The sequence below is a fragment of the Sphingomonas sp. IBVSS2 genome, assembly GCF_002127225.1.
Classification (GTDB): domain Bacteria; phylum Pseudomonadota; class Alphaproteobacteria; order Sphingomonadales; family Sphingomonadaceae; genus Sphingomonas.
Genome location: NZ_NFUR01000004.1, coordinates 53765 through 109520 on the forward strand (window position 1 = coordinate 53765; position 55756 = coordinate 109520).

At 68.3% G+C, this 55756-nt stretch carries 54 protein-coding genes and 1 tRNA gene (2 of these 55 cut by a window edge); 30 read left to right on the forward strand and 25 right to left on the reverse strand.

Going from position 1 to position 55756, the window contains the following annotated elements:
* A protein-coding gene (locus tag CAP40_RS14015; RefSeq protein WP_086130169.1) for an HAD family hydrolase crosses the window boundary here: on the reverse strand, positions 1-1320 show its 5' portion. It extends 1080 nt beyond the left edge of the window; the window shows 1320 of its 2400 coding nt (coding positions 1-1320); it begins with the start codon at positions 1318-1320; the stop codon falls past the left edge of the window.
* A gap of 116 nt (positions 1321-1436) precedes the next feature.
* On the opposite strand from CAP40_RS14015, the gene flaF reads away from it, so the two are divergent.
* Entirely contained in the window at positions 1437-1799 is a 363-nt protein-coding gene (gene flaF / locus CAP40_RS14020) for a flagellar biosynthesis regulator FlaF (RefSeq protein WP_086130170.1), read from the forward strand.
* 97 nt (positions 1800-1896) lie between these two features.
* On the opposite strand, the gene CAP40_RS14025 is transcribed toward flaF, so the two are convergent.
* Entirely contained in the window at positions 1897-2364 is a 468-nt protein-coding gene (locus CAP40_RS14025; protein ID WP_086130171.1) for an Lrp/AsnC family transcriptional regulator, read from the reverse strand.
* A 235-nt stretch (positions 2365-2599) separates the two neighbouring features.
* On the opposite strand from CAP40_RS14025, the gene CAP40_RS14030 reads away from it, so the two are divergent.
* From CAP40_RS14030 to CAP40_RS14040, 3 genes are all read left to right on the forward strand, one after another.
* Positions 2600-3247 carry an AzlC family ABC transporter permease gene (locus CAP40_RS14030; protein ID WP_218822153.1) on the forward strand — a complete coding sequence of 216 codons (648 nt, stop codon included), beginning with the start codon at positions 2600-2602 and terminating at the stop codon, positions 3245-3247.
* The gene (locus tag CAP40_RS14035) at positions 3244-3549 is read left to right on the forward strand and encodes an AzlD family protein (protein ID WP_218822154.1); all 306 of its coding nucleotides are present in this window, start codon (positions 3244-3246) and stop codon (positions 3547-3549) included. The genes CAP40_RS14030 and CAP40_RS14035 overlap by 4 nt, the downstream gene beginning before the upstream one ends.
* A 129-nt stretch (positions 3550-3678) precedes the next feature.
* Complete coding sequence (locus CAP40_RS14040) at positions 3679-4824, forward strand: serine hydrolase (RefSeq protein WP_086130173.1); 1146 nt, start codon at positions 3679-3681, stop codon at positions 4822-4824.
* A gap of 92 nt (positions 4825-4916) precedes the next feature.
* On the opposite strand, the gene CAP40_RS14045 is transcribed toward CAP40_RS14040, so the two are convergent.
* Together CAP40_RS14045 and CAP40_RS14050 are read right to left on the reverse strand one after the other, a co-directional pair.
* Entirely contained in the window at positions 4917-6782 is a 1866-nt protein-coding gene (locus CAP40_RS14045) for a methyl-accepting chemotaxis protein (protein ID WP_256924219.1), read from the reverse strand.
* Between the two features lie 88 nt (positions 6783-6870).
* The gene (locus tag CAP40_RS14050) at positions 6871-8754 is read right to left on the reverse strand and encodes a methyl-accepting chemotaxis protein (protein ID WP_256924220.1); all 1884 of its coding nucleotides are present in this window, start codon (positions 8752-8754) and stop codon (positions 6871-6873) included.
* Between the two features lie 395 nt (positions 8755-9149).
* Between CAP40_RS14050 and CAP40_RS14055 the strand changes: the two genes are divergently transcribed.
* A complete protein-coding gene (locus tag CAP40_RS14055; protein ID WP_086130176.1) occupies positions 9150-10487 on the forward strand; it encodes an alginate export family protein in 1338 nt (445 codons plus the stop codon).
* 160 nt (positions 10488-10647) lie between these two features.
* Positions 10648-10956 carry a hypothetical protein gene (locus CAP40_RS14060; protein WP_086130177.1) on the forward strand — a complete coding sequence of 103 codons (309 nt, stop codon included), beginning with the start codon at positions 10648-10650 and terminating at the stop codon, positions 10954-10956.
* A 9-nt stretch (positions 10957-10965) separates the two neighbouring features.
* Here the strand turns inward: CAP40_RS14060 and CAP40_RS14065 are convergent, their stop codons facing one another.
* Together CAP40_RS14065 and CAP40_RS14070 are read right to left on the reverse strand one after the other, a co-directional pair.
* Positions 10966-11580, reverse strand: a complete 615-nt coding sequence (locus CAP40_RS14065; protein ID WP_086130178.1) for a response regulator transcription factor — start codon at positions 11578-11580, stop codon at positions 10966-10968.
* Entirely contained in the window at positions 11581-14259 is a 2679-nt protein-coding gene (locus CAP40_RS14070; RefSeq protein ID WP_086130179.1) for a PAS domain S-box protein, read from the reverse strand.
* A 210-nt stretch (positions 14260-14469) separates the two neighbouring features.
* Here CAP40_RS14070 and CAP40_RS14075 point away from each other — a divergent pair, with 210 nt between their 5' ends.
* The 3 genes from CAP40_RS14075 to CAP40_RS14085 are packed head-to-tail and all read left to right on the forward strand — an operon-like array spanning position 14470 to position 17646.
* Complete coding sequence (locus tag CAP40_RS14075) at positions 14470-15891, forward strand: amidohydrolase (protein WP_256924221.1); 1422 nt, start codon at positions 14470-14472, stop codon at positions 15889-15891.
* The gene (locus CAP40_RS14080) at positions 15891-17210 is read left to right on the forward strand and encodes an amidohydrolase family protein (protein ID WP_086130180.1); all 1320 of its coding nucleotides are present in this window, start codon (positions 15891-15893) and stop codon (positions 17208-17210) included. The genes CAP40_RS14075 and CAP40_RS14080 overlap by 1 nt, the downstream gene beginning before the upstream one ends.
* A 58-nt stretch (positions 17211-17268) precedes the next feature.
* Positions 17269-17646, forward strand: a complete 378-nt coding sequence (locus tag CAP40_RS14085; protein WP_086130181.1) for a hypothetical protein — start codon at positions 17269-17271, stop codon at positions 17644-17646.
* A 45-nt stretch (positions 17647-17691) separates the two neighbouring features.
* Here CAP40_RS14085 and CAP40_RS14090 read toward each other — a convergent pair whose 3' ends face one another.
* The 4 genes from CAP40_RS14090 to CAP40_RS14105 form a co-directional block, all read right to left on the reverse strand.
* Positions 17692-18270, reverse strand: a complete 579-nt coding sequence (locus tag CAP40_RS14090; RefSeq protein WP_086130182.1) for a hypothetical protein — start codon at positions 18268-18270, stop codon at positions 17692-17694.
* A gap of 91 nt (positions 18271-18361) precedes the next feature.
* Positions 18362-18733: a hypothetical protein gene (locus CAP40_RS14095; RefSeq protein ID WP_086130183.1), complete on the reverse strand. Its 372-nt coding sequence runs from the start codon at positions 18731-18733 to the stop codon at positions 18362-18364.
* Between the two features lie 34 nt (positions 18734-18767).
* The gene (locus CAP40_RS14100; protein WP_086130184.1) at positions 18768-19541 is read right to left on the reverse strand and encodes an SDR family NAD(P)-dependent oxidoreductase; all 774 of its coding nucleotides are present in this window, start codon (positions 19539-19541) and stop codon (positions 18768-18770) included.
* An 11-nt stretch (positions 19542-19552) separates the two neighbouring features.
* Positions 19553-19933 carry a hypothetical protein gene (locus CAP40_RS14105; protein ID WP_086130185.1) on the reverse strand — a complete coding sequence of 127 codons (381 nt, stop codon included), beginning with the start codon at positions 19931-19933 and terminating at the stop codon, positions 19553-19555.
* A gap of 53 nt (positions 19934-19986) precedes the next feature.
* On the opposite strand from CAP40_RS14105, the gene CAP40_RS14110 reads away from it, so the two are divergent.
* Complete coding sequence (locus tag CAP40_RS14110; protein ID WP_179188183.1) at positions 19987-20619, forward strand: TetR/AcrR family transcriptional regulator; 633 nt, start codon at positions 19987-19989, stop codon at positions 20617-20619.
* A gap of 74 nt (positions 20620-20693) precedes the next feature.
* On the opposite strand, the gene CAP40_RS14115 is transcribed toward CAP40_RS14110, so the two are convergent.
* On the reverse strand, positions 20694-23165 hold the full coding sequence (locus CAP40_RS14115; protein WP_086130186.1) for a PhoX family phosphatase: 2472 nt from the start codon (positions 23163-23165) through the stop codon (positions 20694-20696).
* A gap of 186 nt (positions 23166-23351) precedes the next feature.
* Here CAP40_RS14115 and CAP40_RS14120 point away from each other — a divergent pair, with 186 nt between their 5' ends.
* From CAP40_RS14120 to CAP40_RS14140, 5 genes are all read left to right on the forward strand, one after another.
* Complete coding sequence (locus tag CAP40_RS14120; RefSeq protein ID WP_086130187.1) at positions 23352-23876, forward strand: hypothetical protein; 525 nt, start codon at positions 23352-23354, stop codon at positions 23874-23876.
* Positions 23873-24346 carry a hypothetical protein gene (locus CAP40_RS14125; protein WP_086130188.1) on the forward strand — a complete coding sequence of 158 codons (474 nt, stop codon included), beginning with the start codon at positions 23873-23875 and terminating at the stop codon, positions 24344-24346. The genes CAP40_RS14120 and CAP40_RS14125 overlap by 4 nt, the downstream gene beginning before the upstream one ends.
* Positions 24337-24789 (forward strand): hypothetical protein, encoded by a 453-nt coding sequence (locus CAP40_RS14130; protein WP_256924222.1) that lies wholly within the window; start codon positions 24337-24339, stop codon positions 24787-24789. The genes CAP40_RS14125 and CAP40_RS14130 overlap by 10 nt, the downstream gene beginning before the upstream one ends.
* Positions 24790-25236: 447 nt before the next feature.
* Entirely contained in the window at positions 25237-25689 is a 453-nt protein-coding gene (locus tag CAP40_RS14135; protein WP_144034365.1) for a DUF2147 domain-containing protein, read from the forward strand.
* A 327-nt stretch (positions 25690-26016) separates the two neighbouring features.
* A complete protein-coding gene (locus CAP40_RS14140; RefSeq protein ID WP_086130191.1) occupies positions 26017-26379 on the forward strand; it encodes a hypothetical protein in 363 nt (120 codons plus the stop codon).
* A gap of 51 nt (positions 26380-26430) precedes the next feature.
* Here the strand turns inward: CAP40_RS14140 and CAP40_RS14145 are convergent, their stop codons facing one another.
* The 6 genes from CAP40_RS14145 to gspG all read right to left on the reverse strand — a co-directional run bounded on the left by CAP40_RS14145 (position 26431) and on the right by gspG (position 31872).
* A complete protein-coding gene (locus CAP40_RS14145; protein ID WP_256924223.1) occupies positions 26431-27507 on the reverse strand; it encodes an exo-alpha-sialidase in 1077 nt (358 codons plus the stop codon).
* A gap of 79 nt (positions 27508-27586) precedes the next feature.
* Positions 27587-29656, reverse strand: a complete 2070-nt coding sequence (gspD, locus tag CAP40_RS14150) for a type II secretion system secretin GspD (protein ID WP_256924224.1) — start codon at positions 29654-29656, stop codon at positions 27587-27589.
* A gap of 11 nt (positions 29657-29667) precedes the next feature.
* Positions 29668-30498, reverse strand: a complete 831-nt coding sequence (locus CAP40_RS14155) for a type II secretion system protein N (protein ID WP_086130192.1) — start codon at positions 30496-30498, stop codon at positions 29668-29670.
* Positions 30498-30863 carry a type II secretion system minor pseudopilin GspI gene (gene gspI / locus CAP40_RS14160; protein WP_256924225.1) on the reverse strand — a complete coding sequence of 122 codons (366 nt, stop codon included), beginning with the start codon at positions 30861-30863 and terminating at the stop codon, positions 30498-30500. Before gspI ends, CAP40_RS14155 begins: the two co-directional genes overlap by 1 nt.
* 83 nt (positions 30864-30946) lie before the next feature.
* Positions 30947-31408 carry a prepilin-type N-terminal cleavage/methylation domain-containing protein gene (locus CAP40_RS14165; protein WP_086130435.1) on the reverse strand — a complete coding sequence of 154 codons (462 nt, stop codon included), beginning with the start codon at positions 31406-31408 and terminating at the stop codon, positions 30947-30949.
* A gap of 26 nt (positions 31409-31434) precedes the next feature.
* The gene (gene gspG / locus CAP40_RS14170) at positions 31435-31872 is read right to left on the reverse strand and encodes a type II secretion system major pseudopilin GspG (RefSeq protein ID WP_306298580.1); all 438 of its coding nucleotides are present in this window, start codon (positions 31870-31872) and stop codon (positions 31435-31437) included.
* An 81-nt stretch (positions 31873-31953) separates the two neighbouring features.
* Here gspG and gspL point away from each other — a divergent pair, with 81 nt between their 5' ends.
* The 4 genes from gspL to CAP40_RS14190 all read left to right on the forward strand — a co-directional run bounded on the left by gspL (position 31954) and on the right by CAP40_RS14190 (position 36426).
* Complete coding sequence (gene gspL / locus CAP40_RS14175) at positions 31954-33066, forward strand: type II secretion system protein GspL (RefSeq protein WP_086130195.1); 1113 nt, start codon at positions 31954-31956, stop codon at positions 33064-33066.
* A complete protein-coding gene (gene gspM, locus CAP40_RS14180; RefSeq protein WP_086130196.1) occupies positions 33063-33560 on the forward strand; it encodes a type II secretion system protein GspM in 498 nt (165 codons plus the stop codon). The genes gspL and gspM overlap by 4 nt, the downstream gene beginning before the upstream one ends.
* Entirely contained in the window at positions 33557-35041 is a 1485-nt protein-coding gene (gspE, locus tag CAP40_RS14185; protein WP_256924226.1) for a type II secretion system ATPase GspE, read from the forward strand. The genes gspM and gspE overlap by 4 nt, the downstream gene beginning before the upstream one ends.
* A 158-nt stretch (positions 35042-35199) precedes the next feature.
* On the forward strand, positions 35200-36426 hold the full coding sequence (locus CAP40_RS14190; protein ID WP_086130197.1) for a type II secretion system F family protein: 1227 nt from the start codon (positions 35200-35202) through the stop codon (positions 36424-36426).
* A 91-nt stretch (positions 36427-36517) separates the two neighbouring features.
* Here the strand turns inward: CAP40_RS14190 and gspN are convergent, their stop codons facing one another.
* Complete coding sequence (gspN, locus tag CAP40_RS14195; protein ID WP_256924255.1) at positions 36518-37138, reverse strand: type II secretion system protein N; 621 nt, start codon at positions 37136-37138, stop codon at positions 36518-36520.
* Between the two features lie 95 nt (positions 37139-37233).
* Between gspN and CAP40_RS14200 the strand changes: the two genes are divergently transcribed.
* Genes CAP40_RS14200 through CAP40_RS14210 form a run of 3 tightly spaced genes read left to right on the forward strand, consistent with a single transcriptional unit; the run spans position 37234 to position 39726 of the window.
* Positions 37234-38274, forward strand: coding sequence for a penicillin-binding protein activator (locus CAP40_RS14200; protein ID WP_086130198.1), 1041 nt, complete (start codon positions 37234-37236; stop codon positions 38272-38274).
* A gap of 7 nt (positions 38275-38281) precedes the next feature.
* Positions 38282-38851 carry a type II secretion system protein J gene (locus tag CAP40_RS14205; protein WP_256924227.1) on the forward strand — a complete coding sequence of 190 codons (570 nt, stop codon included), beginning with the start codon at positions 38282-38284 and terminating at the stop codon, positions 38849-38851.
* A complete protein-coding gene (locus CAP40_RS14210; protein ID WP_086130200.1) occupies positions 38848-39726 on the forward strand; it encodes a general secretion pathway protein GspK in 879 nt (292 codons plus the stop codon). The genes CAP40_RS14205 and CAP40_RS14210 overlap by 4 nt, the downstream gene beginning before the upstream one ends.
* Before the next feature lie 54 nt (positions 39727-39780).
* Here the strand turns inward: CAP40_RS14210 and CAP40_RS14215 are convergent, their stop codons facing one another.
* A complete protein-coding gene (locus tag CAP40_RS14215) occupies positions 39781-40221 on the reverse strand; it encodes a hypothetical protein (protein WP_086130201.1) in 441 nt (146 codons plus the stop codon).
* Between the two features lie 272 nt (positions 40222-40493).
* Here CAP40_RS14215 and CAP40_RS14220 point away from each other — a divergent pair, with 272 nt between their 5' ends.
* Entirely contained in the window at positions 40494-40943 is a 450-nt protein-coding gene (locus tag CAP40_RS14220) for a GNAT family N-acetyltransferase (protein WP_086130202.1), read from the forward strand.
* 99 nt (positions 40944-41042) lie between these two features.
* Here CAP40_RS14220 and CAP40_RS14225 read toward each other — a convergent pair whose 3' ends face one another.
* The gene (locus CAP40_RS14225) at positions 41043-42368 is read right to left on the reverse strand and encodes a PAS domain-containing sensor histidine kinase (RefSeq protein WP_086130203.1); all 1326 of its coding nucleotides are present in this window, start codon (positions 42366-42368) and stop codon (positions 41043-41045) included.
* A complete protein-coding gene (locus tag CAP40_RS14230; RefSeq protein WP_086130204.1) occupies positions 42358-43752 on the reverse strand; it encodes a sigma-54 dependent transcriptional regulator in 1395 nt (464 codons plus the stop codon). Before CAP40_RS14230 ends, CAP40_RS14225 begins: the two co-directional genes overlap by 11 nt.
* Before the next feature lie 138 nt (positions 43753-43890).
* Between CAP40_RS14230 and CAP40_RS14235 the strand changes: the two genes are divergently transcribed.
* From CAP40_RS14235 to pelA, 6 genes are all read left to right on the forward strand, one after another.
* On the forward strand, positions 43891-44115 hold the full coding sequence (locus CAP40_RS14235) for a hypothetical protein (protein ID WP_144034366.1): 225 nt from the start codon (positions 43891-43893) through the stop codon (positions 44113-44115).
* A gap of 64 nt (positions 44116-44179) precedes the next feature.
* Positions 44180-45481, forward strand: coding sequence for an efflux RND transporter periplasmic adaptor subunit (locus tag CAP40_RS14240; RefSeq protein ID WP_256924228.1), 1302 nt, complete (start codon positions 44180-44182; stop codon positions 45479-45481).
* A gap of 20 nt (positions 45482-45501) precedes the next feature.
* Positions 45502-46182 carry an ABC transporter ATP-binding protein gene (locus CAP40_RS14245; RefSeq protein WP_179188250.1) on the forward strand — a complete coding sequence of 227 codons (681 nt, stop codon included), beginning with the start codon at positions 45502-45504 and terminating at the stop codon, positions 46180-46182.
* A gap of 52 nt (positions 46183-46234) precedes the next feature.
* Positions 46235-48733: an ABC transporter permease gene (locus tag CAP40_RS14250; RefSeq protein WP_086130208.1), complete on the forward strand. Its 2499-nt coding sequence runs from the start codon at positions 46235-46237 to the stop codon at positions 48731-48733.
* 304 nt (positions 48734-49037) lie between these two features.
* Positions 49038-49469, forward strand: coding sequence for a DUF1772 domain-containing protein (locus CAP40_RS14255; protein ID WP_086130209.1), 432 nt, complete (start codon positions 49038-49040; stop codon positions 49467-49469).
* A gap of 217 nt (positions 49470-49686) precedes the next feature.
* Positions 49687-50970 (forward strand): pectate lyase, encoded by a 1284-nt coding sequence (gene pelA / locus CAP40_RS14260; RefSeq protein ID WP_179188185.1) that lies wholly within the window; start codon positions 49687-49689, stop codon positions 50968-50970.
* A 114-nt stretch (positions 50971-51084) separates the two neighbouring features.
* On the opposite strand, the gene CAP40_RS14265 is transcribed toward pelA, so the two are convergent.
* Positions 51085-52956: an ABC-F family ATP-binding cassette domain-containing protein gene (locus CAP40_RS14265; RefSeq protein ID WP_086130210.1), complete on the reverse strand. Its 1872-nt coding sequence runs from the start codon at positions 52954-52956 to the stop codon at positions 51085-51087.
* Between the two features lie 43 nt (positions 52957-52999).
* Complete coding sequence (locus CAP40_RS14270; RefSeq protein WP_179188187.1) at positions 53000-53824, reverse strand: PhnD/SsuA/transferrin family substrate-binding protein; 825 nt, start codon at positions 53822-53824, stop codon at positions 53000-53002.
* 155 nt (positions 53825-53979) lie between these two features.
* On the opposite strand from CAP40_RS14270, the gene CAP40_RS14275 reads away from it, so the two are divergent.
* Positions 53980-54456, forward strand: coding sequence for an RcnB family protein (locus tag CAP40_RS14275; protein ID WP_086130212.1), 477 nt, complete (start codon positions 53980-53982; stop codon positions 54454-54456).
* A 105-nt stretch (positions 54457-54561) separates the two neighbouring features.
* Here the strand turns inward: CAP40_RS14275 and CAP40_RS14280 are convergent.
* Both CAP40_RS14280 and CAP40_RS14285 read right to left on the reverse strand, forming a co-directional pair.
* Positions 54562-54638: transfer RNA gene (locus tag CAP40_RS14280), tRNA-Pro, on the reverse strand.
* A 77-nt stretch (positions 54639-54715) separates the two neighbouring features.
* Positions 54716-55756 carry the 3' portion of an FAD-dependent oxidoreductase gene (locus CAP40_RS14285; protein ID WP_086130213.1) on the reverse strand. The gene runs 255 nt beyond the window's last position, so 1041 of the gene's 1296 nt are visible here — the last part of the coding sequence; its start codon lies beyond the right edge, outside the window; its stop codon occupies positions 54716-54718.

Consider the following 55756-nt stretch of genomic DNA (forward strand, 5'->3'; position numbering starts at 1 on the left):
GCGGACGAGCAGCGGCTCGACATCGTTCTGGACCGAGCCGTTATAGCCGAGGTCGACCAGCATCAGCGTGTCGCCCTTGGCCGGGTTCACGGCCTTGCGGACATGCGCGATCAGCCGGTCGGCAAAGGCGCGCGACGCCTTGGTGATGCGGCGCATGCGCTGCGGCTCCTGGATCGCCTTCAGAAAGGCAGCGGGACGGCCATGGTCCTTGACCAGCTTGGCCGCTTCGGGCGCGGGCAGCAGCAGCTGCCTGGCCACCGGGTTCAGGTCGCGGAAGATCTCGCGTTCGAGATAGCGCTCGACTGCTTTGGCGGTGGCCAGCGAGGCGGCGGTTGCGGTGAAGCGGCTGATCTCCACCGCATGGCCGTTGCCGCCACGCGCCTGGTGGACGCGCTGGGGCAGATAGCCGTCGCGCATCAGGAACACGGCATGCACGGTGCCGCCATGTTTCGCCCGCAGCGCGGCAGCCTCGTCGTCCAGCCAGCGGTCGAACCCGTTCAGCACGGGCCCCAGCGTAGTGAAGCCGAGCACTTCGGCGGCGTCGCCCAGCTGCGGTTCGATCGCGGCGATCGTCGCGCGGTGCGGCTGGTGGGTGATCGCCACGCCGGTCTCGGTCGCGTGGAAGAGGTTGCTGATCGCGCTCTCCAGGCGGATGCGCTGCTCGCTGCCGTCGGTGAACTGCTTCAGGTGCAGCGTGTTCACGCCGAACGGCGCGACGCCGTCGACATCGGCTTTCCTGTTGTCGCCGATGTGCAGGATCCTGTCGGGCGCGATCCCGAGTGCCTTGAGCACCGGCTCGTACAGGCCTTCGCTCTTGGCCTTGCCGTAGTGCGACGAGCAGAAGATGCGGCCGATCAGTCCGGCGACTTCCGCGCCCGCCGCGGCGGCGATCAGGCCGCGCAACTGCTGCTCGTCGAGATAGGTGTCGGATACGATGATCGTCTCGATGCCTTTGGCCCTGGCTGCGCGCATCAGCTCCACCGTGGGCCGGAAGGCGAAACAGTGGCGCGCCTCGGCCTCGAGCTCGTCCTGCACCGCGGCGGCGCGCTCGGCGGCGCTCGCATTGGGCATCAGCTCGGCATAGATTTCGTCGATATGGACTTCGTTGCGACGGTGGCGGACCGCGGCGGTCTCCCGCGCGGTCTGCTCGGCCCAGCCGCGCTGGAGGAGGTTGGCTTCGCCGAGCGCGCCGAACAGGTCGCGCGGGGCGTGCACGTCGCGCCACAACAGCGTGTCGAAACAGTCCAGCGAGAGCAGGGTCACCCCCGGATATGCGTCCAGTGCCGACGGCAGCGCGTGCGGAAGGATTGCGTTGGCCAATGATTTTCCCCGGATGCGCGCCCGCAATTCGACAGGGCGCACTAATCTTATAGGATGTCCGCACCCGGAACGGTCGCGATCGTCCTAGAATGAAGGGTCAAGCAAATGGAGCGAGCATGACCCTTAGTGCCTATCAGGCTGCCCGTACCCGGGCTGAAACGCCGCGCTCGGCAGAGCTCAGGCTGTTGGGCGAGATCACCGGCGAGATGATGGATGCGGAAGAGCGCGGGCTGAAGGGCGCGCTGCTGATGCCGCCGCTGCATCGCAACCGCCAGATGTGGGATGCCTTTTCCACCGATTGCGGTATCGCGGGCAATGGCCTGCCGCATGAGCTGCGGGCGCAGATCATCTCCCTGGCCCTGTGGGTGGACCGTTTCACCAGCGACGTGGTCGCCGGCCGCGAGCGGATCCGCGAATTGATCGAAGTGAACCGCATGATCATGGACGGGCTGCGCGGCCCGCAACGCGCCGCCGCCTGATCCTTCCCCGGCATCGACGGAAAAGGGCGTCCGGCGAGAGCCGCGGCGCCCCTTTCCGTCGCGCGCGACATGGCTGGGCCTGCTCCGATCCGCGAGGCTAGTCCATCGACAGCGGCAGTTCGGAAGTCAGCTTCACCTTCTGCATCGGAATGTCGGTCTTCAGGCTTAGCACGCAGGGGATGCGCGCCAGCTTTTCGGCCTGAAATCGCCGAAAGGCCGTCAGGTCCGCGGCGACCACGCGGAGCAGAAAATCGCAGTCGCCGGCCATCAGGTGGCATTCGACGACTTCGCCGAGCGGCCGGATGCCGGCGATGAAGTGCTGGACCGTATCCTCGTCCTGGCTCTTGAGCCAGACCCGGACGAACAGGGACATGCCAAAGCCGATCCGCTCCGCGTCGAGCAACGCGACATAGCGTTCGATGATGCCGGATTCCTCCAGCAGCCGTACCCGCCGCAGACAGGGCGATGGCGACAGCCCGACTTCCTGCGCCAGCTCCACGTTCGTCAGGCGCCCGTTACGTTGCAAGGCCATCAGGATGCGGCGGTCGATACGATCGAGCTTCATTGGCGGAATATGCCATATATGCGGGGATATGTAATCATATATGCTGATATATGGCCGAGCACTGCGAAAGTTCGCAACCTAATGCGCTTCGATGCGGCATATAGAACTGCCTGCAAACAGTTCCGCAATCCGAAGAGGGACCATGACGGGAATGACGCAGGGCAGGTCAGTGCCGGCACCAGTACCAGGAAGCCGCGCCGAACTGGCGCGGGGCTTGCGGGCATCGTTGCCCGTGATGATCGGATTCGTGCCGTTCGCGCTCGTGCTGGGCGCGCAGGCATCGGCGAAGGGCCTCAGCGCCCTCGAGGTGCCGATCCTCACGGGATTGAACTTCGGCGGCGGATCCGAGTTCGCCGCGATCGGGCTATGGACTTCGCCGCCGCACCTCCTCCTGATCGGCGGCGTGACGATGCTGGTCAATTGCCGTCACCTGCTGATGGGGGCGGCGTTCGCGCCCTATCTGCGCCACCTGTCCCGCCGGCAGGCGCTGCCCGCGCTGTTCTTCATGTGCGATGAAAGCTGGGCGATGGGGCTCGCGGATGCCAGGCTGGGGGCAGAGGCGGGCCGGTCGCAACCGTTCAGCCTTGCCTATTATTTCGGCGTCTCGATCGGGCTTTACGCCACCTGGGTGGTCTTTACCGCGTTGGGCGCGCTGCTCGGTCCGGTGCTGGGCGACATCACCCGCTATGGCTTCGACATGGCATTCCCGGCCGTGTTCCTCGTCCTGCTGCGGGGAATGTGGAAGGGCGCGCGCGCCGCGATGCCCTGGGCGGCGAGCCTTGCCGTCGCCGTTGCCGTTCACCTGCTCGTGCCCGGTGCCTGGTATGTGCCGGCGGGTGCGGTTGCGGGCGTCCTGGCCGCTTGCGCATGGGCACGGCCATGATGCCCGATCCCGCCACCCTGGGAGCCATCCTGCTGATGGCAATCGTGACCTATGCTACCCGGATCGGCGGCTATCTGCTGCTCGGCGACCGCATATTGTCGCCGCGCATGACGGCGGTGATGGATGCCGCACCCGGTTGCGTCCTCATATCGGTGATCGCGCCGGCCTTCGCCGCCGGGCGGGCCGCGGACCTGATCGCGCTCGTCGTGACGCTGTGCGCCGCCACCAGGCTGCCGCTCCTGCCCACTGTCCTGATCGGCGTGGCGAGCGCCGCGATGCTGCGTTTCATGCTGCCGGCATAGGCGGGGGAAGGGACCTGGGCGCAATGTTCGCGCAATGTCGTGGCGCAAGTGCCGAACCATGCGCTTGGTGGCGACGAAAGATATTGCCATGATCGCGCAGGGGCCGCCGGAAACATTGCAGGAGGTCGTGTGCGCCTGTTCCTTCCCTCGCTGGTGATGGCGATCGGCCTGGCCGCTGCACTCGTTCCGTCCGCCACCGCGCAACGGGCTTCGTCGATTCCGGCCGGGCAATCGCCTGGGGATTTCATTGCCGGCTATGCCGTGGAACACGGCTTCAGCGGCACGATCCTGGTGCAGAAGGGTGGCCGGGTGATCTTCGAGCGCAGCTTCGGCCTGGCCGACCGCGAGCATAATGTCCCGAACGCGAGCCACACGGTCTATTGGGTCGCCTCGATCACCAAGCTCTTCACTTCGACGCTCATTCTCCAGCTCGCGGAGCAGCGGCGGCTGGACCTCGACCGGACGGTCGGCACCTATCTTCCCGATTATCGTGGCGAAGCGGCAACCAGGGTGACGGTTCGCCAGCTTCTCAACCACACATCCGGGCTGCGGAACATCGACGCCATCCCCAATATCGAGGACGAACGGCAGGCCATCCGGGCCCAGATCGAAGACGCCGTCCGGCACGACCGGCTGCCACTCTATCAGACGCCCTACAGCAGCGACGATCTGCTCCGGCTGTTCTGCAGCGATCCGCTCGTCAACGCGCCGGGCAAGGTCTTCGACTATAACAACGCCGACTACATCATCCTCGGGAAGATCATCGAGCAGGCCTATGGGAAGCCGTTCGATGCCGTGCTGCGCGAGCGCATCCTGCTTCCGCTGCAGATGCGCCACAGCGGCATGATGCGACACCAGGACGTCGTTCCCAATCTGGCCAATGCCTATTCGCTCGGCGCCGATCGCCGGACGCTGCAGCATGACATGCCGGTCTATCCCGAGAACTGGTACGCCGCCGGGGCGCTCTATTCGAGCGTGGGTGACCTGCTGCGCTTTTCCAATGCGCTGTTCGACGGCCGGCTGATCGGCCGGCCGATGCTCGACCAGATGACTGCACCCGGGCTCGACCGCTACGGCCTCGGCCTCTGGGTGTACGACACCAGGGCCGGCGGGACGACGCATCGCGTCGCGAAGCGCCCGGGCCATATCATGGGTACGCAGAGCCAGCTCTACCGGTTCCTGGACAGCGATCTGACGGTCATCCTGCTGAGCAATGCCGGAACTACCGATCTCGATGCCTTTGTAGCGGCGATCGGGAAGCGCATGCTCGAATGAGCGGCGCCGGCGCCCTCGGGATGCGGGCGCCGTAAGGAAAGGGCGCCCCGGCCGAAGCCGGGGCGCCCCCTTCGCGCATCCGGAGCCGGGCCTCAGAACGAAGCCCAGTCCCCATTGGCTTCGATCGCGCCGGCGGTGGCCAGGGCCTTTACCGGCGAGACATAGGCCTTCTTCGAGGCCGGTTTCGGCGCGCGGGTGGCGGGCGTCGGGGCCGGGCGCATGGCCGGGCGCACGACGGCGGCGTTGCCCACGGTGAAGCGGCCGGCCTGCTCCGAAAGCGAGCCGACTTCGATATTCAGGTTGCGCGCGGCGGCGGAGGTTTCCTCGACCATCGCGGCATTCTGCTGGGTCGCCTGGTCCATTGATCCGATGGCCGTGCTGATCTGGGTGATGGCGGTCGACTGGGCGGCATTGTCCGTCGCCATCTCGGCGAGCAGCGTGTGGACCTCGCCGACATCGCTGGAGATATCGGCCAGCGCGCCGTCGACCTTCTCGACCATCTCCACCGCGGCGACGATGTCGGTCTGGGTAGCGGTCAGCTGGTCGCGGGCACGGCCGGCTTCCTCTTCCGCCCGCATCGCCAGCGCCGAGACGAGATCGGCGACGACCGCGAAGCCGCGCCCCGCCTCGCCGGCACGCCCGGCCTCCACGGCAGCGTTCATCGCCAGCACGCGCGTCTGGAAGGCGATCTTGTCGAGCCCCTCGATCACGCTGTCGATGCCCTTGGCGCTCTCGCTAACCCGCGTCATCGCCTGCACCGCCTCGTCGGCGATCGCGCGGCCGCCCGATACCGTCGAGATCGCACCATCGGCGCGTTCCACCGTGCGGCCGGCGGAAGTGGCCATGGTCTTCAGCCGCTCGTCCATCTGCGCGACTGCGGCGGAGGTCTCCTCCAGACTGGCGGCATTGGCTTCGGTGCGGCGGGCCAGGTCTTCCGAGGCCTGGGCGATCTCGCTCGAACCGGTATGGATCGTCGACGTCGATTCCATCACCGAGCCGATCAGCGTCCGCAGGCTCGTCAGCGCCGCGTTGAAATTGGTCTTCAGTTCGGAATAGTCGGCCGGGAACTCGCGGGCGATCTCCGCGGTCAGGTCGCCCCTGGCGACTTCGCCGAGATTCGCGCCGAGCGTGTCGACCACCATCTTCTGCTCGGCATCCGCGACGGCCTTGGCGGCAGCAGCGGTTTCCTGGGCCTGGGCGGCGTCGCGGAATACCAGCACGGTCTTTGCCATCGCGCCCAGCTCGTCGCCGCGCTCGGTACCTGGCACGTCGACGCGGTTGTTGCCGCCGGCCAGCGCGCGCATCGTGTCCTGCAGGCGGGCGAGCGGCTGGGTGATCCCCGCGCGCGAGACGAAGAAGCTGAAGCCCATCGCGATCAGGATCGAGACCAGGCTGACGATCAGCATCGTGTAGATAGTGTGGTCGCTGCTCGTGCCGAGCTCGCTCGATCGCGCCTTGCCGCTGGCGACCAGATCGTCGTTGAACTTCGCCATCTGGGCCGACAGGTCGATGATCAGCGGATCCATCTCGGCGAGCTTCGCCTTGGCGCTCTCATTGTCGTTGCGCTGGCCGAGCACGATCGCCTGCGACGCGAGCGCGTGCACCCTGGCGATCTGGCCGCGGAACCGGTCGAGCTGCGGCTTCAGCGAGGGCTGGAGCGCCTCGGCATTGTCCAGCAGCTTGTTGGCCGTGAGGAAATTATTCTCTTCCACCTTGCCGGCTTCCTGCGCGATCTTCGAGGAACCGTCATAGGAAAGCGCACGATATCCGGCATAGGCGATGTCCGATGCGCGGCGATTGGCGCGTGCCAGCTCGGTCGCCACGGGCATGTGGTTCACGACCAGGTCCGAATAATTCCGGTCGATGCGCTTGAGCGCGTTCGATCCGAACAGGGCGACGCCCATCCCCACGATGGCGACGAGGGCGACGAGCGCCAGAATCTTGGTTGGAATCTTCAACTTTGCGAGCATTTGGTGCTTCTCCTGAAAAGAAACGGGCTCTCGACGAGAGCCCGTCTCGACTAAAATTCGATGGGGAGCAGCGGCATCAGAACGACGTCCAGTCGTGGTTCCCGCCGCTGTTCGGCGTGGGTTCGGTGAGCGACAGCGCCTTCACCGGGGAAACATAGGTCGCGGCCCTTTTCGCGGCGGGCTTGGCCGGGCGGGCAGGCATCGGGGTCGAAGCGGAGCGCATGGCCGGGCGCACGGCGGCGGCGTTGCCCACGGTGAAGCGGCCGGCCTGCTCCGAGAGTGCGCTCACCTCGATATTCAGGTTGCGTGCGGCGGCGGAGGTTTCCTCGACCATCGCGGCATTCTGCTGGGTGGCCTGGTCCATCGATCCGATGGCCGTGCTGATCTGGGTGATCGCCGTCGACTGGGCGGCATTGTCCGTTGCCATCTCGGCGAGCAGCGTGTGGACCTCGCCGACATCGCTGGAGATATCGGCCAGCGCGCCGTCGACCTTCTCGACCATCTCCACCGCGGCGACGATGTCGGTCTGGGTAGCGGTCAGCTGGTCGCGGGCACGGCCAGCCTCTTCCTCCGCCCGCATCGCCAGCGCCGAGACGAGATCGGCGACGACCGCGAAGCCGCGCCCCGCCTCGCCGGCACGCCCGGCCTCCACGGCAGCGTTCATCGCCAGCACGCGCGTCTGGAAGGCGATCTTGTCGAGCCCTTCGATCACGCTGTCGATGCCCTTGGCGCTCTCGCTCACCCGCGTCATCGCCTGCACCGCCTCGTCGGCGATCGCGCGGCCGCCCGACACGGTCGAGATCGCGCCGTCGGCGCGTTCCACCGTGCGGCCGGCCGAGGCGGCCATGATCTTCAGCCGCTCGTCCATCTGCGTGACCGCGGCAGTGGTCTCTTCCAGACTGGCGGCATTGGCTTCGGTGCGGCGGGCCAGGTCTTCCGAGGCCTGGGCGATCTCGCTCGAACCGGTATGGATCGTCGTGGCCGATTCCATCACCGAACCGATCAAGGTGCGCAGGCTGGTTACGGCTTCGTTGAAATTGATCTTCAGCTCGGCATAGTCGGCCGGGAACTCGCGGGCGATCTCCGCGGTCAGGTCGCCCTTGGCGACTTCGCCGAGATTCGCGCCGAGCGTGTCGACCACCATCTTCTGCTCGGCATCCGCGACGGCCTTGGCGGCAGCAGCGGTTTCCTGGGCCTGGGCGGCGTCGCGGAAGACCAGTACGGTCTTCGCCATCGCGCCCAGCTCGTCGCCGCGCTCGGTACCCGGCACGTCGACGCGGTTGTTGCCGCCGGCCAGCGCGCGCATCGTGTCCTGCAGGCGCGCGAGCGGCTGGGTGATCCCCGCGCGCGAGACGAAGAAGCTGAAGCCCATCGCGATCAGGATCGAGACCAGGCTGACGATCAGCATCGTGTAGACGGTGGAATAGCTGTTCTCGGTAAGTTCGGTCGAGCGGTTCTTGCCGCTGGCGAGCTGGTCGTCGTTGAACTTCGCCATCTGGGCCGACAGGTCGATGATCAGCGGATCCATCTCGGCGAGCTTCGCCTTGGCGCCGGCATCGTCGTCGCGCTGGCCGAGTGCGATTGCCTGCGACGCGAGCGCATGCACCCTGGCGATCTGGCCGCGGAACTGGTCGAGCTGCGGCTTCAGCGAGGGCTGGAGCGCCTCGGCATTGTCCAGCAGCTTGTTGGCCTCCTGGAAATTGTCCTGCTCCGCCTTGCCGGCTTCCTGTGCGGCCCTGGAGGAACCGTCATAGGCAAATGCGCGATAGCCGGCATAGGCGATGTCCGATGTGCGGCGATTGGCGCGTGCCAGCTCGGTCGCCGCGGGCATTTGCTTCTCGATCACTTCCGAATAGCTCGTGTCGATGCGCAGGAGCGCGTTCGATCCGAACAGGGCGACGCCCATCCCCACAGTGGCGATGAGGGCAACGAGCGCCAGAATCTTCGTAGGAATCTTCAACTTCGTAAGCATCTCATGCTTCTCCTGCGAGGAAACAGGCTCCCGGCGAGAGCCCGTCTCGACTGAAATTCGATGGGGAGCGGGAGCGTCAGGACGACACGTGGCCGCCGAAGCCCGGGCCGAGGACCGGGGGGCCGGGCAAGGCAAACGCCACCGGCATCTTCTTCGCGAGGGGCCAGCTGTTGATTGTGCCGAACATTCCCGATCCTCCATTGCCTACCGGCGTTTCCATTGTAGGCGCCGCGGCTGAGGGGATGTTCCGACACGCAGGAAACTAGGATCATTATAGGGCTATCCCTGGGCTCGCCCGGCGGGGGCCCAGTTTCCAGGGAGGCTCAGCCCAGGCCCGCAAATCATCCTATAATTGACCGGGTAGCCATCTCCGGAGTGCCCCATTGACCCGTTCCGTTCGCATCCCCGTCGCCTGTGCGGCGATCCTGCCGCTCGCCGTCGCGCCGGCATTCGCGCAGGACAGGGTGAAGCTGAGCGTGAACGGCAGCCTGCGCGCCCGCGCCGAGACGATCGCCGGGCAGTTCCGGCCGAACACGCCGGAACATGACAGCTTCCTCTCGTTCCGGTCCGTGCTGGCGGCGAAGGCCGAGATCGGCGGCTTCACGCTGGGCGGCGAACTGGTCGACGCGCGTGGATATGGCGAGAGCGACCGGAGCTCGGTGCGCACCAACGAAATCAACGACCTCGAGCCGGTCCAGGCCTATCTCGCCTGGCGGCCCGCCAAGGGCATGCAGCTCACCGCGGGCAAGTTCGCGATGGACATCGGTGCGAGCCGCCTGGTGGGGCGCACCGATTTCCCCAACGGCGTGCCCACCTATCTCGGTGCGAAGCTCGAGATGCAGGACGCAAGGCGCAACCAGCTCTTCCTGTTCTGGACGCGTCCGTTCACTGCGCTGCCCGACACGCCGGAGGACATTTACGACAACAAGGTCCAGCTCGACCGGGCGACCGAGAATATCGAGTTCTTCGGCGGCAACGCCGCGATCGCCAGGTTGTTCGGCAAGACCGGCTTCGAAGCCTATGCCCTTCGCCTGATCGAGCATGATCGTGCCACGCATCCGACGCGCAACCGCCGCCTGGTGACTTTCGGCGTGCGGCTGCGCCAGGCGCCGGCGCAGCATGCGCTGGACTATGAAGTGGAAACCGCGCTCCAGCGCGGCCTGGCCCGCGCCACCGCCGCGGTGACCGACCTGCGCGATCTTCGCGTCCGCGCCGGCTTCGTGCATGCCGAGATGGGCTGGACCTTCGGCGGCAGCTGGGCGCCGCGCATGGCCGCGCTGTTCGACTATGCCAGCGGCGAGACGGCCAACCCCGATACGTTCACCCGTTTCGACACGCTCTACGGTGCGCGCCGCGCCGATTTCGGCCCGCTCTCGCTTTATGGTGCGCTGGGCCGGGCGAATATCGTGTCGCCGGGCATCCGCTTCGAGGCGCGGCCCTCGCAGCGGCTCGACCTGATGGCATCGGTGCGCGGCGCCTGGCTCGCTTCTGCCATCGACAGCTTCTCCGCGACCGGGGTGACCGATCGCACGGGCCGCGCGGGCCGCTTCGGCGGCACCCAGTTCGAGCTGCGCGGGCGCCGTTGGCTCGTGCCGCGGGAACTGCGCCTGGAAGTTGGCGCCGCCTGGCTCGCCAAGGGGCGTTTCCTGCACGACGCACCCAATGCGCCGCGCACCGGCGACACCCGGTTCGCGCACGCCGATCTCACCTTTTCGTTCTGATCCGCCTTTGCGGTCCGACATTTAGGTAGAAGCCACGGATGGCAGGACCTGCAGGGTCGCGCATACATCCGATCACCCGCGGGCGGTAAGTCCGGGTCGCAAGTTGCAGGAGGGCCGAGTGAGCCCGAGGTTCCCACTGGTGGTGCTTGTCGCGCATGAAATGGGCCTCCGCAGTACGCTGATCGCCCGCCTGTCGATGGCCGGCGCCGATCTCGTCACCATCGACAATCTGGAGGATCCGCGTGTCGCGCGCTGGCTGGCCCGGAGCCCGGTCCTGATCATCGACGAGGCTGCGCTTGCCACGCGTCCCGGCGGCGAGGCCGCGTTGCGCGCCGATCCGCGCTGGCGCGCCATTGCGGTGATTGGGGGTGCGGCAGCGGATGCGGCATATCCGCCGCGCATCCCGCGCGAGGATCCCGCCAGCGTGATCGAAGCGATGCTGCCCGGCTGGGGCTATCCCGAGCGCTGAGCGCGGTCCCTAGCTCTTGGGGAACATCCCGGCGGCAAAGGCGATGCGCAGCGCTTCGGAAAGGCTCCGCACTTCCAGCTTCTCCATCAGGTTCGCGCGATAGATCTCCACCGTGCGCGGGCTGATGTCGAGCTCATAGGCGATGATCTTGTTCGATCGTCCCTCGATCAGCCCCTTGAGCACGTCCTTCTCGCGCGGCGAGAGCTTGCCGATCTTGGATTCCGCGGCATTGACTCGCGTCGCCGCCTCGCTGCCCTCCTCGAGCCGCGAGAAGGCAAGGTCGATCGCGGTCATCAGGAACTCGGCCTCATAGGGCTTTTCGATGAAATCGAGCGCGCCGGCCTTCATCGCCTGCACCGCCAGCCCGACATTGCCCTGGCCGGTGAGGATGATCGCCACGAAGCGCGGATCGCTCGTCACTGCGTTGAGCACGTCGAGCCCGGTCGACCCCGGCATGTGGAAATCGAGCAGCAGGACGCCCGGATCGAGATCCGGCAGCGATTCCAGGAAAACGTCACCCGAACGGAAGGCCCGGATCACCAGATCGGAGCGAAGCGAAAGGAGGCTGTGCAAAGAGGCCCGGACGGCATCGTCGTCGTCCACGATATAGACCGTTTTTGTCATCTACTCTCCACCCTGTTCCGTCGTGGGTAGCGTGAAGCGGAAAACCGCACCCCCTTCGGGCCGATTTTCGGCACTCAGAACCCCACCATGGGCCTCAATGATACGCTTGCTGATGGAAAGTCCAATACCCATTCCTGCGCCTTCTTTCTTCGTTGTCGTGAAACGGGAAAAGAGTTGGTCGAGCATTGGTTCCGGTATGCCTGGCCCACTATCGGCGATTTCTATTGCAATCATATCTTTGGTGGACTTGCGCGAGCGTACGACGATCCGGCGATCGTTGGCCCCTTGTTGGCGAAGAACGTCTATGGAATTGCGCAAGAGATTAACAACAACTTGTTGCACTTGTACGCGATCCGCGAAGACACAGGGTATTTCGGGGTCCAGATCGTAGGTCAGCCGGATGTTGAACTGGCTGGTTCCAATGAGGACCAGATCGGCTGCGTCACGAATTGTCGGCCCCAGCGGCATGATGCGCAGATCCACTTCGCCGCGCATGGTAAAGCTGCGCAGGCGGCGGATGATCTCTCCCGCACGCAGCGTCTGTTCATTGGCCATGCGCAGCAATTCGCCGACCCGTTCGAATTCCTCGCCCTTGTCGAGGAGCATCCGCGCCGCGGCGAGGAAGTTGGAAGTGGCGGCGAGCGGCTGGTTGAGCTCGTGCGCCATGTCGGCGGCGAGCTCGCTCATCGCCGATTGGCGGCCGACATGGGCGAGCTCGGCATTGAGTTCGCTCAGCCGTTCCTCGGCGGCGAACTGCTCGCTCAGGTTGCGGGCGAAGAGCGTGTAGAGCAGGTGCCCGTCGATCTGGGCGACGCCGCCGCGGATCTCCATCGGGAAGCGATTGCCGCCGCGGGTCAGGCCGGCGGCGGCGATCGTCTGGCCCTGTTCCAGCGGCTTGCCCGCCTTGAGAAAGGCGCCCAGCCGCGTCTCCGATTCCGGCTCCTCGTCGCGGGGATAGGGCGTGAGCATCGCGATATTATGGCCCAGCACCTCATGGGCGCGATAATCCCACAGGGCTTCCGCGGCAGTGCTGAACACGCGGATCGTGCCTTCCTCGTCCACCGCCAGCATCGCCTCGGGCACGGTCTCGATGATCGAGCGCAACTGCGCTTCGCGGCGGCGCAGCGCCGCCTCGCGCTCCTCGCGCTCGGTGATGTCGAGCATGGCGCCGATGGTGCGCACCAGGTTGCCCTCGGCATCGTAGAAGGCGCGCGACGACCCTTCCACCGCGCGCACCGATCCGTTGCTCTTCTTGAAGCGATAGCGGAAGCTGAAGCGCGGCGCGCGATCGGCGACGGCCGCCTCGATCGTCTCCATCACGCGTTCGGCGTCCTCCGGCTCGATCTGGTCGCGCCAGCTGTCGAAGCTGGTGACGGTGCCGGGAACCAGCCCCAGCCGCTCTTCGGCGCCGGGCGCCCAGGCGAGCCGGCCCGTGGCGACTTCCCATTCGAACACGCCCACTTCGTGCGTCGCGGTGGCGATCGCCAGCCGTTCCTCGCTCTCGCGCAGTTCGGCCACGGCGCGCGCGCGGTCGGAGATGTCGGTCATCTTGTGGATGATCACCGGATCGCGACCCGCGATCTCGACACGGTGGACCCGCTCGAGAATGGCGATCTCGCGCCCGTCGCGCGTCGTCTCCACCAGTTCCTGGGTCTCGTCCTGCGGGCGGCGGGGCAGGGTGGTCTCGGCGCTCTCGCAGCGCGAGCGGAGCAGGAGATATTTGTTCTGCCCGCGGGCTTCCTCCTCGCTCCATCCGAACAGCCTTGCCGCGCCTTCCGACCAGTGGACGATCCGCCCGTCGGGCGAAGTGAGCGCCATGGTGGTGACGTCGATGGCTTCGCTCAGTTCCACCTGCACCGATTGCTCGCGTGCGACGCGCGTGACGGCCCAATAGGCGATCGTGCCGACGATCAGCACGTTGCCGAGCATCGCGAGGAGCTGGCCCGGGGCGGCGGTGAACACCATCCGCCGCGCGAGCACCAGTTCCAGCATCGCGGGCAGCACGGGCAGGATGAGCGCGGCGGGCAGCAGGATCTGCAGCATGCGGCGATTGTCGGGATCGCGCGCCAGGTCGCGCATCCAGCCGAAGCCGCTGTTCCAGGTGATCGCGGCCAGCGCCAGCGAGATCGAGACGATCGCGGCAGGCAGCGAGGTCGTGAGCAGCGGCAGGGCCGGGCCGGTGCCGGCGCGCGAGAACAGGATGATGATCGCCGCCGCCGCGGCAAGCCCCAGCGCGATCATCGCGACCAGGCTGCGCATCTCCTTCGCCACCAGGTCGTGCACGCATTGTCCCAGTCCGGCGAGGCCGAGCACGAGGAACACCGCGGCCGGATTGATGCCCACCCGCCCTGGGAAGCTGAAGCTGAATTCGTCGAGCTGGCCCGGGAAGAGCAGCCGGTCGACGCCGAGGTCGATCTCGGTCCAGCGCTCGAACAGCGCGACGAGCGCGATCGTGAGCGGGACCGCCAGGAAGTTGATTGCCAGCCGCCGCCGGCCCAGAAAGGAAGCCAGGAAGCCGAGCGACAGGCCGATATAGCCGATCGCGGTCCAGGGCCAGATCGGGAAATCGTTCAGGCCGAACCCGCGCAGGGCCGGAAAGTGGAGGAGCCAGCCCGCGAAAGCCGCCAGGCTGCAGGCCAGCCCGAAAAAGGCGAGCGCAAGCGCGACTCGTCGATTCACGGGTGCTGCCACCCATGATGGCTCGGTGGGGTCAATTGCGGAGCGCAACGATGCACCTTCCCCTTCCGGGAACTGTCAATAACACCAATCAAGCCCAAGAGAAAATGGGGATAGTCCAGAGTGGTTCAGTTTCTTTGCGAGGAAGGACGGCTTGCCAACTGGATAGCACCTGCGCGATCACTCGATCATTACGCAAGGGGGAGGATTCGCTTGATCCGGACGTTAATCATCTTTGGTGCGCTGGCGGGGCTCGCGGCCTGCGATTCCGGCGGCACCCGGGCGCATAGCGCCGCATCCGATCCCGCCCCGGCGGCGAGCGGTCCCGGCAAGGGCAAGGGCTATAGCCACGATCCCTTCCCCTCGACCTATCACGCCTATCCCGGCGCGCCCACGCTGCTGACCAACGTCACCGTGCTCGATGGCGAGGGCGGGCGGATCGATCGCGGGCAGGTGCTGTTCCGCGACGGCAAGATCGTCGCGGTCGGCCAGAATCTCGACGCCGCCGGCGCGACGGTGATCGACGGGCAGGGCAAATATGTCACGCCCGGCGTGATCGACATCCACAGCCATCTGGGCGACTATCCCTCGCCCGGCGTGCAGGCCAATTCGGACGGCAACGAGATGACCGGCCCGGTCACCGCCGAGGTCTGGGCCGAGCACAGCGTCTGGCCGCAGGATCCCGGCTTCGGCCGCGCCCTTGCGAACGGGGGCGTCACCACGCTGCAGATCCTCCCCGGCTCGGCCAATCTGATGGGCGGCCGCTCGGTAGTGGTGAAGAACGTCTATGCCCGCACCATGCAGGGCATGAAGTTCCCCGGCGCGCCCTATGGCCTGAAGATGGCCTGTGGCGAGAACCCCAAGCGCGTCTATGGCTCGAAGGGCCGCATGCCCTCCACCCGGATGGGCAATGTCGCGGTCGACCGGCAGACCTGGGCGCGCGCGGTGGAATATAAGCGCCGCTGGGACAAATATGAGGACAAGGGCGGTGAAGCGCCGTCTCGCGACCTGGCCATGGACACGCTGCGCGGCGTGCTGGAGGGCGAGATCCTCGTCCAGAACCATTGCTACCGTGCCGACGAGATGGCCATCGTCATGGATATGGCCAAGGAGTTCGGCTACCACGTCTCGGCCTTCCACCACGCGGTCGAGGCGTACAAGATCGCCGACCTGCTCAAGGCCAACAACACCTGCGCCGCAGTCTGGGCCGATTGGTACGGCTTCAAGATGGAAGCCTATGACGCGGTGCCGGAGAACCTTGCCATCCTCGACAAGGAAGGCGCCTGCGCGATGATCCATTCGGACGACGCCAACGGCATCCAGCGGCTCAACCAGGAAGTCGCCAAGGCGCGCGCCTCGGGGATCAAGGCGGGGATGCGCATCAGCGAGGAACATGCCTGGACCTGGCTGGCGATCAACCCGGCCAAGGCGCTGGGCATCGCCGACAAGACCGGCAGCCTCAAGCCCGGCAAGATGGCGGACGTGGTGCTGTGGAACGGCAATCCGTTCAGCGTCTATACCCGGCCCGAGATGGTCTGGGTCGACGGCGCGCTGCTGTACGACGCCAAGGATCCGAAGCGCCGGCCGGTTTCCGATTTCGAGCTCGGCCAGCCGGGCGAGGGGGATGTGAAGTGATGACCAGGAAGCTCCTTCTCGCCGCCACCGCGGCGCTCGCCCCGATGGCTTTCCTCGCCGCTCCCGCCGCGGCCCAGACCGTGGCGATCACCAACGCCAGGCTCGTGGTCGGCGATGGCGGCCAGCCGGTCGAGGGCGGCACCGTCGTGATCCGCGACGGCAGGGTCGTCGCCGCCGGCCCGGGCGTGGCCGTGCCCGCCGGCATCCGGGTGATCGATGCGGGCGGCAAATGGGTCTCGCCCGGCATCTTCGCCGGCTTCACCCGCCTGGGCATCGTCGAGGTCGACGGCGTCGAGCAGACGAACGACACCGGTCCCGGCAATGTCGGCTTCCACGCCGCGATCGACGTGGCTCCGGCGGTGAACCCCAAGTCGAGCCCGATCGCGATCAACCGGGCCGAGGGCATCACCCGCGCCGTGGTCGCGCCCGACAATTCCGGCTCGATCTTCGCGGGCCAGGGCGCGATCATCGATCTGGGGGCGGACATGGACGCGGTGAGCAAGCCGCGCGCCTTCCAGTTCATGGAATGGGGCGAGAGCGGCGCGCGTGCCGCGGGCGGCAGCCGGCCGGCCGCCTATGCCGCGCTCCGGAACGTGCTGTTCGAAGTGCGCGACTATATCCGTGCGCCCGGCAGTTATGTCGATCGCGGCAAGGATGCCTTCCTCACCCGCGCCGATGCCGAGGCGCTGGTGCCGGTGGTGCAGGGCCGCATGCCGCTGCTCGTCCATGTCGAGCGCGCGTCCGACATGCTGGTGCTCCTCCAGCTCCGCAAGGAAATGCCGGGGCTCAAGCTGGTATTCGTCGGCGCGACCGAGGGCTGGACCGTCGCGCCGCAGATCGCGGCAGCCGGCGTTCCGGTGATCGCCACCGCACTCAACGATCTGCCCGAAAGCTTCGAGCAGCTCGCCGCGAGCCAGTCGAACATCGGCCGCATGGCGGCGGCGGGCGTGGTCGTGGCGATCGGCACGATCAACCAGGACGAGGCCCGGCAGGCGCGCTGGGAGAAGCAATATGCCGGCAACCTCGTCGCGCTGACCAAGGTGCCGGGCGCCACCGGTCTCGATTGGGGGGCGGCCTTTGCGGCGATCAGCTCCCGGCCGGCCGAGGCGCTTGGCCTGGGCGGCGAATTCGGTTCGCTCAAGCCCGGCCGCCGCGGCGACGTGGTGATCTGGGACGGCGATCCGCTCGAGATCGGCACCTCGGCGGTGAACGTGTTCATCGACGGCGTCGAGCAGCCGCTCGAGAACCGCTGGACGCGCCTGCGCCAGCGCTATCTCGATCCGAAGGACGGCGCGCTGCCCAAGGCATATCAGCGCTAGGAACCTTGGTTACGGTCCCGCATTGATTGCGGGACCGCTTTTTCTGGGAGGAACCGCGATGCGGATTATCGTGCCGATGCTCGCCGCTCTTGCGCTTGCCGGTTGCGGAGGCGGCTCGAGCAGCGTCAATCTCACCGCCAATGAGGCCGTGAATGCCGAACCGCTCAATGCCGCGGACGAGGCCGTGGCCGGCAATGCGGCCGAGACCAACTACAGCGCCGCGGTGCTGGCCCAGAACGACGCCCAGCGCGGGGCCACCTTCATCCGCGCGCTCCAGGATGCGCCCTTGCCCTGCGAGCATGTCGACAGCGCGACCCGCATCGCCGATCAGGACGGCGTGCCGACCTGGCGCGTCACCTGCAAGGGCGGGATCAACTACATGATCGGCATTCCGAAGAACGGCGTGGCGAAGATCATCAGCCGCACGGATCGGTGAGGGCGAGGCGGCACCGCAGCCGGGGCGCACCGGACAGGGCAGCGCCTAGGGCGCGCGCCGCTTCTGCCATTCCCTGCCCCCGGTAAGCGTGCACTCCCCGAACGCATAGGCCGCCGACCGGCCCAGCTTGTCCACCGGGAAGGTCACCGGAACCTCCACATCGGCGCCACCCTGCTTGCGGTTGAAGGTGAGGGTCAGCTTGTCCGTCTTGATGAGGCTGTCAAAGGCGGCGACGAAATCCTTGTCGAACCGGAATGCGGAAATGATGCCACCATTGTCCGCCGTGTCGGCCTTCAGCAGGCTTTCGCGGTTCGTGTGCATGGCGTCGGTCATCAGCCATACCGAATAGGGCCTGGCGTTGCGTCTCTCCCAATCGGGGGCCGTGCCGCTCAGGTCGGTGACCAGGAGCTTGATCGCCACGATCGGATCCCTTTGCGGGTTGGTGAAGCCCAGCATGATCACCGCGCCGGTAGCGATCGCGGCGCCGCCATTGCGATAGACATGGTCCTTGAAGGGAGCCTGGAACAGCAGTTCGCAGCCGTCGAGCACGCCTTCCTGCAGGATGGGATGCGAACTGGCCTGGACTGTCTGCGGATCCTCCCCTGCGGCGGCTGCGACAAGCATTCCAGCGAACAAGCCAAGCATCTGTTCCTCCCCAGGGATGGCCTTCTCCGTGCTCCAGTAGCTGCCTGTTCTGGCTCAAATGCAACCCGCCTCAGCCCAGCGGGTCGGTGGTGAAGAATTCATAGCTGTTGCCGTCGCCGTCCCAGACATAGACGCCGCGTCCGCGATTGTGGCGGTTGATCCTCCGGTCGCGGGAGAAAGGCCCGGACCCGAACGGCAGGTTATGTGCCATGACGCGTTCCAGAATCGCGTCGAGGTCCGGATCCTCGACCATGAAGGCGAAATGGCCGAACGCGAAGGCGCCCTCGTCATAGAAGTCGAGCGTCAAGCGGTCGTTGACCCGTACGGCGGCGAATGGTCCCGAAGCATATGCGGGCGCGGCGCCGATCAGGTCGGCGAAGAATTGCGCGGCCCCGGCCTTGTCGGTGCAGCGGACGATGGCGTGATTGAGTTCGAAACCCATGTCGCAAATGCCTTTCGGTGCGAGGAACCGGCGATCAGTGCATCAGCCGGCCGCCGGCGATGTCGAGCGTCGCGCCGGTCAGCCAGCCGGCGCTTTCCGACGCCAGGAACAGCGTCGCCGCGGCGACATCGGCCGGCGTGCCGAGCCGTCGCAGCGGATGGGCATCGGCGATTTCCTGGCGCACGGCGGGCGGCATCCGCTCCGCCGTGCGATCGGTCAGCACCGCCGATGGGGAGATGCAGTTCACCCGCACGCCATCGGGGCCCAGATCCTGGGCGAGTTGCCGGGTGAGCAGGATGATCCCCGCCTTCGCGACGCCATAGCCGAGCGGCGCCGCGGACGGAGCCCGGCCGGCAGTGGACGCCATGGTCACTGCGGCACCGCGTCCGCTCTTCCGCAGGTCCGGCGCGAAGGTCCGCAATGTCAGGAAAGTCGCGGTGACATTATGGTCCAGGCTCGACCGCCAGTCGCTCTCGGTCACCTGCTCGATCGGCGCGGGCCGGCTCGTGCCGCCGCCGGCGAATGCGACCAGGATGTCGAGGCCGCCTTGTCGCGCGATCAGCGCGGCGCGTGCCGCCTCGAGCTGGTCGGCACTGGTGCAATCGAGTGCGATCGCCGCATGCCCCGGCGAAATGGCGGCGAGCGAAGCCTGAACGCTGTCGAGCCGCGCCTGGTCGCGCCCCGCGATCGTCACCTGGGCGCCGTTGTGCGCAAGCCAGCGCGCCGTCTCGGCGCCGATCCCGCCGGAGCCGCCGGTGATCAGCGCGGTCTTGCCGGCAAGGTCGGGGAAAAGGGGAATGTCGGGCATTTCGGCTTCCTTCAGACGTAACGGGACACGGCCATGCAGATGACGGTGACGGCGAGCAGCACGGCGGACGCGCGATAGCCGCCGGCGACGCGCCGCGGCGCCTCTCCGGATCGCAATGCCGGCCGGACCAGGGCGAGCTGAATGCAAAAGGCGAGGATCGCAGCGGCCGCGCCCGTTGCGAGGACCTGTTCGACCAGCTGGAAGCTTCCCCGATGGAGCAGATACCAGAGCAGCAGCCCCGACAGGATCGCGGCGCTCGCGGCACCCGTTTGCGGGCGGATCAGGCCGGTGGCGCCCTGGCCGCCGTTCCTGGCGAGGACGAACGTCGATCCTGCCCAGAAGATCGACGACAGGACATGGACAGCGATGGCGAGGATCAGCAAGATTTGCATGTACGAAGCTCCGGACCAGGGGCTCAACTCAGATTCGATATACAGGATGTATAGTGAATATTCCCGGCAAATCGTCAAGGCCCTATGCGACCGAGAAACGCGACGCGAAGGCGGCGGAGACCCGCGCGCGCCTGGTGGCGGCCGCGCTGGCCATCCTGCGCGAGCCTGGCGGGCACCTGCTGTCGCTCGACGCCGTGGCGAAGGCGGCGGGGGTCACCCGGCTGACGGTCTATAACCAGTTCGGCTCGCGCAACGGGCTGCTCGAAGCCGCGTTCGATGCGGTTGCCGAGCGCGGCAATCTGGCCAGCCTGGCCGATGCGATGGCGATGCCGGAACCGCGCGCGGCGCTTGCCCGGGTGGTCCGCATCTTCTGCGATTTCTGGATGGCGCATGACGGGCTTGGCGGCATCTTCGCCGCAGCGGCGATGGATGCCGAACTGGGCGCTGCCCTGGCCGCCCGCAACGCGCGAAGGCGTGCGTTGCTGGGGGTCCTGGTCGATCGTCAGGGTGTGGCGATGGGTCAGGCGAAGGTGGATTTGGTCGACCTGTTGTTCACGCTCACCAGCTTTGCGACCTTCTCCAGCCTGCGCGGCGAACAGCGTGACGGTGCGGCGGTGTGCGCGCTGTTGGTGCCGCTCTGCGACCGGATCCTTTCAGGCGCAGCGGATTCGGCGGCGCGCGGATAGCGCGCGCCGGGCCGGCAGCGAAAAGGGAGGCCCCTCGCGGGAACCTCCCTCTCCGTTTCACCGATCCGGGATGATCAGAGGCCTACCAGGCCGCCGTCATTCTTGGTGATGATCACGATCGCCGAACGCGGACGGACCGTGGCACCGGCGGTGCCGGTCGCCTGGCTGTCCGGCCAATGGCTCGACGGCGTCGCGGGCGCGCCATTCTCGCCGGGGTGCTGGATGCCGACGAACATGGTGCGGCCGTCCGGCGTCGTGTCCACGCCGGTGATCTCGCACTCGACCGGGCCGACCAGGAAGCGCTTCAGGTTCGCGCCCGGCGCCGCGCCGACGCGGGTCGCCTGGGTCGCCGTGGCGCCGCCCGATCCCGTATTGGTGATCGTGCGTGCGCCGCCGTCGCCCACGGTGCCCGGCTGGGCCGCCAGCATCATGCAGTTGGTGACGTCGGTATAGGCGCCGTCGTCGGTCTGGATCCACATCAGCGGCTTCACCATGCCCGAGGCGTTGCTCGCGCGGCCGAACCACAGGCCGTCCGGGCTCGAGAAGTCGTTGTCCGCCGTCAGGCCCGACAGGTTGATGTTGGTCGCATTGAGGTCCGCGCCCGCGCCGAAGGCATAGATGTCCCAGGTGAAGGTCGTGGCTTCGGTGTTGGCTTCCTTCAGGCGGATGATGTGGCCGTTGGGGTTGCCATATTGCGCCGTCTGCGCCGCGCCATAGGGGTCGTTATAGTGGCGCGGATTGGCGGCGTCGGTGCCGTTGAGCGGGCGGTTGGCGGCGTTGTTGTTGGTCAGCGTCAGATAGACTTCGCCGGTCACCGGGTTCACCGCAGTCCATTCCGGGCGGTCCATCGGCGTGGCGCCGGCCACGTCCGCGGCGAGGCGGGTGTTGACCAGCACGTCCGCCTGGTTCGCGAACGGATAGACGGTGCTCGACGCGTCGATGCCGTTCTGGCCGAACACCAGCGGCAGCCAGGTGCCGGTGCCGTCCGCGTTGAACTTGGCGACATAGAGCGTGCCGGCATCGAGATACTTGTCGCCGATCGCCAGGCGATCGGTCGCGTTCGCATCCGCGGCCGTCCAGGCCGTGCTGGAGACGAACTTGTACAGATACTCGCGGCGCGCGTCGTCGCCCATGTACCATGCCGGCTTGCGGCCGGCGACGAACGCGCCCGGCCAGCAACCTTCATGGCCCATGCGGCCCAGCGCGGTGCGCTTGCGCGGCGCGGCCGACGGATTGTACGGATCGATCTCGACCACCCAGCCGAACTGGTTCGGCTCGTTGCGATAGTCGCTCAGCGCATCCGCCGCGGTCGCGCGGGCGTCCCAGCGGCGGAAGGTGGTGTTCGCCGTGTCGGCGGCGGTCACCGTCGACCAGCCATAGCTGCCCGAGCCGCTCGTCACGCCATAGCGGCTGAGCGAAGTGACTTCCTTGGCGGTGCGGGCTGCATTGTCGCCCGAACGGCGGAAATAGCCGGCCCAATTCTCTTCGCAGGTCAGCAGCGTCGCCCAGGGCGTGTAGCCATTGGCGCAGTTGTTGATCGTGCCGCGGCCCGCCACGCCGGTCGGCGAATAGGGGGTCTTGAGCAGGTCCGAACCCTTGACCGGGCCGTTGAACACCATCGGGGTGTTCGGCGTGACGCGGCGGTTGAGTGTCGAAGTGGCAGAGAACGACCAGGTGCCGTTGGCGGCCTGCGAATATTCGACGACCGAGACGCCGTGGCACTCGATCTCCTTGATCGCCTCCGCCTCGGGGCGGACGCCGCCGGTGGAGGTCGGGCCGTTCGGATGGAGATATTGCTGGTTGATGTTCTCGTGGTTCTGCACGATCAGGCCGCGGGTCGAGCTGGTGTCGTCGCGGGCGCTCCCAGTGCCCAGGCCGAACCAGAACAGCGCGTCGCCATGGTCGCCGATGCGGTTCGCATAGCCGGTGTCGGTGCCGTCATTCTTGTAGGTCGCGGCGCCGCCCACGATCGGATCGCCCAGGCGGGCGCCGATCTGCACGGTGTAGCCGGCCGGAACGGTGACGACGTCGTTCTTGTTCTTCGCGACGGCGGCGAAGCCGAGCGCGGCCGGGCTCACGGTGATCGTGGTGCGCGCGGTCGTCGGCTTGCCGGCCGCGTCGGCGGCGGCGAACTGGAACACCAGCGGGGTGGCGGCGCTCACGCTCGGCGCGATGAAGTTGGCGGTGTTGCTCGCGGCGCTGTTCAGCGTCACGGTCGGGCCGCTGATCTGGCTCCAGGCGGTGGTGAGGCCGTTGCCGCCCGTCGCGGTGCCGGTGAGGGTGACGACCCGGCCCGAAGTGGTCGCCGCATCGGCGCCCGCGTTCACGGTCGGGCCCGCGCCGGTGTCCGTGATCTTGCTGTCGCAGGCGGCGAGGACCGAGCCGCCCATGGTGGCCGCGACGATCGCCGCACCGCCGCGCTGAAGCGTCGCGCGACGCGAGTAGCGCTGGGCCGCGAGGTCGTTCAGCGTCGGGCCGTTGTTGTGAATGTTGGTGTCGACGTCACCATCGGTATAGCCGAAGCCCGTCTCGGTCAGATTGGTCATGGAAACCCCCAAGCAGCCGAGTCACTGGCGACCCGGTTGGCCGGTCCTTGGAAGCGTGACATGACGCCAGCATGCGATTGCGGTTTCGTGGGTGTGACTTTTGTGTTTCCGATCCATGACGCTTCGCGCGGGTGGGCGCATGACGCTTTGCGCGGGCGGGCGGCAGCGTCTAGGCAGGCACGCGACATGGACCCCGCCGAGCCCGATCCCACACCGCCGTCCGCACCGGCGCAGAGCCTGTCGCACCGGCTTGCCGCGGCGCTCGGCGTAATGCCGCTGCCCCGTGGCTGGCATGCCGCGGCGGCATTCGGCGGGTTGCTTGCCGCCGGGCCGCTGCTCACCCTGGCGGGCGCTACCTTGCTCGCGCAACATGAAAGAAACGCGACAGTCCGGTTGCAGGCGCAACTTGCGCCGCGGCTCGGGGCGGAAGCCACCGCGCGCGCTGCGCGCACCGCGCTCGCCAATGCGGCCGGCCGCGCCGCGCCGGGGCCGGTGCTCGAGGTGCTGGCCGGCGTGCTTCCCGCCGATGCCAGGCTCACACGAGTCGAGCGTACCCGCGATGGCGGGCTGGAACTCGACGTCGCCGGTTCCGATCCCGATACGCTGCGCGCCGCGATCCGCCGCGCGCCCGAATTCGCCGGCATGCGCAACACCAGCCAGCGGCGCACCGACGCGGCGATGATCGTTTCGATGCGCGAGGACGCGCAATGAGATGGCGCCTGCCCCCGATGGCGATCGGCGGCATCGCCGGCCTCGGCGTGGCGCTGCTCCTCGCACCGGCCACCGGCAGCGCGCTTGGCGATTTCGCCGCGGCGCGCGCTGAGCGTGCCCGTCTCGCCGCGCTCGCGGCCCGGCCGGCATCGCCGCCGCCCTTGCTGGCGCCAGGGCTGGGCCTGCACGCCGCAGACGTGGCGGCGGGGCAGGGAGCGATCCTTTCGCGGGTCCGTGCGCTTGCCCGGTCGGGCGGCGTGCTGGTGGAGGAGGCGAGCGTTGCCCAGGCGCCTGCCGGCGTGGCTGCGCTGCGCATCCGCGTGTCGGGCGCGGAGAAGGCAGTGATCGCGCTTGCCGATGCGCTGGAGCGGGGCAGGCCCCTGATGCGGATGCGCAACTGGCGGATCGAGCCGATCCCCGAGGGCGGTGGCATCCGGCTGATCGGCGAGGTGGTCGCGGCATGGCAATGAAGCTGCGCCCCGAGGGAATTCTGCTCGCGGCAGCCTGTGTGCTGGCGGTCGCGATGCCGATCGCGCTGCTGCTGCCCGGCGGGGCCGGCAAAGCGCCAAGGGCCGCGCCCGTCCCCGCACCGATCGGGGCCGGCACGATGCCGGCGCTGGCGCGCGTCTATGAGCGGCCGCTGTTCGGCACTGCCGAGCCCGCCGAAGCGCCGGCCGACGCGCCCCGGCTCGTCGGCATCGTCGGCCGGCTCAATGTCGATGCGGTGGCGCTGGTCAAGGCGAGCGATGGTACGACCCGCACGCTTGCGACCGGGGAAAGCGTCGATGGCTGGAGCCTCGCCAGCCTGGCGATCGACGCGGCCTTCTTCACGCGCGGCAGCGAACGCGTGCGAGTGCCCCTGCCGATCGAGCCGGGCGGGGGTGAAGCCGCGCCGAGCGAAACGGGCCTGTAGCGCTCGATCTGCCACCTCGCCTGGCGGAGCGACCGAATGGTGAGAAATGGCGGTCAGCTGCCATTCCGATGGCAATGCGGGCACGGCGGGTATGCGCCCTGATGGCGGTCGCTCTGGTCAAGCTATCGCGATCTCGAATGATGCCGCGGAGACTAACGGACCCTTGGGCAGAGGACCAAGGCGATCCGCGCATCCCGGGCGATGACGCAGGAGGGTCTTGTGGAATTGGCGGGGATCGGCCTCGCGACCGTGCAGCGCGTGCAGCGCCGCCTCCCGGTTGCCCCAAGGCACCATCGCTTCGCTGGCGGCGCGCGTAAATCTTCGCTCTAGCATCAGGCTCAAGTGACGGTGCTTCTACGAACCCTTCCTCAAATCTCCATATCCGCTCCACAAGGCGGGGCGATGGTGTTCCCGGCAGCGCTTTCGTTGCCGTGGAAGAGAGACGAGATGACCTATCCGACAAAGGCGAGCCAACCCCTGGGCGCTCTCGTGACGGTTGCGGCTTGTATGATTTCGACCTGCATTGTCGCGGCCTGTATGGCGACGGCCGGCGTGGCGCAGGCCCAGGCGCAGGCGGCGTCCCCGCTGCTGGGGGACTGGCGCGCGCATGACGGCTCGGCGGTCGCCCGTATCGCGACCTGTTCTGCAGGTGAAAGCCTCTGCGCCACCGTGATCGAAGAGCGTCTCGCGCCTGGCGATGCCTCCTCGCTCGGCCGGGTCGTTGTGCGGAACCTGCGGCCCGCGAACGGTGGCTGGAAAGGCGAATACATCTCCGATCGTCAGGCCTTTCCGGCCCGCGCGCGCCTGGTGAACGCCGACACGATCGAGTTCCAGGTCTGCGCCGCCGCCATAGTTTGCGACACGGCGAGATATATGCGCGTGAAGGGATCGACGCGATGACCGCCTTTGTCGGGATTGCCGTCGCCTAGGTCCGTCGGCGCGCTGAGCGGTTATGCCCACCTCGGTAACGTGAAGGGCGGGCTCATGCCGTCGATGTTCGGGGCTATCTGCCGCAGAACAGGCCCAGCGAGAAACCGGCACCGGCAATCCGACAGGTGCCGCGGGCGGACGATTGATTGCGACGCGAACGAACGCCCGAGGATGGGTGGTTTCCAGCCGGCCTGCCTTGCGGCAGGATAGGGCACCCACGATTGCCAAGGATGCGCGACATGTCCCGAGCCACAAACCCGAATCTGCGATTTTCCGATTTCGGTTTTGAGGTGACGGATGTTCGAATGGATCGAGGAATATGCCAAGCACGCCACGCTTAACTTCGGCCAGGCACTACAAGGGCTTCGATATCTGCTGACGCATCCCCGGGTGGATCGCGTCGCGGAGCGTGGCAGCCTCAAGCATGCCTGGCTTTCGCTGAAGATGCGAAGCAAGCTTGTCGCCAATGACCTGCTCTTCGCGATCTTGCCGCCACGCTGGCATCATACGCGCGAGGAATTGGCGGGTTTCCGCGCGGTGCCTTTCGGGCGCTGGTTCCAATATGGCTATTGCGCGTGGCGCTTTACCGATACCGGGTCGCTACGGGAGGATCTCTCCGGCGTGGATCGCCGATGGGATCCGCGTTGCGACGACGAATGAAGGAGCTGCCCCGGCGAAGAACCGGGGCAGCTTCCGCGGCCCCTCCGCATTCTAGTCCGTCAGGCGCGCCGGATCGACGACGAGGTGGCGGATCCGCTGCCGGTTCCAGGTATAGGTGATGTGCACCAGCCCGTCGGCCGACTGGATCACCGCCGGATAGGCATAGCCATCGGGCAGCGGCTCGGTTTCCAGCGTCAGTGCCGGGCGCCAATGCACGCCGTCGCGCGATATCGCGATGTTGAGCGGATAGCGCCTGCCGGAACCCGGTGTCTCGGGCAGTTGGGCGGCGTGATTATAGACGATCAGCTGGCGCCCGTCCCTCAGCGTCACGGCATCGGTGCCCGAATTGGGATTGGGAAGGTCGACGGCGAACAGCTTGCCCCAGCTCTTCCCATTGTCGGCCGACTGGGTTGCCGCCAGCACGCCCTCGCGCGTGCGGGCGATCGCTTCCAGCCTGCCGCCGGGCAGGAACAAGATGCTGGGCTGGATGGCGTCGAAACGCGCGTCGGGATCGACGGGGGCGGTTGCCGACCAGTGCCTGCCCGCATCCTCGCTGCGCTCGAAATGCAGCTTCCAGCGCCCGCTGTCTTCATCCTCGGTGCTCGACGGTGAAAGCCAGGCGCCGCCGTCCAGTATGACCGGCTTGTTCTTGATCGGGCCGAGAATGCCTGCCGGCAGCCGCTGCGCCTCGCCCCAGCTGCGCCCGCCGTCGGTGGAGGCGATCACCATGCCCCACCAGCGCTGCGGGCTGGGGCCGACCTTGTAGTAGAGATGCAGCGGCCCGGCCGGATCCTGGAAGAGGACGGGGTTCCAGGTCGGCAGGCGGGTGCCGTCCGGCTGGATGCCGTTGGCGACCGATTTCGGCGTCTCCCAGCCCCTTGCACCGCGCCGCGCGAACCAGATCTCGACGTCCGGACTCCGTTCGTGCGTGCCGCCGAACCAGGCAGCGGCGAGCGTGCCGTCCGGGGTCTGCACGATCGTCGAGGCATGGCTCTGCGGATAGGGCGCGGCCTGATAGATGAACTCGCGCAGCAGCACCGCGCCCTGCTCCGGCGCGGCAGCCAGGGGGGCGTCCCTCGGTATCGCCGAAATCGGGAGGGCCATGGCAAGCATCAGGATGCGAATCATCGGGAAGGCTGCCTTTCTCGCGGACGAGGAGGGGGATTGCACAGGGTGCCGCCGCGCGGAGGCGCCGGCCCCGGCCCCCTCAATAGATCCCGTCGATCTCCACCGTCAGCCGCGGCGCCGGCGGCGCGAGCAACAGGCTGGTGCGCTTGGCATTGGCGAGTTCGTCCGCCCGCAGCCGATTATAGCGGTCCTTCGAAGCCGCGGTGGCATCGGCGCCGTCGCGCAGGATCGTCGGCTTGAGGAAGATGAACAGCGTGCGCTTCTGGTGCGTCTCGCGCCGGCTCTTGAACAGCTCGCCCACGATCGGGATGTCGCCCAGGATCGGCACCTGCTGGCGCGTGTCCTGGAAATCGTCGGCGGTGAGGCCGCCGAGCACGATCGTCTGGCCATTGTCGGCGAGCACGGTGGTGGTGATCGCACGGCGATTGGTGACGAGGTCGGACGCCGCCTTGGTCTGCGCCTCGGCGATCGAGGAGGCTTCCTGGTTCACCTGGAGCCGGATCGTGTCGCCGGCATTGATCCGCGGCAGCACCCGCAGCGTGATGCCCACATCCTTGCGCTCGATCGTGGTGTACGGGTTCACGGTCGAGGAATTGGTCAGGATCGAGCCGGTGAGGAACGGCACGTTCTGGCCCGAGACGAACTCGCCCGCGACATTGTCGAGCACGGTGAGCTGCGGGGTGGAGAGCAGGTTCGCGCGGGTCGAGGTGCCGAGCGCCTGGACCAGGATCGAGAAGTCGTTGCCGATCGCGAAATTGGCATTGAGGCCGGTGCCGATCGCCCCGGCCGCCGGCACCTTGAGCGCGGTCAGGATCTGGCCCAGGGAGACACCGGACTGCGTGAAGGACGTCGCCACGCCCTTCACCTGGTTGATCACCGCGCCGCTGGTGCCGATCTGCACGCCCAGCGCCTCGGCGTCGTCGCCGGTGATCTCGGCGATCGCCGCTTCGATCAGCACCTGCGGGCGGCGCACGTCGAGATCGGTGATCAGCGGCTCGATCGAAGCGATCGCCGCCGGCGTGCCGCGGATCACCACCGCGTTGAGCTCCGGGGCCGGCTGCACGGTCAGGTCCGGCGTGGAGAAGCCCTTGGGCGTCTGCGTCTGCACGCTCTGCATCGTCGTGCCGCTGGTGTTGGCGCTCTGCATCGCGCTGCCGATGCCGCCGCTGGTCGAGGCCGCGCTGTTGGGCAGCGCCGAGAGATTCTGGTTGTTCTGGCTCAGCCGCGCGAACGGGTTGGAATTGCCATTGCCCAGGCTGGTCGCGATTGGATTGTCGGCGCTGTCGCCCTGGCCGAGCACACCGCGCAGCACGTTGGTCACGGTCTCGGCATCGGCATAGTTCAGGCGGAACATGCGGGTGATCGGCGTCGCGCCGCCCGGCTGGTCGAGCGAGATCAGCATCTTGCGCGCCTCGGCGACCGAGGCGGGCGTGCCGCGCACGATCACCGTGTTGCTGCGCGCATCGGCCGCCACGCGCGTGCCTTCGCCCAGCACCGTCTGGAGCGACTGGGCCACGTCGGTCGCGTTGCCGTTCTTCATCGCCAGCGTGAAGAAGGTCGCGCCGCTGCCGCCGTCGAGCTGGCGGGCGATCGCCTCCACCCGGCGGACATTGTCGGCATAGTCGGTGATCACCACGGCATTGGGCGTGCTCAGCGGCTCGACGCTGCCGAAGGTCGCGACCAGCGGGCGCACCACGCGGGCGACGTCCGCCGCCGGCACGTTCTGCAGCCGCACCATCCGCGTCACCAGCTCCTGGCCCGATACGCCCCGGCTCGGGATGCCGCCGTCGCGCACCGCATTGGCCGCCGGCACGATCCGCCAGGCCCGGCCCGAGCGCACCGCCGCGAAGCCGTTGGCGCGCAGCACCGACTGGAATAATTCCCACACGCCGGACGGCGACAGCGGCGTGGAGGAAGTGACGGTCACCACGCCCTTCACGGCCGGATCGAGGATCAGCGTGCGGCCGGTGATGCGCGAGATCTGGTCGGCGACATCGGAAATCTCGACGCCGCGCATGTTCACCACCACGTCGCCGGTGCCGGCATCCTGCGGCGCGGGTGCGGAGCCAGGCGCGGTCTGGGCGACGGCGACCGTATCGAGGGCGATCCCGGCGAGCGCGAGGGCGGCGATGGCGGAGCGAATCTTCACGGGGAGTCTTTCTAGCGGAGCGGCAGGGTAAGCGTCAGCCGCTTCCCGTCGCGCAGGACCTGGATCTGGGCGGAACCGCTCGCCTGGGCCGCCGCGAAGGCGCCCTGCGCGGCAGTGGGATCGGATAGCGAGGTGCCGTTGACCGACTGGATGACGTCGCCCGCCACCATGCCCGGCGGGCCATTGTCGCCGATGCGATAGCCGCCCGATACGGGCGTCGCGTCGAAGCGCTGGAGGATGCCGGCTACGGTCGCCTGGGGCGGCGCGGGGGCGGGGGCGGGCGGTGCGCCCGGCGTGCGGGCCGGCGGCGGCGCGCCTGGTGCGGTCACCGGGTTGGCGGCGGGAGCGGTCGGCCGGCCGGCGGCGGCGGCCTGGCGCTGCTCGGGCGTCAGCGTCGGATCGGGGAAGGCGAGGAACTCGCTCCGCCCGCCGCTGGCCAGGATCACCCGCTCGGGCAGGATCGCCCGGATCGTCGCGCCTTCGACATTGTCGCCCACTTTATAGGTCTTTGGCGGCTGCCCGCTCACCGAGATGAACGCGGTCGAGAGCTCGGCCGGGTTCGCCGCGATCACGCCCTTCAGCTCCAGGGGCAGGCCGGTCGCCTGGCCGGCCTCGGAAGCCGGCGCCTTGCCGAACGGCGCGAGCGCCACCGCTGCGGCGATGTCCGGCACCATGGCCGGGCCGCTGCCGCCCGAGGGCACGGTGATCGCGCCGGTGCCGGCATGGCCGGCGATCCGCCAGGTGAGGCCGGCGAGCGCCACCGCCACCGAGACGACCATCGCGCCGGTGAACAGGTTGAGCCCGATGCGCGCCTGGCGCGGGGTGAGGGTGAGGGCGGCCATTACAGCTTGCGTCCGTCCACGAAGCCGTCGAGCGATGCAAGCGCGCTCTTCTCGGCGCCGGCGAATACCTCGATGCGGACGCGCTCGATCTCCGGATCGTCGGTCCGCCGCCGCGCGACCGCGACGCGCCACTGCTGGCCCATCATCTCCACCTGCTCCCGGCCCGGCGCACGCGCCTCCAGTTCGGCGAGCCGGTTCTCGGCGACCCACATGGCAGTGGTGCGGCGTTCCATCGCCCGCGTGGAATCGATGTGCGATTCCACCGTGCGCATCAGGCCCACCGTGGCGATGGCGAGCACCGCGAGCGCGACCAGCGCCTCGATCAATGAAAAGCCGGCATCCTCCTCCCGGCCCCGATCCGTCACCCCGGCGAATGCCGGGATCCCAGGCGAAGGCGCTGGCGGCACGAGGTCCCGGCTTTCGCCGGGATGACGGGATATTGCGGGCATCACAGCACCCCCATCGGGAACGCCCGCACGGTCATCCCGTCATAGACGACGGTCCAGCGCTTCTGCCCGCTCTCGATCACCGCCTGCATCGGCTTGCCCGCGCCGTCAACGCCGAGCACCACCGGCGGCTGCACGTTCAGCGTCATCACCATGCCGCCCGGCAGCTTGTGGAAGCCGAACGCATCGTCGGTGCGCGGCACGGCCTTGCCGTCGGCGCTCACCATCGCGAAGCCATAGCCGTTCTTCCGCACGGTGAAGGCGATCGTCCTGTCGGCGAGCATCGCGTCGTCCGCGGCGGCCTGGAGCCGTGTCGCCAGCCGGCGCGCCTCGGTCTCCACGCTCGGCGCGCGCGTCACCGATCCCATGCCGAGCGCCACGGCACCGGCCATCACGCCGATGATGACCAGCACGATCATCATCTCGATCAGCGTCATGCCGTCCTCGGAGGGGCGGCGACGCATCGCGATGCCGGCCCCCCGCATGCAGCTCAGCCCTTGCCTTCGATATCGGCGTCCACGCCTTCGCCGCCGGGCTTGCCGTCCTTGCCGAGCGAGCGGATCGTGAAGCTGCCGCCCTCGGACCGATATTCGTACGGCTTGCCCCAGGCGTCGAGCGCGGGCGCGGAGAGATAGCCGCCCTGCGGGAAAGTCGCGGGCAGCGGGGGCGTGGTGGTCTTCTCGACCAGCGCCTTCAGGCCCTGCTCGGTGGTGGGATAGTCGCCATTGTCGAGCCGGTACATCTTGAGCGCGCCCGAGATGGTGGCGATGTTGCTCTTGGTGGCGGTGACCTTCGCCTCGTCGGGGCGGCCCATCACGTTCGCGGCGACGAGCCCGGCGACGATCGCGATGATCACCAGCACGATCATCATTTCGATGAGCGTCAGGCCGGCCTCGCCATCGGGAACGGCGTGCTTGCGGTCATGCACCTTAGGTGCGATGTCATGGAACTGTTTCAAAACTATGCGCATCCCCGCCCCATGCGTCCTGCCCATGAAGCAAATGTGACAATGAGCCCAAACACCAGGGGTGCGTCCGACCCATCAGAGCCGCCCGCCGCGGGCGTGTGGACGCTGGCGGGTGACCGCCTGATCATAGCCGCGCGGGACTGGCCCGCAACCATTCTCGTCCCCACCGGGCAGGTGCGGCTGCTGGCGGTCGATCTGCCGCTGCCCAGCCATGCCAAGCGCGTCGCGGCCCTGCCCTTTGCCATCGAGGACCGAATCGCCGAGCCGGTCGATTCGGTGCATCTCGCGCTCGGCGACCAGATCGCGCCGGGCCGCTATCTGGTCGGCGTCGTTCGCCACGAAGCGATGGCGCGCTGGATCGCCCAGGCCGAAGAGGCCGGCATCGGCCATGCCGCGATGGTTCCCGAGGTGCTGACCATGGCGCGCCCGGCCGAAGGCTGGGCTGTGTCGCAGGCCGGCGGTCGCGCCGCGGTGCGCGATGCGGAAGGGACCGGCTTCGAAGTTCCCGCCGACTTGCTCCGGCCCGCCTGGGAAGCTGCCGGGCGTCCGAGCGTCACCAGCTATGGCGAGCGCCTGCCCGACGACATGCAGAAGGGCGCCGCCATGCGCGATCCCGCCGCCGCCGGACCTGCCGCGGGCGCGGCCGTCGCCACGCTCGACCTGCGCCAGGGCGCCTATGCGGTGCGCAGGGTCGCGGGCTCCGGCCTGTGGCGCAAGTTCGTCTGGGTCGCCGCGATCGGCGCCGCCGCGCATGCCGTGATCGCGCTGGGCGACGTGATCATGCTGCGCAACATCGCCGACCGGCGCGAGGCGGAGGCGCGGGCCACGGCCTCGCTCGCTGCGCCCGGCGTGGCGCTGGGCGACGATCTCGCCAATTCGATCACCGGCATGTTGCCGGCCGGCGGCGGCGCGCGGGTGCCGCAGCCGTTCGTGCCGCTCGTCACGCGCGTCTCGGGCGCGCTCGGCCCACTGGCCGGCTCGTTCGCGGTGCGGGCGATGACCTTCGAAGGCAAGCTGCTCACGCTCGATCTCGACGCCTCGCCCGATACGGATCTGGCATCGCGGATCGAGGCGACACTCAAAGGTGCCGGGGTAGGGGCGCGAGTCGTCCGCTCGCCCGAAGGCGCGATCCGCATTACGGCGAGTGCCGCATGAGACTGATTCTCGCCCGCATGCCGGCGCTCGACGCCGCGCTGATCCGCTTCGACGGCTGGCGGACCGGCCGCAGCCGCCGCGAGCAGGCCATGCTCGCCATCCTGGCCCTGTTCCTCGCCGCGCTGGTGCTGGTCTATGGCGTGATCAAGCCGCTCCAGGCCGCGCGTGCCTCGGCGCTGCAGGACATCCGCACCTATGAGACGCTCACCGCGCGCATCCGCGCCGCGGGCACGCTTTCGCCGGGCCAGCCCCAGCGCCGCCAGGGCTCGCCGGCCGATGTGATCAACGGCTCCATGGGAAGCTTCGGCCTCGCCGCGACCGTCGCGCCGATCCCGGACGGCGCGCGCGCGACGATCGCCGATGGCAGCTATGATTCGGTCATGGCCTGGCTCGCCGATCTCTCCGCGACCAGCAGCCTGCGCATCCGGCGGGTCGACCTCCAGCGCCGCCCGGAGCCGGGCCGGGTAAGCGCCACCGTGGATTTCGGCGGATGAACGAGATGCTGATCCTCACCGACGAATCCCCCGCGACGCTGCCCTATGGCTTTGCGCGCCGGAACGGCGTGCTGCTGCGCGTCACCGATACAGGCCTGGAGTGCGTCCACAAGGCGGGCGCCGCGCTCGACGGCCTGCTCGAAGTCCAGCGCCTCGCCCCCGCTGCGCGCTTCGTCTCGGTGCCCGACGACCAGTTCGACGCGGCGCTGGGCGCCGCCTATTCGGGTGCCGGCGCCGCCGCCGACATCGATCTCGGCGACATGGACCTGGCCGCGCTTGCCGACAGCGCCGCGAGCGTGGACGATCTGCTCGACACGCGCGACGACGCCCCCGTCATCCGCCTGATCAACGCGCTGCTCCTCGAAGCCGTGCGCGAGGGCGCGTCGGACGTGCATGTCGAGACGCAGGAGAAGCGCCTGGTCGTCCGCTTCCGGATCGACGGCGTGCTGCGCGACATGATCGAGCCGCCGCGCGCGCTCGCGCCGCTGCTGGTCAGCCGTATCAAGGTGATGGCCAAGCTGGACATCGCCGAGCGCCGCATCCCCCAGGACGGCCGCGTGACGCTGCGGATCGGCGGCCACGACGTCGACGCCCGCGTCTCGACCATCCCGACCCAGCATGGCGAGCGGGTGGTGATGCGCCTGCTGGAGAAGGGGTCGCTCCGCCTCGACATGGAAGTGCTGGGCATGAGCGCGCGCGATCGCGGCGTGTTCACGCGCCTGCTCGAGCGCCCGCACGGCATGCTGCTCGTCACCGGCCCCACCGGTTCGGGCAAGACCACCACGCTCTACGCTGCGCTCAATCGCCTCAACGATCGCAAGCGCAACATCATGACCGTCGAGGATCCGATCGAATATGAGCTGGCCGGCATCGGCCAGACCCAGGTCAATCCGCGCACCGACATGACCTTCGCCCGCGGTCTGCGCGCGATCCTGCGCCAGGATCCCGACGTGATCATGGTGGGCGAGATTCGCGACCAGGAGACCGCCCAGGTCGCCGTGCGCTCGTCGATGACCGGGCATTTCGTGCTCTCGACCTTGCACACCAACAGCGCGGTGGGCTCGGTGACGCGCCTGATCGACATGGGCGTCGAACGCTATCTGCTCGCTCCGATGGTGGTGGGCCTGTGCGCCCAGCGCCTGGTGCGCAAGCTCTGCCCGAGCTGCGCCAGGCCCGACGAGGCGAGCGAGGCGGATTCGCTCCTTCTCGGCGGCGCGATCAAGCCGGGCAAGAAGATCTGGCGCGCGGCCGGCTGCCCGGAATGCCATGGCGAGGGCTATCGGGGGAGGGCGGGCCTCTACGAAGTCGTCGCGGTCGACGAGAAGTTCCAGAAGCTGATCCATGACGGCGCCTCCGAGGCCGAGCTCGAGGCCCATGCCCGCAAGGACAATCCGAGCCTGCTCGACGACGGCGTCGCGAAGGTGAAGGCCGGGGTGACGACGGTGGAAGAGGTCGCCCGGGTGGTGCGTGATGAGGGTTGATCTCCAGTTCCTCCCCCAGCTTGCTGGGGGAGGGGGACCGCTCGCGCAGCGAGTGGTGGGGGCGCGCGCCGGTAACGGTGCGTGCCGCGCCGCCCCTCCACCCCGACGCTTCGCGTCGCGGTCCCCCTCCCCGAGACAAGCTCGGGGAGGATCTTAAGATGCCCGCCTATGCCTATCGCGCCGCCGACAAGGCCGGCGCTTCGAAGAAGGGCATCATCGAGGCCTCCAGCCCCGCCGCCGCGCGCGCGCTGCTGCGCGAGCAGGCGCTGCTGCCGCTTTCCGTCGAGGTGGCGGCCGAGAAGGGCGCCCGCTTCGGCGCGATCCAGCTGCCCCGCTTCCGCCGCGCCGGCCTGTCTTCCAAGGCGCTGGCCACCGTCACGCGCCAGGTCGCCACGCTGGTCGGCTCGGACATCGCGATCGAGGAAGCGCTGCGCCTGGTTGCCACCCAGTCAGAACACGCGCCCACCAGCTCGCTCCTGCTCGACGTGCGCGCCGCGATCCTCGACGGGCGCAGCTTCGCCGCCGCGCTGGCGCAGCATCCCGGGGCCTTTCCCGAATTCTACCGCGCCTCGGTCGCGGCGGGCGAGGCGTCGGGCAAGCTGCCCGACGTGCTCAACCACCTTGCCGAGTTCGTCGAGAACCGCCAGGCCAACGGCCAGAAGCTCCAGCTCGCGCTGATGTATCCCGCGCTGCTGGCGCTGGTGTCGATCGGCATGATGGCGCTGCTGCTCGTCTATATCGTGCCGGACATCGTGAAGGTGTTCGTCTCGCGCGGGGCCGACCTGCCGTTCCTCACCAAGGCGCTGATCGCGGTGAGCTGGTTCCTCCAGAATTTCGGGCTGTACCTGTTGCTCGGCCTTGCCGTGGTGGCGCTCGTCTTCTTCCGCTGGGCGCGGGTGCCGGCCAATCGGCTGCGCATCGATCGCTTCTTCTCGGAGCGCCGCCCCTTCCGCCGCTTCAGCCGCCAGCTGAGCGCCGCCCGCTTCGCCGGCAGCCTCGCCACGCTGGTCGGCAGCGCCGTCCCCCTGGTCGATGCGCTGCATGCCGCGGCGGCCGTCACCCCCAATCGCTGGGTGCGCGAGAAGGCGCTCGGCGTCGCGGCGCGGGTCCGCGAAGGCATCAGCCTCCGTGCGGCGATGGGGGAGGCGGGGGTCTTCCCCTCCATGCTCGTCGCGATCGTCGCCTCGGGCGAGAGCTCGGGCCGGCTGGCGCCTGCGCTCGACCGCGCCTCGCACGAGCTGCAGCGCGAGCTCGACGCGATCGTCGGCACCTTGGTCGCGCTGGTCGAGCCGCTGGTGCTGCTGGTGATGGGCGGGCTGGTGCTGATGATGGTGCTGGCGATCCTGCTGCCGATCATCAACCTGAACAACCTGGTGGGGCTCTGACCAGATCCGTCATCCCGGCGGAAGCCGGGATATCAGGCTGAGGCCCTTGCGGCACGAGATCCCGGCTTCCGCCGGGATGACGGCCAGGCTGTCACATCTGCCCCTGCACCCGGGCCCCGCCCGGGAGGCCGACAAAGGGCAGGATCGCCGCGCCCTCCGGCGTCATCGCGATGTCGAGCGCGCCGTCCTCGGACAGTATCGCGGTCATCAGCGTCTTCAGCCGCTGGGCCGAGGGCGCCACCCGGATCGTCGTGCGATCGCCGACATGCTCGGCGGTGATCAGCAGCGCCGGCACCGCCACCGGCCCGCCGCCGTTCTTCGCCCGGCAGCTGCCCGGATCGGTGGTCACCTTGCCATCGGCCATGCGGGCGCCGCCGCCCGAGGCGATGCGTTGCATCTCGATCTGCAGGGTCAGGTTGCAGGTGAAGGGCAGATTGGGCTGGAGCGCGCGCAACAGGCTCGCATCGGCCGAGCCGCTGACATGGTCGAGCACCGTCCGCCCGCCGAGATGCTGGAGCATCTGCCCGCCCAGATCGGTGTCCGGTCCGGTCGCCTTCCAGTCGGCCGCGAAGGCGAGGCTGGTCAGCGAGCGCAGCGGCGCCATGTGCCAGGCGAAGGTCGCGCCGCCGGCGATGCCGACTTCGCCGTTCCACACCGTGCCCGCCACGCCGGTGCGCCAGGTGGCGTCCCGGAAGATCACGCTCGCCGGCATCGTCACGAGCAGCGCGAGCAGATACGCCCCTATGCCGATCAGGGCGAAGAGGATAATAGACCGCCGTGCCCCGCTTCCCTCTCCCAGAGTCGGCAATGGATCGACGGACCCTGCTGAAGTCGCTGCAATCAGGCCTGGTCGCGTCCGCGGCATCGGTCGTGCTTCCCTCGCATGTGTTCGCAGCGGAGAAGAAGGACAAGCGCCCGATCGCCCTGCTGCTGCCGCTCACGGGCCCGCGAGCGCGGCTGGGCCTTAGCATGCGCCAGGCGGCGTTGCTCGCGGAAAACAGCGCCTATGTGCAGAGCTTCGACACCGGCGGCACCGCGGCCGGCGCCGCGGCGGCGGCGGCCCAGGCGCTCAAGCTCAAGCCGGCCTTGATACTGGGCCCGCTCTCGGCGGAAGAAGTGCCCGCCGTCTCCAGCACCATTGCCGGCCGCGTGCCCGTGATCGCGTTCAGCAACGATTCCGTGCTGCGCGCGCCGGGCACCTGGATCTTCGGGATCACCGCGGGCCAGGTGACCACCGCGATCCTGCGCTATGCCCGCACCCGCGGCGTGAAGACCGTGACGATGATCGACGACGGCTCGCCCTGGAGCGCCGCCGCCGCGCTCGCCGCCGGCAAGAGCGAGGGCGAACTGGGCATCACCGTCCATGTCCTCCAGGTGAAGCCCGGCCAGCCGCTCCCCGCGCCGGGCGAGGTGCCCGACGCCGTGCTGCTGCCCGGCAGCGGCGAGGCGGTGCTGGCCGCGGCGCGCGCGCTCAAGGACACTGGCGTCCAGCTGCTCGGCACCTTCCAGGCGCTCGACAACCGTCCCCAGGCACTCGCGGCGCTGGACGGTGCCTGGTTCGCCAGCCCCGATCCGGGTGCCTTCGGCACCTTCGCCGCCGCCTTCCAGGCCCGCAACGGCGGTGAGCCGGGCACCATCGCCGCGCTCGCCTATGACGCGGCGGGCATCGCCAATACGCTGCGTGCCGACAACCGGCTGGGCATGGAGGGGTTGATGGACGCCAAGGGCTTCCACGGCGTCACCGGCCCGGTCCGCTTCCGCACCGACGGCTCGGTCGCCCGCGACTTTGCGATCGTCGTCGCCGGCGAGACCGGCTACGCGCCGGTGGCGTCGAGCTCGGGTTCCTGAGGCCGAAGTGCTTCGCCCCGTTCCCCGCTGTCACGACGAAGGAGGGGCCGAGCAGGGCTTTACCCTGATCGAGCTGATGATCTCGCTCGGCCTGTTCGCGCTGATCGCGGTGGCGGGCCTTGCGCTGGTCGACGGCATCATCAAGGTGCAAGGGCGCACCGAGAAAAGGCTCGATCGCCTCGCCGATCTCCAGCGCGCGATGTTCGTGGTGTCGAGCGATATCGACCAGATCGCGTTCGGCCGCGTCTCGGGCGGCGGCGAGAAGCTGAACTTCACCCGCGCCGCGCCCGGCTTTGGCGGGCCCGCGGTGCCGCTGCAATATTCGGTGGCCAACGGCAATCTGGTGCGCGGATCGGGCGCGATGCTGCAGACCGTGGTGGGCGGCGTCGCCCATGTCCGCTGGCGCTTCTTCGACGGCGGCGCCTGGGCCGATCGCTGGCCGCTGCGCGACGAGGACAAGGACAGATGGCCGCGCGCCATCGCGATCGAGCTGCAGGCGATCGGGCCCGGCGGAGCGCCCGGGGCGCTGCGCCGCGTGGTGACGCTGCCCGATCAGGCGGAGTATCCGAAGCAATGAAGCGGACGGGCGAAGGCGAAGCGGGGATGATCCTCGTCAACGTGCTGATGTTCGTCGCGATCGCGTCTGGACTCGTGCTATTGCTAATCAATCGCGAGGAATTGGCGCTCGATCGCGCGCTGCGCACGCGCGAGGCGGCGCGCGCGCTGGCGGTGGTGCGCGGTGGCGAGCTTTCCGCCGTGGTGGCGCTTCGCCGCGACATGGTGCTCGCTCCCAATGAGGACAATCTGACGGAGCCCTGGGCCCGGCTGTCGGAGAGCGGCGCGCCGATCGAGGGCGGCACCTTCGACCTCGCGATCGCCGATGCCGAGGGGCGCTTCAACCTCAATGCCCTGCGCGCGGGCGATGCCGGCGCGATCGTGCTGTTCCAGACGATCGCCAAGGATGTTGGGCTGTCGCCGGACGATGCGGTGAAGGCGATCACCTATGTCCGCCTCTACGGCCCGATCACCGACATCCGCCCGCTGCGCCTGGCGGGCCTGGACCCGGAGGCGACCGCCCGGCTGGAGCGGCTGGTGACGGCCTTGCCCGGCACCACGACGATCAATCTCAACGCCGCCGATCCCGACATGCTGCGCATCCTCTTCCGCGATCCGCTGGCGGCACAGCGGCTGGCCGAGATCCGCAAGCGGAACGGCAAGCTGATGCTCAAGGACCTGAGCGACCAGAATCTCTCGCTGCCCTGGGGCACCAGCTTCCGCTCGGGCACCTTCTGGGTCCGCACCCGCGCGACGATCGGCGGCACCAGCCAGCAGGCCGCGGTGCTGATCCAGCGCGTGCAGCATGCCGACGGCAAGATCGCGGTGGGCGTGGTCGAGCGCTGGCGGGGGGCATCGGTGCCGCCCGAGGCGCCGGAGTTTCCCCCGGCGCACTAGGGGGGATGGGAGGCGGAATGGCTGCTTCCCGTGCAGTATCGTTCGAAACAGAAGTTACCTTCCGTCCAACGTGGCCACGTCAGTTTCTCTTTCCATGAGACGCGCTATACCTGCGCGGAAAGCGTCGAGATCGGGATAGTTAGTCGTGAAATAGCCGCGCGTGCGGTTATCGGGCTCGTGATAGTCGGCCACCTCAAACCGAACTTTAAGATCGCCGCGATTGTTGGCCGGAGAGATCTCAATTCTCAGCCTGAGATCGTCTCCCTCCTGCATTTCAAAGCCCCACTGCGCAACGATTGGACGATCAGCCGCAATAGGGAAAACGTTCAGAGCCTCTCCGAACTCTTTGACGTCCTGCCATTGAACCCAAAAGCCACCATCGCCTGAGAATCGGTCTGTCTGCACCTGGATGGCAAGCCAACCGAAGTCGTCCCTCGGTTGCTTAGGATCGAAGAAGCTCGCGTCATATTGGTAGCGAAGGGTGAGCTTGCTCATCCCTCCTTGTTGGCACTCCCAGAGATTGCCTGCAATCGGGACCGGGCAGGCTGGGCCGTCCTAGCCGCTATTGGGCCGCCAACGGACCAATCGCCAGCAACGCGCATCGCCGCCGTTGCGAAGCTTCCTCGCGCCCGCTACCGTAAGCGCTCATCAATTGGATTTGCCTCTGCCTGCCATTGCCCAAGGCCCGGGAGCCTCTGTTCCCGCCTGAACCCGGACCCGCTTCGCCGCGCAGAGCGGCGGGCATCTTTGGCATGTGAGATCAAGAAATGTCAGACGACAAGTTTGCGCTGGTCGCCTGCGCGCGGGACGGGACCATCGCGTCCCCGTGCGAGCGGACCAGCGAAATCGACCAGGCATGCGCGGCCACCGCCGCGATGTACGACCGGCTGGGCTTCGATCCGCCCTGGATCGGATATATTGCCGTGATGGCCGGCACGGCTGTCGGCGGCGGCGCCTTTGTCGGTGCTCCCGCGGGCAATCGCGTCGAGATCGCGTATTTCACCCTCGCCGATCACCAGCGCATGGGCGTGGCCACGCGTATCGCCCGTAAGCTGGTGGAGATCGCGCGGCGTCACGCCCCCGGCGTCGAACTGTATGCGAAGACGATGCCGGAGGAGAACGCGTCGACGCGCATCCTCACCGGGCTCGGTTTCCGGAGGATCGGTACCGATATCGACGATGAGATCGGCGAAGCCTGGGCCTGGCTGCTCCGGTGACCCGGCGGCCGGGGCACCGCCAGGTGCTCCGGCCAAGCGGGAGACCTGGAGCGGACCGATATTCCCGGTCCTCCTCCGGAGGGGGAGGACTGGCTGGCCCTAAAGCAGGATCCGGAACAGCGCGCCGCCGCCCGGGGCATCGGCGATCGCGATGCTGCCGCCATGCGCCACCACGATCTGGCGCGCGAGGTTCAGCCCCACGCCGGTGCCGGTCGCGCGGGTGGTGAAGAAGGGCAGGAACACGTCCTGGCGCAGCCCTTCGGGCACGCCGGGCCCATTGTCCTCCACTTCGATCGCCAGCGCCTCGCGGTCCTGGAACAGCCGCAGCGCCAGCCGGGGCGGGCGGCCCTGGCCGGCCATGGCCTGGGCCGCGTTCTGCAGCAGGTTGATCAGCACCTGCGCCAGCAGGTCGGGATCGGCATCGATCGCCAGCCGTGCCGAGGCCACATGGATCTCGAGCGGCACCTCCGGCTCGCGTGCGGCGAAAATGCGGCCCAACTCCTCCGCCCAGGGCTGGGCGGCAAAGGCCTGGCGCTGGATTTCCGGTGTGTGCGCCACCGCGCGATAGGCTTCGATGAAATGCCCCAGCCCATGCGCGCGCCGGGCGAGGGTGGATACTGCGGCCCGCGCATCGGCGATCCGCGGATTGGCCGCCAGCTCGGGATCGTCGAGCAGGTCCGCCGCGGTGGCGGCGAGCGACGTCACCGGCGTCAGCGAGTTGAGGATCTCATGGGTCAGCACCCGCACCAGATCGGTCTGCGCGGCCATCTCGACCGCGTCGAGCGTGCCCTGGATCGGCTGCACCGTCACGACGCGGATGCTGCGCCCCAGCCGTTCGAGCATGCCCGAGCGGACCAGCGCGCGCTGCGTCCGCCCCTCGATCGCCAGCAGCAATATCTCCTCGGTCGCGCCGCCGCCCGCCAGCCGCTTGGCGAGCGTCGCGCCATAGACGGCATAATCCTCGGCCCGGGTACCCGGCGTTTTCCGGAACAGGCGCCGCGCCGCCTTGTTGGCGGGGGCGACCTGGCCCTCGCCATCGATGGTGAGCAGCGCTACCGGCATGTCGTCGACCAGCGCTTCCAGGAAGCGCATCTCGGCGGCGGCGGCCATCTGGCGCGCGCGCAGCCGATCCATGGCGGAGTCGAGCGCAGCGCCGAGCGCTTCGAACCCGCCGCCGCGATCGCCGCCGAAGCGGGCGGCGGTATCGTCGAAGCGCAGCGCCTCGACGAAGCGCGCGACATCGACATTGGTGCGCGAGACGTGGCGCCACAGCCCCCAGACCGCGCCCAGGACGAGCAGCAGCGCGACGATCCGCGCCGCGCCCAGCCCCGGGGTGAAGAGCGTCAGGGCAGCGGCGGCAAGCGCTCCGCCCAGCGCCGCGATCCAGGCGGCCAGGCCGAGCGTGAAGCGCCGGTCAAAGCCCATGCTTCTCCATCCTGCGATAGAGCGCCGCGCGCGACAGGCCCAGTTCGGCGGCGGAGAGCGAGATGTTGTAGCCGTGCTTCTTCAACGCCTCCTCGACGATCCGGCGCTCCATGCGCTCCAGGTTGAGGTCGTCGTTCTGCGGGTGCTGCGGCGGCGGAGTGACCGCCGCGCTCGGGAAGCGCGGCATCGCGCGGATGAGCGCGAAGTCCTCCGGCTCCAGCGCTTCCTCGCGCGCCAGGATCACCGCGCGCTCCAGGGCGTGGCGCAGCGCGCGGACATTGCCCGGCCAGTCATGCTCGAGCAGCGCCATCCGCGCCGCCGGGCTCAGCGCCGGCACCGGCCGTCCATAGCGCTTCGCATAATGCTGGAGATAATGGGTGATCAGCTGCGGCAGGTCCTCGTGGCGCGCGCGGAGCGGCGGCAGGTCGATCTCCACCGTGTTGAGGCGGAAGAGCAGGTCCTGGCGGAAATGGCTTTCGTCGCGCAGCTTCTCGGGCGGCAGGTTGGTCGCGGCGATCACGCGGATATCCACCGGCACCGGCTTGTTGGCGCCCACCGGCGTCACCTGGCGCTGCTCCAGCACGGTGAGCAATTTGGGCTGGAGCCGCAGCGGCAGGTTGCCGATCTCGTCGAGGAACAGCGTGCCGCCATGTGCCGCCTGGATGCGGCCCACCCGGTCGGTACGGGCATCGGTGAAGGCACCCTTCACATGGCCGAACAGCTCGCTGTCGATCAGGTCCTCGCTGATCGCGCCCAGGTCGACCGTCAGCATCCCCTGGTCCGCCCGCAGCGACTGGCGATGCAGCTCGCGCGCCACCAGCTCCTTGCCGGTGCCGTTCTCGCCCAGCACGAGCACATTGGCATCGGTGGGCGCCGCGCGGGCGATCAGCGAGTGGACGCGCGCCATCGCCGGCGAATCGCCGAGCAGGGGCGACGCACCGGCCGGCGCGGCGGGGGAAGCCACGCCCCTGCCGCTCACTGCCTTGCGCGAGCGGCGGAGCGACGCGGCGGTGCGCACGGTGGCCAGCAGCTTCTCGTTCGACCAGGGCTTGGAGACGAAGTCGGTCGCGCCGCGCTTCATCGCCGCCACCGCCACCTGCACGCCGCCATGCGCGGTGATCATCACCACCACCATCTCGGGGTCGACCGCCAGCAGCTTGTCCAGCCAGGCCAGTCCTTCGGCCGCATCGGTGGCGCCGCGCGCGAAATTGGCGTCGAGCAGCACCGCGTCGGGCGTGCGTGCCTGGATCAGCGGCAGCGCCTCTTCGGGGCTGCGCACCGCCTCGACATCCCTGAACAGCCTGCGCAGCAGCAGCCGCGAGGCCATCAATATGTCCTCGTCGTCGTCGATCACGACGCAGAATTCGAATTCCGGATCGCTCATTCTGCCCGCTCCCGTACAGCTAGTGTGCGGAACCGGACAATCAATTTACGTGCCAAGCCCTGGTCCCCCCTCGGCGCGCAATTGGCACGGGTCATGCTGACACTCCGATGAACGGCGCAAGTGCCGGAGGAGGAAATCGTGCGGCGCATCGACACGGGGAAAGCGGAGCGAAGGGCGCGCGCGGCATTCGCCGCGCTGGCGCTTCTGCTTTGCGCCGTGCCGCAAGGCCGCTTCGGGCTCGATCTCCGCGTTCAGGCGAACGCCACCCGCGCGGCGCTCGATCTCGGGCCGATTTCGTTTCGGATAGCGTTCGATTCCGGACGCTCCTGTCCGGAATCGAACAGTTGCCGCGCAAGGATGTGACGTGCCGCCGCTGGGGAAAGCGACTGGCACGGCTGTTGCTGGGGTAGTTGGTGGGGAAGAGGACATGGCAGTTTTGCGAATGCAGAAGGACAGGGGGGGCGTCTCCGGAAGCGGGATGGACCAGGTCGTCGAGAAGCGGGGGCTCTCGGGGCGGCTCAAGGTCGCGCTGGGCGCGGCGGTGCTGCTGCTTGCGCTGGCCGGCTTCTGGTGGTTCGCCCCGTCGGGCGCGAGCCAGACGGTGGGCGCCGACCGCGTGACCATCTCCAGCGTCACCCGCGGCACCTTCGACGATTTCATGCCGCTGCGCGCCCGCGTCACGCCGCTCCTCACCGTCTATATCGACGCGGTGGAGGGCGGCCGGGTCGAGAAGATGCTGGTCGAGGACGGCGCCACCGTCGCCGCCGGCCAGCCGATCGCGCTGCTCTCCAACGCCGAGCTCCAGCTCTCCACGCTGGCCCGCCAGACCGAGGTGGAGCAGCAGATCAATAACATGCGCAGCCAGGAACTGGCGCTCGCCCAGACGCGCCTCACCAACGAGCGCGCCGTGCTCGCGGCCGAGACCGTGTATGACAAGGCCCGCCGCCAATATGATCGGGAAAAGCCCCTCGCCCAGCGCGGCTTCGTCTCGGGCAAGCAGTTCGCCGATACCGAGGCGGATTACGCGCTCAGCCAGCGCAACCTCGCCGCCCTGAAGCGCAGCCAGGCGACCGATGCGCGCCTCCAGGGCAGCCAGCTCTCGCAGCAGCAGGCCGCGGCCAAGTCGATGCAGTCGGGCCTGGCCATCGCCCGCGCCAATCTCGACGCCCTCCAGCTGCGCGCGCCGGTGGCCGGCCAGCTCTCGGGCTTCTCCGTACAGGTCGGCCAGTCGCTCGGCCGCGGCGAGCGGGTCGGCCAGATCGACAGCCCCGGCCGCAACAAGCTGATCGCCGGCGTCGACGAATTCTATCTCGGCCGCGTCCAGCTCGGCCAGCAGGCGGCGCTCGATTGGGGCGGCAAGCGCTATGCCGCCAAGGTCACCAAGATCTATCCGCAGGTGCAGAACGGCCAGTTCCAGGTCGACCTGCAGTTCACCGGCGGCGAGCCGCCCCAGCTCCAGCGCGGCCAGACGATGCAGGCGCGCCTCACCCTGGGGGATTCCGCGCCGGCGCTGCTGATCCCCAACGGCGCCTTCTACAACGATACCGGCGGCGCCTGGGTGTTCGTCGTCGCCCCCGGCGGCGGCGCGGCGGAGAAGCGCAACGTTCGCCTCGGCCGCCGCAACACCGACTTCGTCGAAGTGCTCGAAGGGCTCGAGCCCGGCGAGAAGGTGATCACCTCGCCCTATACCGGCCTTACCGACAAGACGCGCCTGGACCTGACCAAATGACCGAAAAGAAAGGGAATCCGATGCTGCAGATGCGCGAACTCTCCAAGGTCTACCGCACCGACACGGTGCAGACGACCGCGCTCGACGCGATCGACCTCGAAATCGCCCAGGGCGAATTCGTCGCGATCATGGGCCCGTCCGGCTGCGGCAAGTCGACCCTGCTCAACATGATCGGCATGCTCGATAGCCCGTCCTCGGGCAGCTATCTGTTCAACGGCCAGGAAGTTGCCGGGCTCAGCGAGAGCCGGCTCGCCGATGTCCGCAAGGAAAATATCGGCTTCATCTTCCAGAGCTTCAACCTGGTCGACGAGCTCAGCGTCCGCGACAATATCGAGCTCGCGCTGCTCTATCACAAGGTCCCCGCGGCCGAGCGCAAGCGCCGGGTGGAGGAAGTGATGGACCGCACCGGCATCGCCCACCGCGCCAAGCACCGGCCGAGCCAGCTTTCGGGCGGCCAGCAGCAGCGCGTTGCCGTCGCCCGCGCGCTCGTCGCCAGCCCGAAGCTGATCCTTGCCGACGAGCCGACCGGCAATCTCGACACCCAGCATGGCGAGGAAGTGATGCACATGCTGCAGACGCTGAACGCCGATGGCTCGACGATCGTGATGGTCACGCACTCGCCGGCGCACGCCGACTATGCCGGCCGCATCGTCAACATGCTCGACGGCCGCGTCCTCCAGGAACGCCGCCGCGCGGCTTAATCCAAACTCGCTCTCCCCTGAAGGGGCGAGGGAGAAGAGAAGGAAGAAGCCCATGTGGCGCAACTATCTGACGGTCGGCCTGCGCGCGCTCGCGAAGAACCGCACCTATGCCTTCATCAACCTGTTCGGGCTGGCGGTCGGCCTGGCGGCCTGCCTGCTGATCCTGCTCTACGTCCAGTATGAGCGCAGCTACGACCAGTGGCTGCCCGACGCCAACCGCACCTATCAGTTCCAGGTCTATTACCAGAGCAACAACAGCGACAACGCCTTCGACAATCAGGGCGCGCCCTATGTGACCAAGGCGGCGCTGCTCAAGGATTTCCCGCAGATCGAAAGCGCCGCCTATACCGGCGGGCCGCAGCTCACCCTGATCAAGGACGGGCAGGCGACCCAGGTCGCGGATGGCCGCCTGGTCGACGGCGCCTTTCTGGACACGATCGCGCTGCCGATGGCGCAGGGCGACAAGCGCGCGCTCTCGCGCCCGGGCACGGTGGTGGTGAGCGAGGAGGAGGCGGAGAAGATCTTCGGCACGACCAATGTCGTCGGCCGCACGATCACGCTGGTCGTCTCGGGCAAGAAGGCCGATTACCGCATCACCGGCGTGTTCAGGGATCTGCCCAGGAATTCGCACATGTCCGCGCGGATGCTCGCCCGCGTCGATTTTCCCAGCCTGTTCGCGGACAATAACGGCTTTCTCACCAGCTGGGGTTGGACCTCGGGCTATGTCTATGTGAAGCTGCGCCCCGGCACCGACGTTGCCGCGCTCAACAACCAGATGAACGCCTGGAAGAAGCGCAACATCCCGGACGAGACGTTCAACGGCAAGCGGACCAATGCGGGTGACGAGCGCACCTACAAGCTGGTTCCGGTGCCCGACGTGCATCTGGGCCGCGCGAACGGCTCGGGCATGACGCCCGGCAACGACGTGCAGACGATCGCCACCTTCGGCATCATCGCGCTGCTGATCCTCGCCATGGCCTGCATCAACTTCACCAACCTGGCGACGGCCCGGGCCAGCCAGCGGGCACGCGAGGTGGCGCTGCGCAAGGTGCTCGGCGCCACGCGCCGCCAGCTGATGATCCAGTTCGTCGGGGAATCGGTCCTGCTCGCCACGATCGCGATGCTGCTCGCGCTGGCGGTGGTGGAGATCGTGCTGCCCTGGTTCGGCACCTTCCTCGATGCCGATCTGAAGCTGCGCTATTTCGGCCATGACGGGCTGATCCTGCCGATGATCGGCCTGGTGCTGCTCGTCGGCGCGGCCGGCGGCCTCTATCCGGCCTTCTATCTGTCGCGCTTCCAGCCCGCGCGCGTGCTCAAGGCGAACAAGTCGGCGGCGGACGCCGAGGGTTCGGGGCGGCTGCGCAGCGCGCTGGTGGTGATCCAGTTCGCGGTGTCGATCGGCCTGATCATCTGCACCGCGGTGGTCTATGGGCAGAATGTCTATGCCCGCTCGCTCGATCCCGGCTACAAGCGTGCCGGGCTGATCCAGCTCCAGGGCATCGGCTCCAGGGCGATCGGCGATCAGGCCGATGCGCTCACCCGCGCCATCGCGCAGGTGCCCGGCGTCGAATCCGTAGGCCGTACCATGATCGGCGTCGTTACCGGCAGCACCTCCTCCACCTCGGTGGTGGTGCCTGGGCGCGCCGATCCGGTCGATATCAGCATCTACGGCGTCGATGCGGGCTTCTTCCCCACCATGGGCATTCGCCTGCTGGCCGGCCGCCTGTTCGACGAGAACCGCCCGGCGGACGACATGACCACGCCGATCGTCGAGGATCCGGCGGCCGAGCGGGCGCTGGTCGCGCGTGGCGGCCATATCGTGGTCAATGAATCGGGGGCGAAGCGCCTCGGCTTCAAGACAGCGCAGGAAGCCGTCGGCAAGACGATCCGCTACGGCGTGAAGGACGAATATGGCGGCCTGATGAACGTCACCATCATCGGTGTCGTCGCCGATGCGCGCTTCCGCACCGCGCGCACCGCGATCGAGCCGACCATGTTCCTGTTCGACAGGCACAATGTCGGCTGGCTGGTCGCCCGCTTCCATGGCGACCCCCGCCCGATACGGGACGGGATCGAGCAGGTCTGGCGCCGTTATGCGCCCGATGTCGCGTTCGATGCGATCCTGGCCGACGATGTGATCGCGCGCGCCTATCGGCGGCTCGACGCGCGGGCGCAGATGTTCGGGATGTTCGCCATCCTCGCAGTGGTGATCGGCTGTCTCGGCCTGTTCGGCCTCGCCGCCTTCACGGCGGAGCGGCGGACCAAGGAGATCGGCATCCGCAAGGTGCTGGGTGCCCGCACGATCGACATTGCGCGGCTGCTCGTCTGGCAGTTCACGCGCCCGGTGGTGATCGCCAACATCATCGCCTGGCCCGTCGCCTGGTGGCTGATGCGCGAGTTCCTCAACGGCTATGATGCGCGCATCTCGCTCACCCCGGTGCCCTTCATCGGTGCGAGCCTGCTCGCGCTGGCGATCGCGGTGCTCACCATCGGCGCCCATGCCTTCCGCGTGGCGCGCACCAATCCGGTTCATGCCCTGCGCTACGAGTAGGCGCGTCAGTTCAGGGCCATGAGGAGCGGGCGAGGGAGCGATCCCTCGCCCGTTTTTGCTCAGGCGATGGGTGGGCCATCGCGGCTCCGAATCGGAGGTCGGTGCCATTCGAATGCAGCTGGGCGGGTGTCGTGACCCTTGATCGATCGCGCGTGAGCGGCGATAGTCGGCCAGCCGGAAATAGAGCAGCAGGTCGGTAGTTCCTGCACCCCAAGCGGGGTTCTTCCCAGCCACGGCGTCACCCGAAACTCGGGAGGCGCGGTCGTGCGGGTTGGCGCCTCCTCGAACCAAGCGAGGAACGGCTATGATAATTTCACTTGTTGCTTTGCTCGGTGCAACGCTTTTCACTGGCGCAGCGCTCTATATCACCTTGGTTGAGCATCCCACCCGGCTCGGTTTGGACGATGGCCCGCTGCTTCAGCAATGGCAGCCGAGCTACAAGCGCGCACTGCCCATCCAGTCCGGCCTGGCCGTGATTGGCGGCGTGGCGGGGCTGCTGGCCGGCTACCTCACGAAAGATTGGCGCTGGGTGGCAGGGAGTGTCGCTCTACTTGCGAACTGGCCGTTCACGCTTCTGGTCATCCTGCCCGTCAACAAGCGCCTCATGGCGTTGGACCCTCGTCACGCCAACTCTGAAAGCCGCGGGATGCTCGTCCAATGGGGCAAACTCCACAATGTCAGAAGCGTGTTGGGAGCCATCGCCATGCTCCTCTTCGCGGCGGCGTTCGCAAGATAGCTCATGGTTTCCCCGGGGCCGATCGACATTCCGGTTGAGGGAATGATTTGGCGGGCCGGAACCTTTCGAACCAAGACACCTCTTCCGTCATCCCCGCCCGCGCGGGGATGACGACTATCGGGTACACCTTGTCGCATGGGATAATCGCCAAACACTCCCGCTAGCGCTAACAGCAGAACCCGTTATCCTTGCGCCGATACCAAAATCGGGAGGGGACATGATTCGCACCGCAAGGATCGCGCTGTTCGCAGTTACGGTGATGACACCGGTGGCATATGCGGCGGACGAAGTGATCGGCCACATGACTCCGGCCGAGCCGGTCACCGATGCCCGCATCGCGGCGCTTCCCGCGGCCGAGCGGGCCGCCTGGACCGCCTATCTCGCCCGCTCGCGCGCGCTGATGGCGGCGGACAAGGCCGCGCTCGCCGCCGAGCGCCAGGGCCTGGCCGAAATCCCCGCGCCGCCGCCCAGCGGCAAGTCGGGCGGCAGCGGCATGCCCGCCGACCGGGCGGCCGCCTTCTATGCCACGCCCGAGGCGCGCCGTGTCGCCGACAACATCGTCAGCTTCCAGACGCCCGCCGGCGGCTGGGGCAAGAATGTCGATCGCGACGGCTCGGTTCGCGTGCGGGGCCAGCATTATGTCCCGATCGAGCATCTGCCCGCCAATGCGCGCACCGGCGACGACGAGGCGTGGAGCTATGTCGGCACGATCGACAACAACGCCACCACTTCGGAGCTGCGCTTCCTCGCGCGCGTCCAGGCCGTGGCGCCGGGAGCGCAGGGCGACGGCTATCGCGCGGCCTTCCTCAAGGGCGTGCGCTATCTTCTGGGCGCGCAGTTCCCCAATGGCGGCTGGCCGCAAATCTATCCGCTCCAGGGCGGCTATCACGACGCGCTGACCTTCAACGACGATGCGCTCTCCTCGGTGGTGACGGTGCTCGCCGACGTCGCCCGCCGCCGGGACGATTATGCCTTTGTGCCCGAAGCGCTGGCCGCGCAGGCGAAGGCGGCCTGCAACCGTGCGATCGCGGTGATCCTGCGGACCCAGCTGGTGGTGGACGGCAAGCGGACGATCTGGGGCCAGCAGCATGACGCGCTCACGCTCGCGCCCGCGGGGGCCCGGAACTTCGAACCGGCCGCCCTGTCGTCCGACGAGAGCGCGGACCTGCTGCTCTTCCTGATGCGCCAGGCCGACCCTTCGCCATCGGTCGACGCCGCGGTGCGCGACGGCATCGCCTGGCTCGAGGGGCATGCGATCCACGGCGTCGCGTTCGAAAAGGGGCCGGACGGCCGCAAGCTCGTGGACCGGCCGGGCGCCGGGCCGATCTGGTCGCGCTATTACGATATCCGGACGGGCAAGCCGATCTTCGGCGACCGCGACCGTTCGATCCACACCGACGTCAATGCGCTGAGCGCGGAGCGGCGCAACGGCTATAGCTGGTACAATGCCGGGCCCGCCAAGGCGCTGGCGGCCTATGCGAAATGGGCGGGGCGGAGGTAAGCCAACCCCTTCCCCCATCCGTCATCCCGGCTTTCGCCGGGATGACGGTGATCGCGCTCTCCGAACCGTCGGATCCTTGCACCCGCGCAAGCTTCCGTGTCCGGAACTGTGGGTTCAGCCGGACGCTTCGAGCGCCTCGCTGGCCTGGAGCCATGCCGCTTCGGCCGCCTCGAGCCGCGCTTCCACTTCGCCGCGCCGCTTCATCAGTTCGCCCATCGAAAGGGACTTGAGCGCCGGCGAGGCGATCCCGGCCAGCGCGCCGTCCACTTCGGCCAGCGCCCGCTGCGCCTTGGCGATCTCGCCCTCGGCGTCCTTCACGGCCTTGCGCAGGCCGGCCGAGGCTTCGCGCGCCTGGGCGGCGGCGCGGCGCTCCTCCTTCTTGTCCACCGGCGCGGCGGCCGGGGCGGGCGGCGGCGCCGGCTCCTTGCCGGAGACGACGAAGGCGGCATATTCCTCGATCGTCCCGTCGAACTCGCGGGCGGTGCCACCGTCGACGAGGAGCAGCCGGTCGGCGACCAGCTCGAGCATGTGCCGGTCGTGGCTCACCAGCACCACCGCGCCCTTGAACTCGGCCAGCGCCTGAACGAGCGCCTCGCGGGTATCGACGTCGAGGTGGTTGGTCGGCTCGTCGAGGATCAGCAGGTGAGGGGCGTTGTGCGTCACCAGCGCCAGCGCCAGCCGCGCCCGCTCGCCGCCCGAGAGCTTGCCCACCGCGGTCAGCGCCTTGTCGCCCGAGAAGCCGAAGCGGCCCAGCTGCGAGCGTATCTGCACCGGCGTCGCGCCCTTCATCACCCGGCCCATCGTCTCGACGGGCGTGTCCTTGGGATCGAGCTCCTCGACCTGATATTGAGTGAAATAGCCCACCGTCAGCTTGGTGGCGGTGGTCATCTCGCCTTCCATCACCGGCAGTTCGCCGGCGATCATCCGGGCGAGCGTGGTCTTGCCGTTGCCGTTGCGGCCGAGCAGCGCGATCCGGTCGTCGGGGTCGAGCCGGAGGCCCAGGCGCGAGAGGATCGGCTTGCCGGGCTCATAGCCCACCGCGACATGGTCGAGCGTCAGCAGCGGGGGGCGCAGGCCCACCGGATTGGGAAAGTCGAAACGCATGCTCGGGTCCTCGGCCACCGCCGCGATCGGCTGCATCCGTTCCAGCGCCTTGACCCGGCTCTGCGCCTGCTTGGCCTTGCTCGCCTTGGCCCGCCAGCGGTCGACGAACGCCTGGAGCTTCTCGCGCTCGGCGACCTGCTTCTCGCGCGCCGCCGCCTGCTGGGCCAGCCGCTCGGCCCGCTGCCGCTCGAACGCGTCATAGCCGCCGGGATAGAGCGTGGTCTGGCCGCGATCGAGGTGGAGGATATGGTCCGCCACATTGTTGAGCAGGTCGCGCTCGTGGCTGATCAGCAGGATCGTGCCGCGATAGGCGCGCAGGAACCCCTCGAGCCACATCACCGCTTCCAGGTCGAGGTGGTTGCTCGGCTCGTCGAGCAGCAGGATGTCGGGGTTGAGGAAGAGGAGCGAGGCCAGCGCCACGCGCATCCGCCAGCCGCCCGAGAAGCTGTCCATCGGCCGCGCTTGCATCGCCTCGTCGAAGCCCAGGCCCTTCAGGATGCGGCCGGCGCGGGCCGGAGCCTCATAGGCGTCGATCTGGTCGAGCCGTTCGTAGATATGGCCGAGCCGGTCGGGGTCGGTCTGGGTCTCCGCCTCGAGCAGCAGCGCGGCGCGCTCGACATCGGCTTCCAGCACCGTGTCGAAGGCGCTGGTCTGGCCGCCGGGCGCGTCCTGGCGGAGATAGCCGAAGCGGGCGTTGCGGGGGATATCGACCGAGCCGGTGTCGGTCTCGATCATCCCGGCGATCGCCTTCATCAGCGTCGACTTGCCGGCGCCGTTGCGCCCGATGAAGCCGACTCGGGCACGCGGCGGGATCGCGGCGGAAGCGCCCTCGATGATTGCCCGGCCGCCGAGCCGGATGGTGATGTCGCGGAAGGAAAGCATGGGCGGCGCCTAGCAGCACTCGGCCGCTTGCCCAAGCCATGTATCAGCGCGTCCTGAACGCCGCGTAGCGCGCCCGGTCATAGGCCATGAACCGTGTCGCGCCATCGGCTTCGCTCCAGCCGGCGGCAAGCGCGACGGCGGTCGCGCCGCCCTCGGTGCCGAGCAACGCGGCCTGGATCTCCGCGCAGGGCGTCGCGGGCCCTTCGCGGCACACGACCGGGCCGGGCGGGAGCGGGGCGGAGCGCCAGATCGGGCGCAGGCTGGCGGCTTTCGCCGGGTCGCTTGCCTGCAGCCTGCGCCAGGGATCCTCGGTCAGCGCGGCGACATCGGCGCGGCCCTCGATCAGGTCGGCCAGCGCCGCTTCGTGCGTGCCCGCCATCCGGCGCGTGGCGAAGGCCGATGGCGCGCTGCCCGCCGAACGCAGCGCTTCGGCCTGCACCAGCCCGCCCGAGGTCGATCCCGGCAGCACTTCGCTATAGCGCAGGCCGGACGCCCGTTTGCCGAGCGTATCGAGCGTGTCGATGCCCGTTTCGCGCCGCACCAGCAACACGCCGCGATAGCGGTCCAGTACCGGCGGCGGCGTGTCGAGCACGGCGATGGCCCGCAGGTTCGGGCAGTCCCGCACCTCGACGAACGCGCCGAGATTGGTCATCGCCACATCGACCTCGCCCTTGCACAGCGCTTCGGCCAGCGCGGTCGGTGTCGGCAGCAGCACGATTTCGGCCGGACGCCTCGCGATTCTCCCGGCCAGCGCCGCGATCGGGCCCAGCGCGATCCGGCGATCGTAGCGCGGATAGCTGTAGGTGCCGACGCGCAGCGGCTCCGCCTGCACGGGTGCGGCGAGGGAAAGGAGGAGAGACAGCAGCATGGGGGGATCGATTCCTCGCACGGTTGGCCGGACGAGGGGCAGGATAAACGACTCGCCTGTTCCGGCATAGTAAGTCAATTCCGTAATCCTACGCATGCCACCGAGGGGGAGGGGTTCCCATATCGCAGGCGATCGAGTCAGTGACGGAGATCGTTATGCGCAAGAATCTGTTCTGTTCTGCCTTGGCGCTTGCCTGTGCGGGCGCAGGTTTGACGCCCGGCGTGTCGCCGGCGATGGCGCAGGCCCATCATCAGGGCGGCGGGCGGCAGATGGCTGCGCCCGAAATGGAGCGCGCGCCCATGGCCTATCCGCGCTTCGAGCGCCCCCAGGGCACCCAGACGCGGCCTAACCAGCTGGATCGGTCCTATTACAACCACAACTTCAATGCCGATCGCACCTATCATATCGGGCCGTATCATCCGCCCCGGGGGTTCCAGTATCGCCGCTGGGCCTATGGCGATATCCTGCCCGGCATCTTCTGGGCGCAGGACTATTGGCTGACGGACTATTGGCTGTTCGGCCTCGACGTTCCGCCGGTCGGCTATGAATGGGTGCGCTATGGGCCCGATGCGCTCCTGGTCAACATAACGACCGGAGAGGTCATCCAGGTCGTCTATGGGCGCTTCTTCTGAAGGCCGCGACTCCCCGGCGCCGGCGTCGGGGGGCACGCGTCAAGCCGATCCGCGGAAATGCGGCCCCCGAAAGGGGTAGGATCGACGATTTGCATGAGGATGAAATGGTCGGGGAAAGAGGATTCGAACCTCCGGCCCCTGCGTCCCGAACACAGTGCTCTACCAGGCTGAGCTATTCCCCGACCGGCGCATCCGGGGCGAACCCCGACTGCGAGGGGGCGCCTATAACCACGCCGTGGGAGTCACGCAAGCCACTGAATCAGCTTTTCCGCGCGCCCAGCATGGCATCGACCGAAACGAACTTCTCGCGCGGGGCGCCGATGCGGGCGGCGGCGATCTCGGCGGCGTCGATCTTCTGCCAGTCGCGGAAGGTGACCAGCTCCACACGGCGTTCCGCGAGCAGCGCGTCGAGCCCCGGCCGGCCGGCCTTGCCCGAGCCTTCACCGACATCCTCGGCGATCTTCTCGGCGATGGCGAAGCCGTCGGGCCGGTTGGTGCCGATCGTCCCCGTCGGGCCGCGCCGCGCCCAGCCCACCGCATAGAGGCCGGGCAGCACCCGCCCGTCGAGATTGGCGAATCGCCCCGCCTTGTCGTCATAGGGCACGCCGTCGATCGGCGGGGTGCGATAGCCGATGCAGCTCACCACCAGGCCGGCCGGCACCGCATAGGTCTCGCCCGTGCCATGGGCATTGCCGTCCAGGCCCAGCGCGGTGCGCTCGACGATGACGCGCTCGACCTTGCCATCGCCTTCGATCGCAACCGGCATGGCGAAGAAATCGAAGACGATGCGGATCGGCTTGTCGGGCATGCCCTGGGCGAAGCGGCGCAGATGCCCCACCGACTTGCGCTGGCCGGGATCGAGGACGGCATCGTCCTCCGCCGGCGGCAGGTCCGCGAGGGAGACCACCGGCGTCGCGCGCTGGAGCTCGCCCAGCTCGCCCAGCTCCTTTGGCGTCATCGCGATCTGGTGCGGGCCGCGGCGGCCCAGGATGGTGATGGTGTCGACATGCCCGCCCCGCAGCGCGCCGAGCGCATGGGTGACGATGTCCGACCCCTCGAACTCGTCCTGCGTCTTGGCGAGCACGCGGGCGACGTCGAGCGCGACATTGCCGTTGCCGATCACCACCGCCGGCCCGCCCAGTGGCGGATCGAGATCGGCAAAGTCGGGATGGCCGTTGTACCAGCCCACGAACGCCGCCGAGCCGACCACGCCGCGCAGGTCGGCTCCGGGTATGTCCAGCTTGCGGTCGTGCGGGGCGCCGGTGGCGAGCACCACGGCGTCATAGAGCGTGCGCAGCTC

Excerpts from the sequence above, each read along its gene's own strand:
- flaF (WP_086130170.1), top strand. The coding sequence starts at position 1,437 with ATGACCCTTAGTGCCTATCAGGCTGCCCGTACCCGGGCTGAAACGCCG.
- CAP40_RS14025 (WP_086130171.1), bottom strand. The coding sequence starts at position 2,364 with ATGAAGCTCGATCGTATCGACCGCCGCATCCTGATGGCCTTGCAACGT.
- CAP40_RS14030 (WP_218822153.1), top strand. The coding sequence starts at position 2,600 with ATGATCGGATTCGTGCCGTTCGCGCTCGTGCTGGGCGCGCAGGCATCG.
- CAP40_RS14035 (WP_218822154.1), top strand. The coding sequence starts at position 3,244 with ATGATGCCCGATCCCGCCACCCTGGGAGCCATCCTGCTGATGGCAATC.
- CAP40_RS14060 (WP_086130177.1), top strand. The coding sequence starts at position 10,648 with ATGGGCCTCCGCAGTACGCTGATCGCCCGCCTGTCGATGGCCGGCGCC.
- CAP40_RS14065 (WP_086130178.1), bottom strand. The coding sequence starts at position 11,580 with ATGACAAAAACGGTCTATATCGTGGACGACGACGATGCCGTCCGGGCC.
- CAP40_RS14080 (WP_086130180.1), top strand. The coding sequence starts at position 15,891 with ATGACCAGGAAGCTCCTTCTCGCCGCCACCGCGGCGCTCGCCCCGATG.
- CAP40_RS14085 (WP_086130181.1), top strand. The coding sequence starts at position 17,269 with ATGCGGATTATCGTGCCGATGCTCGCCGCTCTTGCGCTTGCCGGTTGC.
- CAP40_RS14090 (WP_086130182.1), bottom strand. The coding sequence starts at position 18,270 with ATGCTTGTCGCAGCCGCCGCAGGGGAGGATCCGCAGACAGTCCAGGCC.
- CAP40_RS14095 (WP_086130183.1), bottom strand. The coding sequence starts at position 18,733 with ATGGGTTTCGAACTCAATCACGCCATCGTCCGCTGCACCGACAAGGCC.
- CAP40_RS14100 (WP_086130184.1), bottom strand. The coding sequence starts at position 19,541 with ATGCCCGACATTCCCCTTTTCCCCGACCTTGCCGGCAAGACCGCGCTG.
- CAP40_RS14105 (WP_086130185.1), bottom strand. The coding sequence starts at position 19,933 with ATGCAAATCTTGCTGATCCTCGCCATCGCTGTCCATGTCCTGTCGTCG.
- CAP40_RS14115 (WP_086130186.1), bottom strand. The coding sequence starts at position 23,165 with ATGACCAATCTGACCGAGACGGGCTTCGGCTATACCGATGGTGACGTC.
- CAP40_RS14120 (WP_086130187.1), top strand. The coding sequence starts at position 23,352 with ATGGACCCCGCCGAGCCCGATCCCACACCGCCGTCCGCACCGGCGCAG.
- CAP40_RS14125 (WP_086130188.1), top strand. The coding sequence starts at position 23,873 with ATGAGATGGCGCCTGCCCCCGATGGCGATCGGCGGCATCGCCGGCCTC.
- CAP40_RS14130 (WP_256924222.1), top strand. The coding sequence starts at position 24,337 with ATGGCAATGAAGCTGCGCCCCGAGGGAATTCTGCTCGCGGCAGCCTGT.
- CAP40_RS14135 (WP_144034365.1), top strand. The coding sequence starts at position 25,237 with ATGACCTATCCGACAAAGGCGAGCCAACCCCTGGGCGCTCTCGTGACG.
- CAP40_RS14140 (WP_086130191.1), top strand. The coding sequence starts at position 26,017 with ATGTTCGAATGGATCGAGGAATATGCCAAGCACGCCACGCTTAACTTC.
- CAP40_RS14145 (WP_256924223.1), bottom strand. The coding sequence starts at position 27,507 with ATGATTCGCATCCTGATGCTTGCCATGGCCCTCCCGATTTCGGCGATA.
- CAP40_RS14155 (WP_086130192.1), bottom strand. The coding sequence starts at position 30,498 with ATGGCCGCCCTCACCCTCACCCCGCGCCAGGCGCGCATCGGGCTCAAC.
- CAP40_RS14165 (WP_086130435.1), bottom strand. The coding sequence starts at position 31,408 with ATGCGTCGCCGCCCCTCCGAGGACGGCATGACGCTGATCGAGATGATG.
- gspL (WP_086130195.1), top strand. The coding sequence starts at position 31,954 with ATGAGCCCAAACACCAGGGGTGCGTCCGACCCATCAGAGCCGCCCGCC.
- gspM (WP_086130196.1), top strand. The coding sequence starts at position 33,063 with ATGAGACTGATTCTCGCCCGCATGCCGGCGCTCGACGCCGCGCTGATC.
- gspE (WP_256924226.1), top strand. The coding sequence starts at position 33,557 with ATGAACGAGATGCTGATCCTCACCGACGAATCCCCCGCGACGCTGCCC.
- CAP40_RS14190 (WP_086130197.1), top strand. The coding sequence starts at position 35,200 with ATGCCCGCCTATGCCTATCGCGCCGCCGACAAGGCCGGCGCTTCGAAG.
- gspN (WP_256924255.1), bottom strand. The coding sequence starts at position 37,138 with ATGCCGGCGAGCGTGATCTTCCGGGACGCCACCTGGCGCACCGGCGTG.
- CAP40_RS14200 (WP_086130198.1), top strand. The coding sequence starts at position 37,234 with ATGGATCGACGGACCCTGCTGAAGTCGCTGCAATCAGGCCTGGTCGCG.
- CAP40_RS14210 (WP_086130200.1), top strand. The coding sequence starts at position 38,848 with ATGAAGCGGACGGGCGAAGGCGAAGCGGGGATGATCCTCGTCAACGTG.
- CAP40_RS14215 (WP_086130201.1), bottom strand. The coding sequence starts at position 40,221 with ATGAGCAAGCTCACCCTTCGCTACCAATATGACGCGAGCTTCTTCGAT.
- CAP40_RS14220 (WP_086130202.1), top strand. The coding sequence starts at position 40,494 with ATGTCAGACGACAAGTTTGCGCTGGTCGCCTGCGCGCGGGACGGGACC.
- CAP40_RS14225 (WP_086130203.1), bottom strand. The coding sequence starts at position 42,368 with ATGGGCTTTGACCGGCGCTTCACGCTCGGCCTGGCCGCCTGGATCGCG.
- CAP40_RS14230 (WP_086130204.1), bottom strand. The coding sequence starts at position 43,752 with ATGAGCGATCCGGAATTCGAATTCTGCGTCGTGATCGACGACGACGAG.
- CAP40_RS14240 (WP_256924228.1), top strand. The coding sequence starts at position 44,180 with ATGGCAGTTTTGCGAATGCAGAAGGACAGGGGGGGCGTCTCCGGAAGC.
- CAP40_RS14245 (WP_179188250.1), top strand. The coding sequence starts at position 45,502 with ATGCTGCAGATGCGCGAACTCTCCAAGGTCTACCGCACCGACACGGTG.
- CAP40_RS14250 (WP_086130208.1), top strand. The coding sequence starts at position 46,235 with ATGTGGCGCAACTATCTGACGGTCGGCCTGCGCGCGCTCGCGAAGAAC.
- CAP40_RS14255 (WP_086130209.1), top strand. The coding sequence starts at position 49,038 with ATGATAATTTCACTTGTTGCTTTGCTCGGTGCAACGCTTTTCACTGGC.
- pelA (WP_179188185.1), top strand. The coding sequence starts at position 49,687 with ATGATTCGCACCGCAAGGATCGCGCTGTTCGCAGTTACGGTGATGACA.
- CAP40_RS14265 (WP_086130210.1), bottom strand. The coding sequence starts at position 52,956 with ATGCTTTCCTTCCGCGACATCACCATCCGGCTCGGCGGCCGGGCAATC.
- CAP40_RS14270 (WP_179188187.1), bottom strand. The coding sequence starts at position 53,824 with ATGCTGCTGTCTCTCCTCCTTTCCCTCGCCGCACCCGTGCAGGCGGAG.
- CAP40_RS14275 (WP_086130212.1), top strand. The coding sequence starts at position 53,980 with ATGCGCAAGAATCTGTTCTGTTCTGCCTTGGCGCTTGCCTGTGCGGGC.